The organism is Rhizobium beringeri (assembly GCF_004306515.1).
GTDB classification, from domain to species: Bacteria; Pseudomonadota; Alphaproteobacteria; order Rhizobiales; family Rhizobiaceae; genus Rhizobium; species Rhizobium beringeri.
Window position 1 is genome coordinate 2,725,012 of the sequence record NZ_SILG01000001.1, and the last position, 56,897, is coordinate 2,781,908.

Consider the following 56,897-nt stretch of genomic DNA (forward strand, 5'->3'; position numbering starts at 1 on the left):
ACGACGCTGACATCAGATGAAAAGCGCAGGCTCGCCGAAACCACGACTGTCCGGGAGTTCCGCAAGGGCGATGTGATCGTGCGGGAGGACGAAATGCTCCCCTCATTGATGATGGTGCGCGCCGGCATCATCGCGGCGCGGAATGCAGGCGAGGAACACGGACGGCTCGCGCCGGGCGATTTTTTTGGAGAGACCGGACTACTCGCCGGCATGCAGGAAGTCTGCACCCTGGAGGCTCTGACCCCCGTGACCGCGTATGAGATTGATCAAGAGGCCTTCGCGCCGCTGCTCAGCGAACGCCCCGCGCTGGCGGAAGAAATCGCCGACCACCTCGCCAGCCGCGCCGAGCGTTTCCGCAACGGCGCCTCCTTGCCCCCAGAACATGCCCGCAGTGCGCATGCCATCCTGAAGACCATCAGGACCATCTTCAAGGCGTAGAGATCAGCACCCCGCTCAGCCGGCGCGCTTGAGCACCCATTCGAACGTGCTCCGCCAAATGTCGGCCGGCACTTCCTCGGACAACGTGCCGACCAGATCGGAAAGCCGGACGCGCCTCAGCGTATCCCGCCAGGCCTCGTCGGCCTCCCACATGATGCGCGCGACCGCGCATGGCTTGCTGTCGCAATATCCTTCCGGCCGGCAGGGATTGTTTGCCCGGATGTTCGTACAGGTGAAGCTGCGGGCCTTCCCCTCGACCGCCTCGACGATCTCGAGAAAATTGATGTCCGAGGGGGTCTTGGCAAGCCTGTAGCCGCCACTCGGGCCGAGCGTGGTCTCGACCAGCGATGCCTGCGAAAGGCTCTGCAGTGCTTTGGAGAGATATTCCTTCGGCAGACCATGAAGCTCGGCGAGCGCCTTGGTGGAAAGGTACCTGCCCTCTGGCAGGCCCGCGAGAATGGCGCAGCAGTGAAGCGCCCACTCGACCTGGCTTTTCAGGATCATTCAGCAACTCGTGTGATGGCTGGCTCTGCCAATGGAATTAAGGACATATCATATCCGAAAACCGACACGATGTAAATGAGCTGCAAAAGCAGCGTCTTGCTGCCTGAACGGCGATACAGGCTCCGATCTCCCCTCAGCCCCCGTTCTCGTCCTCTCCCCGCGCCTCCTCACTTTCAATTCCGGCGATCAGCTTGCGCAGCAGCGCAGCGAGCGCCTCGCGCTCCTTTCCGTCAAGAGCCTGCAGAAACGAAGATTCGCTCGCCATGTCGGTGCGGAAGGCCTTTTCGGCGAGTGCCGCACCCGCCTCGCTCAATGCCACCAGCACGCTGCGCCCATCACGTGGTGATTTCTCCCGGCGGATCAGTCCCGCCTTCTCCAGCCGGTCAAGCCTGTGGGTCAGGCCTCCCGAGGAAATCATCAGCGCCGAATACATCTCCGTCGGGGTCAGCCGGTAGGGCGCTCCGGAGCGGCGAAGCGTTGCGATCACGTCGAATTCGCCGCGGTCGAGGCCAAAATCGGCAAATGTCGCCTCGATGCTGGGGCGCACCAGGTTCGACAGCCGAAAGGCCCGCCCCAGGATCGCCATCGGCTCGGTGTCGAGGTCGGGCAGTTCCACCGCCCATTGCCGGCGCAGCCGGTCGACATGGTCATCCCCGGAGCCGTCCTCGTCCCCAGGGCGGTCACCGTCCCCTTCAGTTCCATTCATCATTCTCTGCCTCATATCACGACAAGCGAGACATACACCTTCCATCCGAGTCACGGAAGATATCTTGACAGGAAGATAGTTTAAGCATATATCTTCTCGCGAAGATAGTTTTATGTTCGTAGACAGAACGAGCGGGAGGCACGTGATGTTCAGGATTCTTCGCCACCAGGAACTGCGACCCGATCAGAGCCGCACGATCCGCTTCGAAGGCCGCGACCATGGCGGCGAGATATCGCTTTTCCTGGTCGACAATGAGCCCGGCCAGGGCCCCGATCTGCACGTCCATCCCTATTCCGAGACATGGGCGGTCAGGAAGGGCGAGGCCGAATTCACGGTGGGCGACGCCAAGACCCGCGCCTTTCCCGGCGATATCGTCGTCGTGGCCGCCAACATTCCCCACCGCTTCGAGAATGTCGGCACGGGACGCCTCGAAATCGTCTGCATTCATGCCAGCGACACGATCGTGCAGGAGTTTGTTTGAGGCAAAGCCGCCTGGAGGGCAAAGCTCAGAAGACAAGGAAGAGGAGAGAACTGCAATGCCCAAGATGATCTTCGTGAACCTGCCGGTGAAAGACCTTGCCGCTGCGACCCGCTTCTATGAAGCGATCGGCTGCAGCAAGAACGAACAGTTCAGCGATCACCAGGCGTCGAACATGGTTTGGTCCGAGCCCATTATCTTCCACTTGCTGACGCGCGATTTCTTCGCGACCTTCACGCCGAAACCCGTTGCCGAAGCGCAGAAGGCGAGCGAGGTGCTGATCGCGCTGACGATGGACAGTCGTGAAGACGTGGACGCCATCGTCGAGGCGGCCGGAGTGGCCGGCGGCAAGGCCGATCCGCGCGCGCCGACGGACATGGGCTGGCTCTACAACCGCGCCTTCGAGGATCCCGATGGCCATATATTCGAAGCAGTGTGGGTCGACATGGCGGCGGCGGCCGCCATCGGAGAATAGCCGGCAAGGCGCCGGGCGCGATGTGCGCGACGAAACCGGCTTCGGCCCACCACGCCCGCCATCAAAACTTTTCCGGCGCCATGGAATAAAAACGCCTCGCCTCGTGTCTCATCTCAGGTACCGCAAGATTGCGTGCCCAATCTGAGGAGAGACATCATGAAATCCGTGAAATTCCTGTCCGTCGTGGCGGCTGCCGCCTTTGCCGCGACCGCTGCTTTTGCCGCCCCTCCTGTCAAAACGGTCGAATCCGAAAAGGGCAAGGTCCTTGCCGGCGAAAACGGCATGACGCTCTACACCTTCAAGAAAGACGTGAAGGGCGTTTCCAATTGCAACGGCGATTGCGCCAAGAACTGGCCTCCGCTGATGGCTGCTGGCGATGCCAAGGCCGATGGTGCATATTCGATCGTCGATCGCAAGGATGGCATGAAGCAATGGGCCAAGGACGGCATGCCGCTCTATTTCTGGGTCAAGGACAAGAAGATGGGCGACATCACCGGCGATGGCGTCGGCGGCAACTGGGATCTCGCCAAGCCTTGATCGCCAAGACCCCGATCACAAGCGAGTTGCCGGCGTGAAAACACCCGCACCCGAAACTTTCGAGGGCCAGATCCTGGCCCTCCTGCCCTCGCTCAGACGCTATTCGCGCAGCCTGACGCGCTCGGATGCCGATGGCGAGGATCTGCTCCAGGATTGCGTCGAGAAGGTTCTCACGCGCCGCGGCCAGTGGCGCGGCCTCAACCTGCGCGGCTGGGTCCTGACCATCATGACCAATCTCTATCGGAACGGCCGGCGCGGCAAGGCGCGCGACAGCCTCGTCGAACTCGACGCCGCAGTTGAGCTGGCCGCGCCTGAAGTGCCGGCCGATCCGCAGGAGCGCGCGCGGCTGGACGATGCGCTGAACAGCCTTTCGGAGGAATACCGCGCCGTGCTGATGCTTGTCGTTATTGAGGGATACACCTACAGCGAGGTCGCAGCCGCGCTCGATATCCCCATCGGCACCGTCATGTCCCGCCTGTCGCGCGCCCGCCAGCGTGTCGCCGAGCGGCTGAAAGCCGACAATATCATTACGCTCCGGAGACCGAAATGAACGAGACCAACCCGAGCGTCACCGAAGCCGACCTCCACGCCTATGCCGACGGCCAGCTGGCGGAAACGGCACGCGCCCGCATCGAGTCGTTCCTGGCCGACAATCCCGACGAGGCGGCAGTGGTCGCCGAATGGCAGGCGCAGAATGCAGGCATCCGATCGCTGTTTGCAGGCTATGAAAAAACAAAGGAAACCGACGCTCTCCTGGTTTCGCCGCCGCGCGGCATCTCTTCCGGGCGGAAACGCGCGGCGATCGCCGCAGCCGCCCTCCTCGTCTTCGCGCTCGGCGCCATCGGCGGCCATTATGGTCCGGCCCTTTTGGAAAAACCGGAGCTGCAGCTTGCCGGCTCCGAAACCCTGCCAAAACAGGCTGAGACCGCCTTCATGGTCTATGCCGCCGAGGTTCGCCACCCCGTCGAAGTCTTCGCCAACGAGGAGGCCCATCTCGCCACCTGGCTCGGCAAACGCCTGGCGATAGAGAATCTCAAGATCCCGAACCTGCAGCCGCTCGGCTTTAAGTTGGTCGGCGGCCGCCTGCTGCCGGTCGATGGCAGGCCGGGCTCCATGTTCATGTATGAAAACCAGGCCGGCGAGCGCCTGACTGTCTTGGTCGGCCGCAACACGGAAAACCGCACGACGAGCTTCCGCTTCGCCTCATCCGGAAATGTCGAGACCTTCTACTGGATCGACGGCGAACTCGGCTATGCCGTCACCGGCGAAATCTCCCGCGAGACGCTGCGGGAGGTAGCCGAGGAGTGCTACAAGCAGTTCCCGTCGTGAGGATCAGCGCGAGGGATCGTTGCCGAGCTCGATCGGCCGGCCGTGCGGCGTCGCTTCCGCCGCCCGCTGCCAACTCTGTTGCAGTGCCAGGATCGTTTCCACATCGGCGATGCCGTTGTCGACGATGAGGTCGGAGAGTGCCGCCACCCAGCAGTCAAAATAGTCGCTGCCATCTTCAGCCCGGCCAGGCTTGTGCAATTGCGCGGAAAGCGTTTCAGCCCATTCGCTCCAGCTGAACAGGCCCTTTGCATGCAGGTGCACGGTCATGGCAAAGGCTTCGGCGGCCCATGGCTCGGGAAAGACCGGCTCGCCCTCCGGCGACCTCGGCAGGCTGGGCGATTGCGTCAGCGGCGACATTTCATGCTGGTTCAAGATAGCTCTCCCAGGCATCGATTGACACCGTCAGCGTCGGATCGGCATCCTCGCCCCAGATCTCCGCGCCGTCGAAAACGACCGTATAGAGCCATTGCGGGTTCTCGCCCTTGCCATGAGCATTGTCGTCGGGAAAGACGAACGAACCCTGCACCGCCCCGACCACACCGGTCCTGGCCCTGGCATAACGCGGCAGGCGCGTATGCGTCGCCGGATTGAAATTCTTCGTCCTCACCGTCTCACCGACCACGAAGAGCGGCGCTGCCTCGACAGGACGATCGCAAGGCCCGCCCTTTGCCAGAACGGCTGGCACCATGTCCGCCTTCAGCACGCGTTTTGGAACTGCTCCTGCCTGCTGCGCATGACCGGACAGCAATTCCGCACGCGTCGCAAAGCCGTGCCGTTCGAGCAGCTTGTCGATGCCGCGGATCCAGATCTCGTAGTAGCTGGCGGCGAGGTAATCGGCCGGCGGAATATTCTCGCGCGCATGCCGGCTTTCATCGATCGTCCATGCTCCGAAAGCGCCGCAGGAAAGCGTGATGCCGAGCGCCCGCTTCTCCCATTCGGCATGGAAATAGGGCTCGTCCTTTTCCGGCGCGACAGGACCAAAGCCCATCTGGCCGCCGAGATCGTGCGGTCCGTTCATGTGGGGCTCTCCGGCTTGCGGGCAACGGCCGTGCCGATCATCGCATCGCGGCTGACGAGGCCGGCGAGCGTCTGCTCGTCCATTCCCTCTGTGCCTTCGGGCTGCTCGGGAATGACGAGATAACGCAGCTCCGCCGTCGAATCCCAGACGCGGATCTTCTTGTCCTCCGGCAGCGTCAGCCCGAATTCGGCAAGCACGCCGCGCGGATCGATGACGGCGCGCGAACGATAGGCCGGCGCTTTGTACCAGGCCGGCGGCAGGCCGAGCACCGACCAGGGATAACAGGAGCAGAGCGTGCAGACGACGAGGTTATGGGTCTCGGCGGTGTTGAAGACGGCGCGCATATGCTCACCCTGCCGGCCGGTGTAACCGAGGCTTGATATCGCGGCCGTCGCATCGCGCGTCAGCCAGTCGGCGAAATCGGCATCGCTCCAGGCCCTGGCAACGACATGAGCACCGTTTCTCGGCCCCACCTTCGTCTCGTAGGTCTCGACGATCGCATCGATCGCCGCCGGATCGATCAGCCCCTTCTCCGTCAGCAGCGTTTCCAGCGCCTTCACGCGCGCCTGCATGTCGGAATAATGATTGTCATGATCGTGCCCGTGGGCGTGCTCATCCCCGTGAGCATGGTCGTCGTCATGGTCGTGCAAGGCGAAGCCCTCCCGAAACTGCCCGCTCTTTCTAACATATGCCGCAGGCCCGCCAAGCCCTTCTATGTCTCATGCGCTTTCCGCTAATCTTGCGCCATGAACATCCTGATTCTCGGCGCAACCGGCTTTATAGGCTCCATCGTCGCGGCCCGGCTCGTTGCCGACGGCCACGTCGTAACCGGGCTCGGCCGCAATCCCGTACGTGCCCGTTTGAAACAGCCGGCGATCGACTGGCGGCGCGCAGATCTCTCACGCATGACGAAACCAGCGGATTGGGACGATATCCTCAAGGACCAGCATGTCGTCGTCAATTGCGCCGGCGCCCTGCAGGACGGCCTGTCGGACGACGTGTCGGCCACCCAGGCTGAGGCGATGTTGGCGCTCTATTCCGCAGCCAAACGCTCGTCACGCCCGCTCATCGTGCAGATATCGGCAAGGACGGCGGGAGCGGCTGGCGATCTTCCCTTCCTCGCCACCAAGCGGCGGGCCGACGAGGCACTGGCTGCAAGCGGTCTGGCTTATCTCATCCTGCGCCCTGCCCTCGTTCTCGGCCGCAATGCCCATGGTGGCTCAGCGCTGCTGCGGGCGCTTGCCGCCTTTCCCCTGGCGCTGCCGCTGGTCCATGCCGAAAGTCCGGTCGAAACACTTTCGGTGAACGATGTGGCAGAAGCCGTGTCGCGGGCGGTCTCCGGCGGCATCTCCGGCGATATCGATCTTGCCGCCAACGAAGTTCTGACGCTCGCCGAGCTCGTCCGCCTTCACCGCCACTGGCTCGGCCTGCCGCCCGCCCGCGTGTTCCCTCTTCCCGGCTGGCTTACCGGGCCGGTGACGTGGCTGGCCGATTTGTCAGGCCTGCTCGGCTGGCGTTCGCCGCTGCGCTCGACAGCGATGACAGTGATGTCGGAAGGCGTGCGGAGCTCCAAGGCAATGAGCGACCTTGCTGCGACATCCGCGGTCGCAGCGCTCTCGGCCAATCCCTCCGGCGTGCAGGATCTCTGGTTTGCCAGGCTCTATCTTCTGAAGCCGCTCGTCATATCAGGCCTGTCTGGCTTCTGGCTGCTGTCCGGTCTGATCCCGCTGCTGGCGCTGGAGAAGACGTCCGCTCACTTCCTGCCGTTTATGGCTGAGGCCGCGGCAACGGCGCTGACGCTTGCAACCTGCCTGATCGACATCGCTCTCGGCGCTGCAGTCCTCCTTCGCCCGCTGGCGAAACGTGCCCTTCTCGGCATGCTGGCCGTGTCGTTCGCCTATCTTGCCGGCGCCAGTCTGCTCGAACCCGCACTCTGGCTCGATCCGCTCGGTCCCCTCGTCAAGGTGCTGCCGTCGATCCTGCTGACACTCACCGCACTTGCCACCCTGGATGAACGCTGATGCTTGAGGAATGGCTGCTGCTTGCCCATATCATCGGCGCGACCGTGCTCTTCGGCACCGGCGCCGGCATCGCCTTCTTCATGGTGATGGCGCACCGAACACGCGATCCCAAGCTGATCGCCCATGTTGCGGCAACGGTGGTGGTCGCCGACACCGTCTTCACCGCCACAGCAGCCCTTCTCCAGCCGGTAACCGGCTATCTGCTGGCCCGGTCGATCGGCTGGGAACTGTCGGAGGGATGGATTGCGCTGTCGCTGCTGCTTTATGTCGTGACCGGCCTGTTCTGGCTGCCGGTCGTCTGGATCCAGATCCGGCTGCGCGATCTCGCCCGCGCCGCAGCAGCGGCGGGAAAAGCCCTGCCGCCGGCCTATTTCAGCCTCTACCGTATCTGGTTCGCCTGCGGTTTTCCGGCCTTCTTCGCTGTCATCGGCATTCTCTGGCTGATGCTCATGAAGCCGGCAATCACTCTATTTTAGCATTGGCCAGAGGCTTAGCACCAACAGCACCGCCATGGTGATATTGAACCATTTCAGTCGCACCGGATCCGAAAGCCATTCCCTCAGCGCCGAGCCGAAGCCGGCCCAGGTCGAGACGCTGGGCACATTGACTGCCGCAAAAGCGAGCCCGACGATCAGCACGCTCACCAGGTAGAGTTGCGGATTGGTGTAGGTCGCCATCGCGGTGACCGCCATGACCCAGGCTTTCGGGTTGACCCACTGGAAGGCTGCAGCCGCGAAGAAGGACATCGGCTCGACGCCGCTCCTGCCTTCGCTGAGCGAGCGCGACGAGGCGATCTTCCAGGCGATCCAGACGAGATAGGCGCCGCCTGCAAACTTCAGCGCGGTATAGACCATGGGCATCGTGTGCAGCAGCGCGCCGAGCCCAAGGCCGACGCCGATCAGCAGCGAGAAGAACCCGACGCCGATACCGAACATATGCGGGATAGTCCTGCGGAAGCCGAAATTCACGCCCGATGCGAAGAGCATCATATTGTTCGGCCCCGGGGTGATCGAGGTCGTGAAGGCGAAGAGAACGAGGGCGAGAAACGTATCCAGCGGCATGCGACCTCCCGAAGCCAGCTTTTTCTGTGGCCTGCTTATTTAGGTCAGCATAACTGTCCTAAACCACCGATGCCATTACATCATTGTCATGGTGACAGGATTACTTGAAAGATGGCGACCCGGCCCAATCTCCTGTCGAAGGGACAGAAAACCATGCAGGACGATCCGATTCCATCGATTACATTCCCGAACGGCACTGAGGTGCCGGCGCTCGGCCAGGGCACCTGGGCCATGGGCGAGGATGCCGGCCATGCCAGTGCCGAGATCGAAAGCCTCAAGGCCGGCATCGATCTCGGCATGACGCTGATCGACACCGCCGAAATGTACGGCGACGGTGGCGCTGAAGAGATCGTCGGCCAGGCGATCAGGGGGCGGCGCGACGAAGTCTTCATCGTCAGCAAGGTCTATCCCTGGAACGCCAGCCTGAACGGCACGATCGAGGCCTGCGAACGCAGTCTCGAACGGCTCGGCGCCGACCGTATCGATCTCTATCTGCTGCACTGGCGCGGCAACTATCCACTCACTGAGACTGTCGCAGCCTTCGAAATACTCAAGGCATCGGGCAAGATCGGCGCCTGGGGCGTCTCCAACTTCGACACCGACGACATGGAGGAACTGCTCCGAGTACCTGACGGCACCAATGTCGCCGCCAACCAGGTGCTCTACAATCTTTCCCGCCGCGGCATCGAATTCGATCTGCTGCCCTGGTGCCAGAACCGCGGCATTCCCGTCATGGCCTATTCGCCGATCGAACAGGGAAATATCCTGCACCATCCCGAGCTGATCCGCATCGCCAAGGCCTATCAGGCGACACCCGCCCAGCTGGCGCTCGCCTTCCTGCTGGAACGCGACGGCGTCATCGTCATTCCGAAGACCTCGAATGCCGAACGCGCGGCGGAAAACCGCGACTGCGTCTCGCTCGATATAACCGACGACGACTGGGATGCCCTCGACGTCGCCTTTCCGCCGCCCACAAAGAAAAAGCCGCTGGAGATGCTCTGATCTCCAGCGGCTTTCCCAATTATTGCGGCATCGGGCTCAGATGTCCGGGCGGTGATTTTTACATGCCCGGGCTGTAATATTTACATGCCCTGCACGCCGCGATTCATCGCCGCGATGCCGGTACGGCAGACCTCGATGAGGCCAAGCGGCTTCATGATCGCCACGAACTGATCGATCTTTGACGATTTGCCCGTGATCTCCAGAATGAAGTGCCCGACCGTCGCATCCACCACCTTGGCATGGAAGGCATCGGCAAGGCGCAGGGTCTCGGCGCGCATCTCGCCCTCGCCGATCACCTTGATCAGTGCCACTTCGCGCTCGATCGGGCGATCCTGGCCGAGTTCGCGGGCGCGCACCGTCAGGTCGACGACGCGATGCACTGGCACGATGCGTTCCAGCTGCGCCTTGATCTGTTCCAGCACCTGCGGCGTGCCGCGTGTGACAACGGTGATGCGGGAAAGATGCGCCTGATGCTCGGTCTCGGAGACCGTCAGGCTCTCGATATTGTAGCCGCGACCGGAAAACAGGCCGATGACCCGGGCAAGAACGCCCGGTTCGTTATCGACGAGAACCGAAAGCGTGTGGCTTTCGACGGCCGCCGTTTCCGGCGAAATGAAGTAAGCGGAGCCCGTGGGCTGTAGGTGAGCGTTCATGGTCCTGAGTTTCCTCTTCCCTGCCGCATAGCCCCGAAAATCGGAAGCGATTTTCGGAAAGGATTATGCGCAAATTAAAAATGTCAGACGAGCGCGCGGCCCTTGGCGTCGATCGCATTGGCGACCGCTTCGTCGGTGGCTTCGTCCGGCAGCAGCATTTCGTTATGGGCCTTGCCCGAGGGAATCATCGGGAAGCAATTGGCGAGATTGGCGACGCGGCAATCGAAGATGACAGGCTTTCTGACCTCGATCATCTCCAGAATGGTGTCATCAAGCGCATCCGGCTTTTCGCAGCGCAGGCCGACGGCGCCATAGGCCTCCGCCAGCTTGACGAAGTCGGGCATCGCCTCGGTATAGGAGTTCGACAGGCGGTTGCCGTGCAGCAGCTGCTGCCACTGGCGCACCATGCCCATATACTGGTTGTTCATGATGAAGATCTTGATCGGCGCATCGTGCTGGATCGCCGCCGACATTTCCTGGATGCACATCTGGATCGAGGCATCGCCGGCAATGTCGATGACGAGGCTGTCGGGATGGGCGATCTGCACGCCGAGCGCGGCCGGCAGGCCGTAGCCCATCGTGCCGAGGCCGCCCGAGGTCATCCAGCGGTTTGGCTGCTCGAAACCGAAGAACTGTGCCGCCCACATCTGGTGCTGGCCGACTTCGGTGGTGATGTAGGTATCGCGATCCTTGGTATGGGCAAAGAGCCGCTCCAGCGCATATTGCGGCATGATGACGTCATTGCTCTTCGTATAGGCGAAGGAGTTGCGTGCCCGCCAGCGGGCGATATCGCTCCACCAGTCGTCCAGGCGACCCTTTTCCGGCTTCTTCGGCAGCGCCCGCCACAGGCGGACCATGTCTTCGAGGACATGGCCGACATCGCCGCGAATGCCGATATCGACACGGACGTTCTTGTTGATCGAGGATGGATCGATATCGATATGGATCTTCTTCGAGTTCGGCGAAAACGCATTGAGACGGCCGGTGATGCGGTCGTCGAAACGAGCGCCGATGCAGACCATGACGTCGCAATCGTGCATCGCCATGTTGGCCTCGTAGGAGCCGTGCATGCCGAGCATCTTCAGCCAGTTCTTGCCGGAAGCGGGATAGGCGCCGAGACCCATCAGCGTCGAGGTGATCGGGAAATCGGTGAGCTCGACCAGCTCACGCAGCAGCTTGGAAGCTTCGGGGCCGGAATTGACGACGCCGCCGCCCGAATAGATGACGGGACGGCGCGCATTCGCCATCAGCTCGATCGCCGCATGGATCTGGTTGAGGTCGCCCTGGATCTTCGGCTGGTAGCTCTTCTGGATCGTGTAGTCGGCGGGCGGCGTGTAGGTGCCGGTCGCAAACTGCACGTCCTTCGGAATATCGACGACGACAGGTCCCGGACGGCCGGACTGGGCGATGCGGAAAGCCTCGTGAATGACGGCGGCGAGTTCGTTGACGTCCTTGACCAGCCAGTTGTGCTTGGTGCAGGGCCGGGTAATGCCGACCGTGTCACATTCCTGGAAAGCGTCGGAGCCGATCAGCGAGGTCGGAACCTGGCCGGTCAGGCAGACGAGCGGGATCGAATCCATCAGCGCGTCCTGCAGCGGCGTGACGGCATTGGTAGCGCCCGGACCCGAGGTCACCAGCATGACGCCGACCTTGCCGGTGGAGCGCGCATACCCTTCGGCCGCGTGGCCGGCGCCCTGCTCATGGCGGACGAGGATGTGCTTGACATCCTCCTGCTGGAAGATCTCGTCGTAGATCGGCAGGACCGCGCCGCCGGGATAGCCGAAGATATGTTCGACGCCGTTGTCCTTCAGCGCCTTGAGAACGATCTCCGCTCCCGTCATCCGATTGCCTGCCGCCTGATTGTCCGTGCTCATCTGTCTGTTCCGTTTGATGCTGGGATTGCGTTTGTAGCCGGAAGCCCGAATTTCGGGCATAAAAAAAGGCCCCTGAGGAGCCTGTCATCTAGCGCATGGGTGGCTATCGCCGGATGGTTACACCATCCTGCCCATGCGCTTTCCCACCACGATAAGAGCCGTTGCGATTTTCATGGTCGGAAGTGATAGACAGAAAATTTCGCAGCGTCAACGCATGCCGCAATAAAAAACTCCCGGCTCCCCGCATCCCTAAAATCCATGGCCGGAAGGATTTGTTAAAGGAAGGGCTATATTCTCGCTTCCCATTGCAGGAGTAGGCCCTTTGCTTAACAACGACTTGCACGCGTCTGGTAAGGCGGGTGAACAGGATCGCCGCGATGGCCATACACCGGGGAACCGCTTTCTCGGCCGCGTCGTTGCATGCAGCGGGTCGCGGGCGACCATTGCCGCCGTCGCCGAACAGGGCGGCACCGATCTGACCGAACTGTGGTCCGTGGGCCGGCTGATTTCGATCAGCGTCGGCCGCAACCGCGTCGTCGCGCTCGTCTATCAGATGAACACCGGCAGCCATGCCTGGGGCGAAGGCGAGGACAATACTTTCAGGATCGAGACCGAGCTGCTCGGCGAAGTCCGTGTCGACGAGGACGGGCGCGAGGAATTCTCGACCGGTATCTCGCGTTATCCCTATCTCGGCGCCATCGCCCACCGCATCCGATCCGCCGACCTGATGCGCATCTACGATGCCGGCCAGGGCACGACCGCCGTCATCGGCAAGCTGACACAGGACGAAAGCATCGACGCGGCGATCCATATCCCCTCAATGCTCTCCAAGCATTTCGCCGTCGTCGGCTCGACCGGCGTCGGCAAATCGACGGCCGTGTCGCTGCTGCTGCACAAGGCGATCGCGGCGGACCCGAAGCTGCGTGTACTGATCCTCGATCCGCATAACGAATTCGCCGCCGCATTTCCCCAGCACGCCGTCACCATCGATACCGATACGCTTGATCTGCCCTTCTGGCTGATGCGGCTGGAGGAGTTCGCCGAAGTCGTCTTTCGCGGCCGCCCGCCGGTGCCCGAAGAGCTCGACATGCTGCGCGATATCCTGCCGGAAGCCAAGCGCGCCTTCCGCGGCAGCGACAACTCGCTGGTGCGCCGCACGACGGAAAAAAGCTCGATCACCGCCGATACGCCGGTTCCCTACCGCATGGCCGATCTGCTGGCGCTGATCGACGAGCGCATCGGCCGCCTGGAGGGCCGCTCGGAAAAGCCCTTCCTGCGGTCGCTGAAGATGCGCCTCATCGCTGCGATCAACGATCCGCGCTATCACTTCATGTTCTCAAACAACACGATCAGCGACACGATCACCGAAACCATCGCGCAGATCTTTCGAATCCCCGGCGAGAACCGGCCGATCTGCACCTTCCAGCTTGCGGGCATTCCCTCCGAGGTCGTCAATTCGGTCGCCTCCGTGCTCTGCCGTATGGCCTTCGAGGTGGCGCTGTGGAGCGACGGCGCCATCCACATGCTCGTCGTCTGCGAGGAAGCTCACCGCTATATCCCCTCCGATCCGAGCCTCGGCTTCGTGCCGACCCGCCAGGCGATCGCCCGCATCGCCAAGGAAGGTCGCAAATACGGCGTCTCGCTCGGCATTATCACCCAGCGGCCGGGCGAGCTCGACCAGACGATCTTGTCACAATGTTCGACACTCTTTGCCATGCGCCTTGCCAACGACCGCGACCAGGAAATCATCCGCTCGGCCATTCCGAATTCGTCGATCTCGACGACGAGCTTCATCTCCTCGATCGGCAACGGCGAGGCGATCGCTTTCGGCGAGGCGATCAGTGTACCGATGCGCATGCGCTTTTCCCGCGTCGACGAAAACCTCCTGCCGAAGGCAAGCAGCGCCAACAGCAAGCAAAGCGAGGAAGATCCGGATACGGTCGATCTGCGCAAGATCGTCACCCGCATGCGGGCGGTGACCGTCGGACCCGACATTTCGAATTTCCAGCAGAATTATGCCGCGTCTGTCGCAGGTTTCGACGAGGCTGATGCAGCCGACGAGGATCTCGACGCGAAGCCCTACACGCCGCCCGCCTCTTCCGCCGCGCCGCTCGAATCCTACCGCCGCGAACTGCTGCCGCAGACGCCGCGGTTGGACCCGGCCACGTCACCCGCGATCGATCCCCGGCTGGACGCGCTCCGCCGTGAGATGCGCCGCGACGAGCCGGTCTTTCCCCGGCCGACACCCCCGGCGGACCAGCCCGCCGTCTCCCGCCGGGAGCCCGGCACGTCGCTGCGCGAAAGCATCCTGAAAAAACCGCTGAGCAGCCTCTACAACAAGGATTGACGCTTCAGCTCGCTCTCCAGAGCGATCAGAGGCTCGACGGCCTCAAGCACCCATTGCCGGTCCGTCGGTCCGAGCGGCAAGAGAGGGCGTGGGAGCTCTGCCCTGGCGATTGAGAGAAGGTCGAGCAGCGTGTAGATCACGCGAAGGCTCCCGAACTCTTTGAACGTTTTCCAGAGCGGCTGTAGAAGGTCATCGAGCCGATGTGCATCGCCGCCCTCGCCTGCAATCGCGGCCTTGGTCAGGGCAAGGGCGACGCGCGGAAGCAAGCCGCCGAGGACGCTGTACCAGGCGTTGGCACCTGAAAGCAGCGCATCGGCCGCTCCCCAGTCACCGCTGTAGCCTACCGCAAGCCTGGTCTTCTCTCGCAATGCCGCCAGCTCACCTGCGAAATCGCCGTCAACAGGCAGAGGCATTTTCACGGCCCTGATCGTCTCGATATTGGACAGGCGCTGCAGAAGATCCCGGCTGAAGGTGAAGTGGGTCGTACCGGGATTGTTGTAGATACAAAGCGGCAGCTTCGCCGCCTCGGTGACCGCCAGGAAATGCTCGTAGGCTTCGTCCTGGGTCAGCGGCGTGTAGGACACCGGCGCAAGCAGAAGCGCGTCTGCACCGGCGGCCTCAGCATCCGTCGCCAGGCTCCGGGCATGGTCTGTCCTCAGAGCACCGACGCCGACAACGATCGGAACACGACCGCGAACGCACGCGACCGCAGCCTCGACGGCTCGCCGTCTCTCCTCGCGTGTAAGAAAGGCGTAGATGCCGGTGCTGCCGAGAAGGCCTATCGAAGCGACGCCTGCATCACACAGGCGCTCCAGCAGGCGGCAGAGGGCTTCCGTGTCGACCCGGCCATCCCTATCGGCGGGCGTTGGCGGAAAGGCCGAAAGACCATGAAACGGAGAGGCGACGGACATGATGCGATCCTGAAAAGACGGTCAATGTGAGAACAGCAGACGCGATCCGGCGCCCGCGAAGAAGACGGCGAGACTTCCCTCGATCCATCGCCGCGCACGGGCGTAACCGCGCACCATCGGCGCCGTCGAGAAGAGCACGGCATAGCCGGTAAATATCAAGATCCCGAGCAGCACGCAGCCGCCGAACGCTGTGACGGCCATCTCCGGCGAAGCGCCCGGCTTGAGGCCGAGCGACATGATCGCGACCCAGGCCAGAACCGCCTTCGGGTTGCCGAGATGCATCAGAATACCGCGACGATAGAGCGCGCCGAGTTGCGCGGGGGCTCGAACGACCTCGCTTGCCGGCCTATCCGGGGTGACTGCCGAGCGGGCCGCCCTCCAGGCGAGCCAGAGGAGGTAAAGCCCGCCTGCGACTTTGAGGAACAGCAGCGCATGGGCATAGCGGACCAGGAGTGTCGAGATGCCGGTGACCGCCACCAGTCCCCAGCATGTCGACATCGTTATAACCCCCGCGGCAAGGGCGAGCGCCGGTCGACGCCCCTGCCGCATCGCCACGTTCATGATGGCCATGTTGCTTGGTCCGGGACTGCCTGCAGCGATTACGTAAGCGATGTAGACGACGAGAAGATCCTGCATTTGCGTTTTTCCAGAAGTTTGCGCCCGCGCACGGCACGAACCCGAAGACGAAGAATGCGCCATCGGGAAGCCGCCAATCCGCTTCCTTTTCCTCGAAAATTGGTTCACCATGAAGCGCCATTTTTGAAGAATCTCTATGGACCATTTTGCGATGTCCAAACGGCGCAGCATCATCGAGATACCATCGCTGAACGCGATCGATCGAACGGCCAATGTCGGTCGCCAGCTTGCGCAGGCCCTGCGGAACGCAATCGCCCGCGGTGAGCTGAGGTCGGGAGAACGCCTTCCTTCGACGCGTAGCCTTGCGGCTTCGCTGAAAATCGCCCGCGGCACTGTCGTCGAGGTGTTCGATCAGTTGACCGCCGAAGGCTATCTCGAAGCGCGGGTCGGAGCCGGAACCCATGTTGCCGCCGATCTGATGGATGCGCCGCCGGCGTCCCCGCCTGCGCCGGCAGTGCCGTCTACCGCGGATGCTGTCGATCTGCCGTCCCAGGCTGCCCGGCTGATTGCCATCGCCCGTGCGCTCACCCCGCACCCGCCCGTTCCCTTCGCCATCGCCGTCCCGGCTAGTGGCATTGCGCCCGACGACAACTGGCGCCGTCTCGGCAACCGCGTGCGCGCGTCGCGACAAGCCGCACCTTCGGGTTACCACGATCCTATGGGCGTGCTCGAACTCAGGCTTGCCATTGCCGACCACGTCCGCCGCGCGCGGGCCGTTCATTGCGAGCCGGAACAGGTCATCGTCACGTCAGGCACCCAGCAAGGCCTCTATATGGCGGGCCGGGTCCTTCTCTCGCGTGACGATCCGGTATGGGCCGAGGACCCGGCCTATCCCGGCCTGACGGCCGTGCTCGACGATCTCGGCGTCCGGACGCACCGCCTGCCGGTCGATGCACAGGGAATGAACGTGGAACGCGGCCTCGAGCTATGTCCGCAGGCGCGCGCCGCATTCGTCACCCCTTCGCACCAATATCCGATCGGGATGCCGCTCAGCATGGCCCGGCGCAATTCCTTGATCGCCTGGGCCGACCAAAATCGCGCCTGGATCGTCGAGGACGACTACGACAGCGAGCTGCGTTATGCCGGACACCCGTTTCCCTCAATGCAGGGATTGCGTCCGTCACGCGTCATCTATCTCGGCACGTTCAGCAAAGTGCTCTTTCCTTCCCTACGCCTCGGCTACGTGATCGCCCCTCCTCCGCTCGCAGAAGCCTTTGCCGGCGCCCGCGCCATTCTCGACCGGCATTCGCCGATCGCCGAACAGCATGTTCTGGCGGCCTATATGCGGGAAGGCTATTTCGAAGCGCATATCCGGCGCATCCGCGGCCTCTATTCCGAACGCCGCGCTGTTCTGCTTTCAGCGCTCGAGCGGGCCTTGCCAGAGGGCTGCCGCGTCCAGCAGAGCGACCAGGGCATGCATATTCTTCTATGGCTGCCCGAGGAGGTCGACGACGTACAGCTCGCAGCTCGCGCCCTCTCGGCCGGCCTTGCCGTGCGTGCGATCTCCCCGATGTATGCCGCGCGGCCGGCGCGCCCCGGCCTGATGCTGGGCTTCGGCGGATTTCTGCCGGACCAGTTACAGGCGGCGGTTGGCGAACTCGTCAAACTGCTGAGCCAGCAGATGTCTCAAGCAGGAGGCCTGCAACGACCTGAAGCCTAAACCGTCAACCGTTCCCAACTATCGTCCATCTGGTTGCGGAACCATGTCATTTGCCGCTTGGCATATTGCCGCGTCGCCGCAGCCCCCTTCTCCAGCACCTCGCCGCGCGTCATCTCGCCCGCGAGCATCGCCGCAATCTGCGACACGCCGATTGCTTTCATCACAGGCGCCTCGGCCGGCAGATCGAGCGCAAGCAGCGCCCTCACCTCGTCTTCCGCGCCTTGCTGCAGCATCTTTTCGAAACGGCCGTTGATGCGCTGATGCAGCACTGCTCTGTCCGGCAGCACGACGATCTTGCGGGCCTCATCGACGTCGATCACCACCGGTCCCGACCGGCCCTGGAAATCGGCGATCGACCGTCCCGTCGCCTTCATCACTTCGAGCGCCCGGACGATGCGCTGCCCGTCCTGGCGGTTGAGGCTTGCCGCCATGGCGGGATCGGCCTCGGCAAGTTCGGCATGGAGCCCGTCAGGCCCCTCCTCCAGCAGCCGCGTCCTGAGTTTCTCTCGCAGTACCTCCGGTATCTCCGGCATATCCGAGAGACCGCCGGTCAGCGCCTTGAAATAAAGCCCCGTGCCGCCGACGAAGACCGGCAGCCGTCCTGCGTCCCTCAACGCCGGTAGTAGTGCCGAGACATCCCGCAGCCAGGCGCCTGTGGAATAGGCCGCACCTGCCGGCACGTGGCCGTAAAGATGATGCGGCACACCCTGCATCTCCTCTTCCGATGGGCGCGCGGTCAGCACGCGCAGCGTGTCGTAGACCTGCATGCTGTCGGCGTTGACAACCGCGCCGTCATGACGCTTGGCCAATTCGACGGCGAGCGCGGACTTGCCGCTGGCGGTCGGCCCGGTTATCAGGATCGCGTTCACTGTGCTCAGAAGGATTTCTATCATGGCCCTCGTTGCCACGCTTGTTGCCAATCCGTCAAATCCCGTGCTGACACCCGAAATCGCCGAACGGGCGGCCGAGGCCGTGAAGGCTTCTGGTCTCTATTGGCTGGCCGATGGCATCGCCTGCGACATCGCGCTGCGCGACGGCACCGATGCGCAAGCGGCCGAGGCCAATATCCTTGCCGTCATATCAAGCGTGCCGATCGACCTCGTTATCCAGGAGCAAGAGACCCGCCGCAAGAAGTTGCTGATCGCCGACATGGATTCGACGATGATCGGCCAGGAATGCATCGATGAATTGGCCGCCGAAGTCGGCCTGAAGGAGAAGGTGGCGACCATCACCGCCCGCGCCATGAACGGCGAGATCGCCTTCGAGCCCGCTCTGCGTGAGCGTGTCGCCCTGCTGAAGGGGCTGCCGATATCAGTCGTCGACGAGGTCATCGCCAAGCGCATCACGCTCACCCCGGGCGGTCCGGAACTGCTTGCCACCATGAAGTCGAAAGGCCATTACACCGCGCTTGTCTCCGGCGGCTTCACCGTCTTCACCAGCCGTATCGCCGCCACCCTCGGCTTCGACGAGAACCGCGCCAACACGCTGCTCGAAGACGGCGGCATCCTCTCCGGTTTCGTCGCCGAACCGATCCTCGGCAAACAGGCGAAGGTCGATGCGTTGAACGAAATTGCGGCAAGCCTCGGCATTTCGCCGGAAGAAGCGATCGCCGTCGGTGACGGCGCCAACGATCTCGGCATGCTGCACCTCGCCGGCTCCGGCGTCGCCCTCCACGCCAAGCCGGCCGTCGCTGCCGAGGCGCAGATGCGCATCAACCACGGCGACCTGACCGCGCTGCTCTACATCCAGGGCTACCGGAAGACGGATTTCATTTCCCAATGATCTCTTGAAATTTACAAATTTGTACGTACAATTTTGTTGGATAGCACATGCCGCGGTTTCAATGGAACGACGAGAAAAACCGAATCAACAAGGCCAAGCATAGCGTATCCTTCGAGACGGCGTGCCTGATCTGGAATGATCCGCAGTATCTTCTCATTCCGGACGCGGTCTATGACGGCGAACAAAGATGGCTGGCGATCGGCACCGTGGGTTTGGTGACTGTACTGGTTGCCGTCCATGTCATCCACGATGCCGAGGATGGAGAGACCATTCGAGTGATCAGCGCTCGAAAGGCGACATCGCACGAGAGAAGACGATATGAGCAATGGACCCTTGACTGACGCACAGCTCGCCGAACTCCAGGCACTGGAGAAGCTTTCCAACAAGGATATTGACACCGGCGACATTCCTGAGATCACCAACGAACAGTGGCGCCTTGCCCGCAAGGGCAATTTGTACCGGCCGCTGAAGCAATCGGTGACCATCCGCGTAGACGCCGATATCCTAGACTGGTTCAAGAGCCATGCGGGCGGTCGCGGCTACCAGACGGATATCAATGCCGCGCTGCGCACCCACGTCGCCAGGCATCAAAAAGGGAGCGGCTGACCGCTTCTTTTTCGCTTATTCCATCGGCACAGCCACGAACCGCAGATCGCCATTCGCCGATGCGATCATCAGCTGGGCGTTGCGGCGGCCTTCCTGTTTCAGCGCCTGCACCTTGGCGGCGACCGCATCCGGTGACTTCATGAACTCCTGCGCCACCTCGACGATCACGTCGCCGGGCTTCAGTCCCTTTTCGGCCGAGGCGGATCCAGGCGTCACCTCTGTCACGACGACGCCGTCGACGCTCTCGGCGATGCCGAAGGCCTTGCGCGTCTCGGCGCTCAACAGCGACAGCGACAGCCCGAGCACGTTCTTCGGCGTTGCCGCATCCGGCGACACCTGGCCCTTATGCTGGTCGGGTGCATCAGGTGCGGGCTGGGCCTGATCGCCGGTGTCAGGCTGGTCCATGTCGTTGTTCTCGCCGGGGTCCGGGGTGATCACGCCGTCATCCTGCGAACCATCGGGCGCCGCATCGTCGGATGCCGCCGCCTGGTCGCTGTCCTCAAGCCGGCCAAGCTTCACCTTGACGGTCTGCTCCTTGCCGTCGCGCAGCACGACCACGTCGACTTCCTTGCCGACCGTGCTTTCCGCCACGACACGCGGCAGGTCGCGCATTTCGCTGACGGTCTTGCCGTCGAATTTCAAAATGACGTCACCCGCCTTGATCGAGCCGTCATCAACCGGTCCACCCTTGATGACGCCGGCGACCAGCGCGCCCTTTGCTGTGTCGAGCCCGAGGCTGTCGGCGATATCGTCGGTCACCGGCTGGATGCGCACCCCGAGCCAGCCGCGCCGCGTCTCGCCATATTCGCGCAACTGGTCGACGACGCCGGAAGCAAGCTCCGACGGCACCGAGAAGCCGATGCCGATCGAGCCGCCGCTCGGCGAAATGATCGCCGTGTTGATGCCGATCACTTCGCCCTTCATGTTGAAGAGCGGGCCGCCGGAATTGCCCTTGTTGATCGCCGCATCCGTCTGGATGAAGTTGTCGTAGGGGCCGGCATTGATGTTGCGGCCGCGCCCGGAAATGATGCCGACCGTCACCGAACCGCCGAAGCCGAACGGATTGCCGATCGCCATCACCCAGTCGCCGATGCGCATCGTGCTGGAATCGCCGAATTTCACGGATTTCAGCGGTGCCTTCGGCTCGACCTTCAGCACCGAAAGATCGGTCTTCGTATCGGTGCCGATCAGCTTCGCCTTGAGCTTCGAACCATTGGCGAAATTGATCTCGATGTCGTCGGCGCCCTCGATCACATGGTTATTGGTGACGATATAGCCGGCCGGATCGATAACGAAGCCGGAGCCGAGCGAGCTGACATTGTGGTTGCCGCCCTTGTTGCCCTGCTGCTTGTTGAAGAAATCGTTGAAGAATTCCTGGAAAGGCGAGCCGTCGGGCGCGCGCGGCGCCGGGCCTGCGCCCTCGTCGTCCTTCACATTCTGCGAGGTCGAGATGTTGACCACCGCGTCGAGCAGCCCCTCGGCAAGGTCGGCGACCGAAGCCGGGCCGTTATTGGGCACGATGGCCTGTGTCGGGGCGGCCTGCTGCGGTGCGGCGGGTGCGGCAGGCGTAGGAGCGGGAGCAGCCGGCACAGGAGTAGCCGGAGCGGGCGCGGCAACCCCGGGCGCTGTCGTCTCAGGCGCGGTTTGGGCGTAGGCGACCCCGTTCATGCCGGCATGCGCAAGAATTGCAGCGCTGGCCATAAGCGCGAGCGTTCGTCTGAAGGGCGAGCGAATCGTGGGGGCCATCAAGCTTCCTCATAAGGGGTACATGCGCACATTGAGCACCAGCATAAGGCGGAATGATGGAGGGCGAAATCACCTTTTCGCGAAATCCCCGTGCAATGTGACGTGGCCTCGCAAAAGCCAAATTATCTCGACCATTCCACGAAAAAAGGGCCGGCACTCGGGCCGGCCCTTCCATGATTGTCGGGGTATCCCCCGCTTCAATTCGTCGGCTGGGCAGGTGCCCCAGGCGCTGCCGGAGCGGGTACTGCCGGGCTTGCTGGCGACGACTGCAGGGTGCCGGCGGCATTGTCGAAATAGCGGAAGAATTCCGAATTCGGCGACAGTACCAGCGTCGTGTCCTGCGACGAGAGAGCGGAGGAATAAGCCGCCATCGAGCGATAGAACTCGAAGAAGGCTGGATCCTTGCTGAAGACTTCGGCGAAGACGCGGTTGCGCTCCGCATCGCCCCGGCCTCGAAGGATTTCCGCATCGCGCTGGGCGCCTGCGGTGAACTCGACGACCTGACGGTCGGCGACGGCCCGCCGCCGCTGGCCTTCCTCATTACCCTCCGCACGGATACGCTCCGCCTCGGCAAGACGTTCCGACCGCATGGCATTATAGGTGTTGGGTGCAACCTCCGGCGAAAGGTCGGTGCGCCGGATGCGAACGTCGTCTATATGCAGGCCGAGATTTTCGGCATCTGTGCGCAGGTCGTCGCGAATCTCCAGCATCATCGCGACACGCTCTTCCGAGAGCGCGGCATTGTAGTCACGCAGACCGTAGACGCGGCGAAGCGATGAATCGAGCTGGGCTCTCAACCGCGCTTCCGCGGCTTCGCGATCGCCCGATACCGTTTCGCGGAAACGGCGGACATCCGAGATGTTGTAGATCACGAAGGCATCGACGTCGAAGGTCTGACCGTCCTGAACCTGAACCCGGATATTGTCGAGATCGAGCCTCAGCGCCTGCTTTTCGACCAGCTGAACGCGGTCGGCATCCATGAAGCCGAAGGGCAGCTTGAAATAAATGCCCGGCTCGGTCTTGACCGACTGGATCTGGCCGAAACGGACGACGATGGCTTGCTCACGTGCATTCACCACGAAGATGGACGAATAGAGCCCGACCAAAACGATGGCGAGGATGAGGAGAATGATGGGAAGTCTGTTCGATGTCATGACTTAACCTCCCTGCTGCGCCGGCTTGCCGAGCTCATTGAGCGGCAGGTAGGGCAGGACGCCCTGCTTCTCGTCGATGATGACCTTCCGGGAGTTCTTCAGCACCTGCTCCATCGTTTCGAGGTACAACCGCTTGCGGGTCACATCGGGCGCCTTGGAATATTCGTCGTTGATCGCCGTGAAGCGCTGCGCTTCACCTTCGGCCTCCTTCACCACACGGTCTGTGTAGGCGGCTGCATCTTCACGGATTCTGGCCGCATCGCCTCGCGCCTGACCAAGCTTCTGGTTGGTGTAGCGATTGGCCTCTTCAATGGTGCTGTCGCGGTCACGGCCGGCACGTTGCACTTCTTCGAAAGCATCGGCAACTTCCCGCGGAGGCGCCACGTTCTGGATCGTCACGCCCGTCACGGTCACGCCTGCGCCATAGCGGTTCATCGTATCCTGCAGGATATTGAGCACATCCACTTCGATCGGCTGGCGATTGCTGCGGAAGGCATCCTGCGCCGGACGCCGGCCGACGATTTCACGCATGGCACTGTCGGAAACCTGCTGCAGCGTCTCCGCCGGATTTTCGACGTTGAAGAGATAGGCCTTGGGATCGCTAACGGTGTAGAAGACAGCGAACTGCACGTTGATGACGCTCTTGTCGCTGGACAGCATCAGGCCGTTCGAAGACGACGCCGAAGTCGCCCCGATGTTCAACTGCTGTACGGTCACCTTGACCGTCTCCACCGTCTCCATCGGCCAGAGATGGAAATGCAGACCCGGCATGGATATCTCTTCCTTCGGCTTGCCGAACCGCAGTTCGACGCCGCGTTCGTCCGGCTGCACGACGTAGATGCATTGGATCAGCCAGAAGACGGCGACGATCGCCAAGACGATCACCGCTACGCCGCCGTTGAAGCCGCCGGGAATGATGTTGCGCAGCTGGTCCTGGCCGCGCCGGATGATATCTTCCAGATCAGGCGGTCCGCCCTTGCCGCCGCCACCGCGCGGCCGGTTCGGCCCCTGTCCCCATGGTCCCTGATTATTACCGCCGCCGCCGCCCCAAGGGCCGCCGCCGCCATTCTGATTGCTCCAGGGCATCAAAACCTCGTTGTTCGTTAAGTCTCCACGCATCCGAAACCGTGGGGGCTGACCGGCGGACGCGTTGGTGACCGTTATAGGTATCGCCGCACTGGCTTTCAACGCAGCGTGAGAAACTTGGTCAATTTAATTGGAAAATAGTTCATTTTCAGGCGTGTCGGCGTTCGTAGACGACGAAGCGCGTGGGATAGCTGTCCTTTTCGCCGGCCGGCACCGCAATCGCCTCCCCCGCCTGCCAGATATCGGGATCGATCACGGGAAACGACGCGTCTCCATCGAGATCGGCCTCGACATGCGTGATGCACATCCGGTCGGCAAGACCGATCGCCTGGGCATAGACCTGCCCGCCGCCCAGAATGCAGATCTCGTCGACGCCGGTTTCGAGCGCCAGCCTTTCGGCCGCCATCATCGCCTCGGGCAGCGAATGGGCCATGGAGACATCAGGATGGTCTATCGCCGCCTGCCGCGAGATGACGACGTTCGGCCGTCCCGGCAGCGGCTTGCCGATCGAATCGTAGGTCTTGCGGCCCATCACCACAGGCTTGCCCAATGTCAGCGCCTTGAAGCGTTTGAGATCGCTCGAAAGCCGCCACGGCATGTCGCCGTCACGGCCGATAATGCCGTTGCGGGCAACGGCGGCGATAATGGTCCTGCGTATGTCGGCCATGGAATATCCTGGATCAGACGGCGATCGGCGCCTTGATGCTGGCATCGGCCTCGTAGCCGATCAGCTCGAAATCGTCGAAGGTGAAGCCGAAAATGTCCTTCACCTCAGGATTGATGCGCATGAACGGCAGCGGCTTCGGCCGGCGTGCAAGCTGCAGCTTCGCCTGGTCGAAATGGTTGTGATAGAGATGGGCGTCGCCGAGCGTGTGGACGAAATCGCCAGGCTTCAGTCCGGTCACCTGAGCCACCATCATCGTCAGTAGCGCATAAGAAGCGATATTGAACGGCACGCCGAGGAAGATATCGGCCGAGCGCTGGTAGAGCTGGCAGGAAAGCTTGCCGTCGGCCACATAGAACTGGAACAGGCAATGGCAGGGCGGCAGCGCCATTTCGTCCACTTCGGCCGGATTCCAGGCCGAGACGATGTGGCGGCGCGAATTCGGATTATTGACGACGCCTTTGACGAGATTGGCGATCTGGTCGATATGGCTGCCGTCGGGCGCTGGCCAGGAGCGCCACTGGGCGCCGTAGACCGGTCCGAGATCGCCGTTTTCATCGGCCCATTCGTCCCAGATCGAAACGCCGTTCTCCTTGAGATAGCGGATATTCGTCTCGCCCTTCAGGAACCAGAGAAGCTCGTGGATGATCGAGCGCAGATGCAGCTTCTTCGTGGTGAGGACGGGGAAGCCCTCTTCGAGGTCGAAGCGCATCTGGTAGCCGAAGACCGAGCGTGTGCCGGTGCCGGTGCGGTCGCCCCGGTCGGAGCCCTTTTCCATCACATGGTTCAGGAGATCGAGATATTGCTTCATGTCGCGCTGATTCCGTTTTGGCTAATTTAAGCCTTCGATATCGGGAAACCAATCACCGTCGGGCATTTTCCCAATGTTTCTGATGGGCCGCATAACGCTTTTATGACGTTTGCCCTTTCCTTGTGCTGAGGAAACCACTATATCAGCCATGCCGGCTTTCGGGCCGGCTATGGCGATAAATGAGCGGTGTAATAAACCTATTGGACCCGGGGGCGGTACCCGGCGCCTCCACCAAAAACCGGCGGTCTCGAAGGCCGGCTTTTGATGGGGGCGAAACAGGATCGACAAGGGTGTAAAGATCGTCTTTTTGCTCGGCATTGTACCGCCGTTATCGGGCTAAAATTGTAGTTGCAAACGACAACTATGCGGAAGCTCGTCTCGCTGCTTAATCGCGGTGTGACACTTCAATCAAAGTCCTAGTGGTTCGCACCTCTAGGCGGGGTCCGAAGGCACCTGGCAACAGAAGCCTTCACCTTCTCCCTGCCGCCGAAATCATGTATGCTGCTTAAAAACGTGACTCGGCTCCGGTCTTTCCCAAGGCGCCCGGACGTGGCATACAACCTTGTGAAAAGACTCCGAACCGACGAAAGACAGGAAAAGCATGGGGCAGGATCATATCCGCTACGACATTCTGGCACAGGATGCACTTCGCGGCGTCATCCGCAAGGTATTGGCGGAAGTCGCAGCCACGGGCCGCCTGCCCGGTGATCATCACTTCTTCATCACCTTCCTCACGGGCGCGACCGGTGTGCGCATCTCCCAACACCTGAAGTCGAAATACCCCGAGCAGATGACCATCGTCATCCAGCACCAGTTCTGGGACATGAAGATCACCGAGACGCATTTCGAGATCGGTCTTTCCTTCTCGGACGTTCCGGAAAAGCTGGTCATCCCATTCAATGCGATCCGTGGTTTCTACGATCCCTCCGTCAACTTCGAGCTCGAATTCGACGTGCCTCTCGCCGATGGCGAGGAATTGCCGTCCGGTGAAATCACCGCCTATCCGTTGGATGCAGCGGGAAAGGCCGATGACGCCGCGAGCGCAAAACCCGCCGACGGCGAGGAGAAAAAACCGGGCTCCGTCGTCTCGCTCGACTCCTTCCGCAAGAAACAGTGATTTGAAGGGAGGCTGAGCCTCCCTTTTTCATAGGGAATTCAGGCAAACGCATGAGCGCCGAAATCATCAATCTGCGCCAGTTCCGCAAGAAGCAGGCTCGCTCCGAAAAGGAGAAGCAGGCCGAACAGAACCGCATCTCCTTCGGCCGCGCCAAGGCAGAAAAGCAACTGACCCGCAGCCTGAACGACAAGGCCGACAAGGCCCATCGCGACGGCCGGATCGAGACCGATGACGACGGCGCGTGAGGGTTTCACGCAAAGCTTGAAAAGCCGGAATGGATTCTGCGATCAGCCACTTGCGCGGTTTCCTTGAATCGATCTGCCAACCCACGCATGATTTGACAAAACGTCCTGAGCGCGTCCTCGCGGACGCGCGGCGCTCTAACCGGGATGTGAAGGCGCTCCATGATCCGCAAGCATTCGGCGACATTGCACGGCCATCGCACCAGTTTCTCGCTTGAAGACGAATTCTGGACCGAGCTGAAGATGATTGCCGCAGGCCGTTCGATACCGCTCGCCGCCCTGATCTCCGAAATCGACGACCACCGCCCGCCGGACAGCAACCTGTCCTCGGCGCTGCGCTTGCATGTGCTTTCCTGGCTGAAGGCTGGTGGCGACCGCCAGCCGTGAGCCGGGTCTGAAGCATGCTGCACAAAACCGTGGGGCGATTTGGGGAGAAAAATCAATGAAAACAAAGATCTGAAGCGCCTTGCATGAATCAAATTCTATGCAATCTCACTGCGCCTGAACGCCCGGCAACTGGTCAAAATTGAGTGGACCCGGCTGTACTTGCCCGCTGCGCCGTGCCGCTTCCGCCTCGGCGGCAGCCCTCGCCTGCGCATCCGCCTTCGCTTTGGCTTCCGCCGCGCGTGCAGCCTCTGCCTCGGCAGCAGCCTTCTCAGCGGCTGCTTGCTGCGCCAGTGCACGCAGCCGCTCTTCCTCCGCCTGCCGTTGTTTCTCGATCTCAGCCGCCTTGATGCGCTCGGCGTCGTTGAACCGGTAGAGCGCCACCTCGCGGCGCAGCCGCTGTTTTTCGAGCACGATCGCCTGCAGCCGCTCGACCCGCCGGCGCTCGCGCTCGAAGGCACGCAGCGACAGATAGCTGGTGATATCGGTCACATCCATCGTCTTGCCGGGTGACGGCAGCATGCCGGAAAAATTCAGCCTGAGCGCCGGTTCCGCGCCGGAAAGCGCTTCGCTGCCCGGATTGAATCCGACACCCAGCGTCGCGCTGACCCGCTCTTCCGGCAGCGCTATCTGCGCATCGGCGGTGATGCGGGCGAGATCGTTGGCGACGGTGACATTCTGCACCCTCAGCGTCCCGTCGGTGATATTGTAGGGGACGCCGAGCGGCGGCAGCTTCGCCTCGCCGTTGCTGAGCAGCGTTTCGATAATCGGATGCACCTTGCCGGCATTGATCTGCTCCTGCATCGTATCGGTCGCGGCAAGCAGCGGCGGAAGGATGGCAAGGTTCAGCCCGCGTATGCTGGTATCGCCGAGCCTCAGTTCGCCCGAGCCATTGAGCGAGCTGGCGATCTCGCCGATCGTCTTGCCCGAGGCCTCCATCGACAGCGACAATCCGAACTTGCCGTTGGCGATAGGCGCACCGTCACGCAGCCAGACGACGCCGGCAAGATCGGAATCGGCAAGCGCAAGCTTCGTCTGCAGGAAGCCGGTGCCGTTGGCATTGGTGAAGAGCAGGTTGCCGGAAAGCTTTCCGCCGTCCCAGTTGCCGGCCATATCGTTGAGCTGCAGCTCGTCGCCCTTGTAGGCGACGTTGCTGGTGAAGTCCGACACCGCCGTTTCCGGCAGGCCCGCCCAGAACTGCTTGGCCGTCAGCTTCACGTTGACGTCGAGATCCTTGAAGATGGGCAGCCCCAGCGGCGCCGTCGTCAACTGACCGTTGGCGGGATCGACGATCTGGCCGAACACCGCCTCGCCGAGCCAGCCGGCATCGGCCTTGGCGAGCGTCAGCCCACCGCTCGCGGTCGTCTTCGCGGCTTTCCGGTCGAAGGTCAGCGCACCTGAAAATTCGTTGTCGGCCGCATGTCCCTTGAGATCCGAAAAGACGATCTTGTCGCTGTCGACGGCGGCATTGACCTGCAGGCCGAACGGCAGCCCAGTTCCGGTCTGCGGCAGGGCGATGCCGTTCATGATGAGATAGGGGTCGATATCGGCGCTGTCCAGCGAAAGCCCGATCTGGCCGTTCATGAAAGTCTCCGGCCGGACATCGACCTTGCCGTTGGCGGTGAACGAGGTCCGGTCGGTGGCAAAGGTCAGCGCCGCATCGGCGGGATCATTACCCGATGCCTTCACCTTCAGCGTCAAGCGGCCGTTGGCCCCGACATCGACCGGCAGCGGGTCGAGCCCGGCCTGGCCGAACAGGATGGACGGCACGGCGTTTTCGAGCGTCGCCTCAAGGCTCGTCGTGCCGTTGCCGGTCAGCGCCAAGAGGTCGGACATGCGGTAATCGAGATTGACGCGGCTGCCGTTCGAGACACCGGCAAGCGTCACCGTCAGCGCGTTGCCCTCGTCGCCGCCGAGCGTCAGCGCGCCGCGAAGCGCCGTATTGCCGTACCATCCGGCATTGCGCATCAGCCGGTCGAGTACCGGGTGATGCGGCAGGTGCTCGCGCAGCATGGTGAAGAAGCCGCCGGGATCGGCCGATTTGAAGGTGATTTCACCCGCGCCCTTGTAGTCGAGCAATGAGCCTTCCGCCCTGCCCGTCGCCGTCAGCTCTGCGCCTGCGATATTCTTGATCGCCAGCCGGTCGACGGCAAGCGCCCCATCGGCGATCGTAAAGGTGGTCTCGACATTCTCGGCACTGACGCCGAAGGCGGTGAACTTGTCGGCCTTGAGCTGGGCGGCGATCTTGTGGTCGAGCACGTTGTCGCCGGCATCCTGGCCGGTCATGAGCCCGCTCAGCGCCTGCAGCGCGTCGAGATCGAGCGTATCGCCGTTCAGCGCCACCGACAGCGTCGGCGTCTTGCCGGAAATCGCCTGGCGCTCCAGCCGGCCCTTCAGCGTCGCCGGTCCGATGGCAATCTCGAGATTTTCAAAACGCTGCAATTCATGCGTCAGGCTGACATTGGCGGAAAAGCCCGCCTGCCGCAATTGCCGGATGGCCGGATCGACCGAGCCGGCAAGCCAGGAGGCAAGCCCCGTCGGCTGGCTGGAGGCCACCACGATCTGGCCGTTGAACGAGGCCTCACCCTGAAGCAGGAGCTTCCCCTTGCCTTCCACCTGCGTGCGCCCCGGCAGCGTGCCGGTGGCGCTGTCGATCATCCAGCCGGTGCCGGCCGGTTCGAGCTCCAGCTGCACGTCACGCAACGTCGTATCACCGGCGACGATCGCCGGCAGCTTGACGCTCGCTTTGCCCGGCACCTGCGGGATCGGCACCTGCCCGACAATATCGATCAGCGAATTCAGCCGTTGGCGCGCCGAAACAGCCGGATCCCGCGTCGTCTTGCCTGCTGTGCCCTGATTGCCGATACGGTTGACGTCGATCTGCTGCCCGTCGGCGGTCAGCAGGAATTCCGGTGAATTGCCGGTATCGAGCGTCGCCTCGCCGGTTATGACATAGGGATCGTCGGTCGGGCCGATCTCCATCCGGTATTCGGGAATGCGGATGCGTTCATTGGTGAGCTCGAAGCGGCCCTTGACGCGCGGCGGCTGCTCTTTCTTGTTGGCGGGCTTGGCGCTGTTGCCGGTCTCGATCGCTGCCGAAAGCTGGCCCTGATAATTCGGCTTGCTGTCGACGAGCTTCAACTCACCGTCGAGATCGACGCTGACAGGGTGCTTGTCCGGCGAAAGCCTCGTGCGCATGCGCAGCACGCCCTTCTCGTCCGGCTGGCTGCTCGAGATCGAGAAGCCGCCGTGCTCGCCGTCAAGCGCAGCGTCACCCTCGATGCGCCAGGGGCCGGCCAGCGACTTTGCCGACATTTCCGCATTGAGGCCGGTGATGCGACGCGAGCGGCCCGACTGGTCGTCGATGAATTCGACCTCGCCACCGCTGATATGCACGTTTTCGAGAACGACGGTCCTTGCCGGTATTTCCGCGCGGCTGCCGCGCATCCAATCGAGCGTGCCGTCCTTGAGCAATCTCAAACGCACCTTCGGATTGACGATGCGCATGTCGAAGATCAGCGCTTCGCCCGACAGGAAAGGTGCAAGCTCCGCATCCATGGAGAACTGCTCGACCTTGACGATCGGCGTGCCGTCCGCTTCCTGGCCGACGCGCACATCATGCAGCGTCACCGATGGAAACGGCAGCAGGCGAGCATCCACCGTGCCGTAGACGGTGACTTTCTTGCCGATGATGCGGCTTGCCTGATCCTCGAAATTCTTGCGGAAATCCGTCCAGTCGATGAACAGCGGCGCAAGCAGCGCCACAAACAGCACTACGACGATCACTCCCCCCAGAAAGACGAGGAACCGGCCTACCAATGCAAAGCGTCTCCATTCGGGATTCTGTTGCCGACACTAGAGCATGATGCCGAAAAGTGTGAGCGGTTTTCGGACGACATCATGCTCTAACTCTCTATTTGAGAACAGGATTCAGATTTCAGGTTGAGCCGGCCCAACATCATCCTGTTCTAGCGCTATTCATGCCGGGGGCAAGGCCCAAGTTCATGAGAATATTCCGTTTTCAGCCATGGTGGAAAATCTTGCCGGGATTGAAGATATCGTCCGGATCGAGCGCCTGTTTCACCTGTCGCATCAGATCCACCGCGCCGCCGAGCTCCTGTTCCAGAAACGCCATCTTGCCCTGCCCGATCCCGTGTTCGCCGGTGCATGTCCCGTCCAGGTCGAGCGCCCGCTGGTTGAGTCGCTGCACGAAGCTCTCAGCCCTGGCGATGTCTTCGGCACTTCTGTCGTCGAACAACAGCAGCACATGGAAGTTCCCGTCGCCGGCATGACCGACGATCGGCCCCAACAGCCCGTGCTCCTCGATATCCGCCTGCGTTTCGGAAACACAATCGGCGAGCCTCGATATCGGAACACAAACATCGGTCGAAAGTGCGGCAAGCCCAGGCGCCAGCGCCCTTGCGGCCCAATAGGCGTCGTGGCGCGCCTTCCAGAGCTTCGTCCGTTCCTCGGCATTGGCGGTCCACAGGAATTCGCCGCCGCCGCATTCCGCCGCGATCTCGGCAAAGGCTGCCGATTGCAACGGCACCGTCTCGTCGGTGCCGTGGAATTCGAGGAACAGCGTCGGGCTTTCGGCATAGGAGAGCTTGGAATAGGCGTTGCAGGCCCGCATCTGTACCGTGTCGAGCAGCTCGATGCGTGCCACCGGAATGCCCATCTGGATCGTCATGATGACGGCATCGCAAGCGGCCTTGATGCTCGGAAAGGCACAGGCCCCTCCGGCGATCTTCTGCGGAATCGCCTGCAAGCGCAGCGTCACCGAGGTCAGGATGCCGAGCGTGCCCTCGGCGCCGACGAAGAGCCGCGTCAGGTCGTAGCCCGCCGAGGATTTGCGGGCGCGCCGGGCCGTGCGGATCTCCTCGCCATTGGCGGTGACCGCGGTGACGGCAAGCACATTGTCCTTCATCGTTCCGTAGCGCACGGCATTGGTGCCGGAGGCCCGCGTCGAGGCCATGCCGCCGATCGAGGCATTGGCGCCGGGATCGATCGGGAAGAACAGGCCGGTATCGCGCAGGTGGATGTTCAGCGCCTCGCGTGTCACACCCGGTTCGACGGTGCAGTCGAGATCTTCGGGATTGACCTCGAGCACCCGGTTCATGCGGCTGAAATCGATCGAAATACCGCCATTGGCGGCATTGACCTGGCCCTCCAGCGAGGTGCCGACACCGAAGCCGATCACCGGCACCTTGTGGGTCGCACACGCCCTGACCGCCACCTTCACGTCCTCGGCGCTCTCGGCGAAGAGCACACCATCCGGCAGCTGCGGCGGGATGTAAGTGGTCGTATGGGCATGCTGTTCGCGGAAGGACTGGCCAGTCTGAAAACGCTCGCCGAAGCTCTGCTTGAGAATACCAAGCACCGCGGCAATTCCCGCCTCGTTGCGTGTGCCCGCCTTCGCGTCCTTCAGCGCCATCCCTTTGATCTCCCTGCCATTCCGCAGAAACCATATCGTGTTCCGCAGGTCAGGCTGGGTATGCGGCAAGTCAAAGCGGCTGTCCAGTTAAGATTGGCAGAAGATTTCATTCCCCTTTTGTTATAGGCCGGTTGCTATAGCCAAGTCCGCCGCCCTCGCACCTCAGACAATCGGCGGATTGAGCCGCGCAAAACCCTCCTGCCTGCGATAGGGAAAATAGGGATAGGGCGCCGTGACAGCGCTGACCGCGTCGAGCCTTTCGATCTGCTCCCTCGAGAGACTCCAGCCGACCGCGCCGAGGTTCTGCCGGAGCTGTTCCTCGTTGCGGGCGCCGATGATGACGCTCGATACCGTCGGCCGGCCGAGCAGCCAGTTGATGGCGATCTGCGGCACCGTCCGGCCGGTCTCACTTGCGATGGCGTCCAGGACCTCGACGATGTCGAACAGCTTCTCGTCGTCGACGGGCGGGCCGTATTGCGCCGTCTCGTGCAGCCGGCTTGCATTGGGCAGCGGCTGGCCGCGGCGGATCTTGCCGGTCAGCCGGCCCCAGGCAAGCGGGCTCCAGACGAGGGCGCCCACACCCTGGTCGGCGCCAAGCGGCATCAGCTCCCATTCGTAGTCGCGCCCCGCCAGAGAATAATAGACCTGATGGGCGACATATCGCGGATGGCCGCGGCGCTCGGCGGCGGCGAGCGATTTCATCAGTTCCCAGCCGGCAAAATTAGAAACGCCGACATAGCGGATCTTGCCTGCCGCAACGAGCCCGTCGAGCGTCGACAGCACCTCCTCGACCGGCGTCGAGGCATCGAAGGCGTGAAGCTGCAGGAGGTCGATATAATCGGTCCCGAGCCGGCGCAGCGCATCCTCGGTCGCGCGGACCAGCCGCGCCCGCGACGTTCCCCAGTCCTGCGGCCCCTCGCCCATCGGCAGTGCCGTCTTCGTCGAAATCAGCACAGCGTCGCGCCGGCCGCGGATCGCCTGGCCGAGCACCTGTTCGGAGGCGCCGGCTGAATAGACGTCGGCTGTGTCAAAGAGATTGACGCCGGCTTCAAGGCAGATGTCGACGAGCCGCCGCGCTTCCTCGGCATCGGTATTGCCCCAGGCGCCGAACAGCGGGCCACTGCCGCCGAATGTGCCCGCGCCGAAGCTCAAGACCGGCACTCTGAGGCCGGAAGCGCCGAGATTTCGGTAGTCCATGGGTCTGTCTCCTGTATTTCCTATGAGATAGACCTTGGTCGCCCGATGATATAGATTGCCTGAAAGCAAATCATTTGTGACTTGAATTCATCATGAGCCGTCAGGACATCAATCGCTCCGGCGAAATGGAAGTCTTCGTCAGCGTCGTCGAGCGCGGCGGCTTTTCCGCCGCCGCCACGGCTCGGCGCATGACGCCGTCGGCGGTCAGCAAGCTCGTCGCCCGGCTGGAAACACGCCTCGGCGCCCGCCTCGTCAACCGTTCGACCCGCAGGCTGCAACTGACGCCGGAAGGCTGCGCCTTCTATGAGCGCAGCATCACCATCCTTGCCGATATCGCCGAGGCCGAACGTCAGGCCTCGACAGGCGAACAGGCCTCGGGCCGCATACGCATCAACACCAGCGGCTCCTTCGGCAACCACGTGCTGGCGCCGCTCGTGCCTGCCTTCATGGCGCTTCATCCGGCCGTGACGCTGGATGTTTCCCATACCGACAGGATAGTCGACTTGATGGAAGAACGCGCCGATGTCGCGATCCGCGCCGGCCCCTTGAAGAATTCCAGCCTGATCGCCCGCAAGCTCGGCGCCACCAGCAAGATCATCGTCGCGTCGCCGGATTATCTATCGCGCCACGGCGAACCACGCTCGGCCGCCGATCTCCGCCGGCATTGCCGCATCGGCTTTTCCTACGCCCGCGCCGTCGAGGGCTGGCCGCTGCGCGAGGACGGCGAAACGGTGATGATCCCGATCACCCCCGGCGTGCAGGTGGGAGACGGAGAAGCGATGCGCCACCTCGCTTTATCAGGCGCCGGCCTTGCCCGCCTTGCCGCCTTCACCGTGCGCGCCGATATCGATGCCGCGCGCCTGGTGCCGGTGCTCGAAGAGGCCAATCCCGGGGATCTCGAGGAGTTCTACGCCCTCTATATGGGCCAGGGCGGCCAACTGCCGGCGCGTGTACGCGCCCTGCTTGATTTTCTCGCCAGCCATGTACGTTTCTGACGGTACCCCGCCCAAAACCGTGCAACGACTTGGGAGGCGACATACATAAAAACAATGACTTAGAGCGGCAGCATGAATCAAATTCGCATCTTAAGACGCCGAGAAGCCAAATTTCGCAATTGACCGCTCGCCTTCCACCCGCCTATACCGGACCCGCGCCAGCCGGCTCCTGTAGCCGGCCTTTCTTCGTCATGCCGGAGCCCCCTCCCACCTTCAGCCTCAGGGCTTGGCGCCGGCCAGGAAAGACACGGGGATCATGTCACTCAGCGACACAAGCCGCCTGCTGCGGGATGCCGGCCTGCCGAAATGGGCGCTGCTGCTCGCGCTTTCCACAGCTCTCGTCGTCTTCCTCGAGCACTTCGCCCTGCCGGCCTCGCTGCTGATCGGACCGATGGTCGCGGCAATCGCACTGGCGCTGACCGTCGGCAAAGGAAAGCTTCGCGTGCCCTTCTGGCCGCTGCAGTTCGGCCAGGTTCTCGTCGGCCTGATGATGGCGCGCACCATCACCGCTGACATTCTCGGCACCATGGCGAAGGACGCGCCGCTCTTCCTGCTGTTCATCTTCTCGGTCATCGCCATCGCCACCGGTCTCGGCTGGCTGCTGACGCGCTGGCAGGTGCTGCCGGGAACGACGGCGGTCTGGGGCTCCTCGCCGGGCGGCGCCTCCGCCATGGTCATCATGTCGGAAGCCTATGGCGCCGATGGCCGTCTCGTCGCCTTCATGCAGTATCTGCGCGTCGTCTTCGTCGCCGTCGGCGCCTCGGTGATCTCGCGCCTGTGGGTGGCAGCCGACGGCGCCGAGCCGCTGCCGCTTGTCCTCTTTCCCGAGATCGACTGGCCGGCCTTTGCAGCGACGATGGCTTTTGCCGCCTTTTGTGCCTATGGCGTTTGGCGCATGCGCCTCCAGGGCGGCACGATCATCGTGCCGCTCTTTCTCGGCGCCTTGCTGCAGGGCATGGGCCTCCTGAAGATCGAGCTGCCGATGTGGCTGCTCGCCATCGCCTATGCGCTGGTCGGCTGGAGCATCGGCCTGCGTTTCACCCGCTCGATCCTCAAGCACGTGGCGCGCGCCCTGCCGAGGGTATCGGCCTGCATCGTGCTGCTGATGGCGCTCTGCGGCTGCATGGCGGCGGCGCTTCACGTCTTCGCTGGCATAGATCCGCTGACCGCCTATCTCGCCACCAGCCCCGGCGGCGCCGATTCCGTCGCTATCATCGCCGCCTCCAGCGATGTCGACGTGCCCTTCGTCATGGCGATGCAGACCGGCCGTTTCCTGGTGATCCTGATGATCGGCCCGATGCTCGCCCGTTTCATCGCGCGCCGTTCCGGCCTTGCGGAAAATCCCGCCTGATGCACGTCGCCCAAAAGTGCGCAGCGGTTTTGGGATGACGACATGCATAAATCAAAGACTTAAAGCGCGTCGCATGAATCCGGATTGACGCGACGCGCTTTAGAGCACCGCGCGGAGTTATGCGCGAGCGCTGCCCACTGGCCGGGCGTCATGCCGTAGGCCTTCTTGAAATGGCGGTTGAGATGGCTCTGATCGGCAAAGCCGGTCGCCGCCGCCACATCGGAAATCCCTTCGCCCGCGCCGATCATCGCCCTCGCCCGCTGCAGCCGCCGCATTAGGAGGTAGCGATGCGGGCTGGTGGCGAAGGCTGCCCGGAAATGCCGCGACAGCGCGAAACGGTCGAGCCCCGTCACCGCTTCCAGCTCGCCCGAGCGCACTGCCCGGCTCGCATGCGCCTCGAGATAATCTCGCGCCGTCTGCACCTGCCGCCAGGCGACACCGCCGAGCGGCCGGCGCGGCATGCGCGCATGCCGTGAAAGCCCGCCCGTCACCCGTGATACGAAATCGTCGACGAAAAGCTCGTCCAATTCGCGGTCGAGTTCGCCGAGTGCTGCCAGCAGCACGCCCGCCAGCGCGGGATCGCCGATAACGGGTTCATCGACAAAAGGCAGGCCGACCCCATCCGCTTCCAGGCATTCAAGAAGCAGCGATGGCTCCAGATAGAGCATGCGGTACTGCAGCCCGTCCTCGGTTCCCGCCCCGCCGTCATGCTCCTCGTCGGGATGCAGCACGATCACCTGCCCCGGTAGGCTGAAGCGCCGCTCGCCGCGATAGTGAAAGGTCTGAACCCCCTTCAGAGTCACGCCGAGTGCATAGGTATCGTGTCGGTGCGGCTCGAAAGCATTGCCGGAGAACTGCGCCTCGATGCGCTCGATGCCGGGAAAGGCCGGCGCAGCCAGGATGGCGTTGCCGGATGGTCCCGCGCACAAACGTTCAAGACCTTCGAAGACCTGCGGATGTAAATCCTGGTTCAACGCGCCCGATACTCCATAACCCGTAGATAGGTGAAAGACCGTCTGATGTTTGATACCAAAATTGCCGTCGTCCTGCGAAACAATCTTGCCGGCTGGCAGAAGCTGAACGTCACCGCCTTCCTGATGACAGGCATCGCCGGCCGGCATCCGGAGATCATCGGCGAAGCCTATAGGGACCGCGCCGGCAATCTCTACAATCCGCTATCGATCCAGCCGATCATCGTACTCTCTGCCGACGAGGCGACGATGTTAGCCGTTCACCGCCGCGCGCTGGAGCGCGATATCACCAGCTCGCTGTTCATCGAGGAGATGTTTGCAACCGGCCACGACGCAGCCAATCGCGCCGTCTTCGCAGAATTTGCTCCCGAGGACGCGAAGGTGGTCGGCATCGCGCTGCGCGCCGAAAAGAAGATCGTCGACAAGATCACCAAGGGCGCGACGATGCAGCACTGATCAGATGGCGTATCGCCGACCGCCTTGCCCTGTCTACAGCCGGGGAGAGCAACTCATTCATCGACGATCTTGAGTTGAAATCTTTCGGAAAGCGGTAAAAAGTCCCTCCATCGGCGACGGAGGAATCAATAACGGAAGTGGAACTGGCTGTTGTAACGATCCTGACGTGTTCTGTGGGAGGGGCTCTCGGCGCAAAGAATGCCAAGGCTGAAGCCTGGAAAGGCTTCGTCATCATCGCGGTGTCGATGATCGTGACGATGGTCATGTTCACATTGCTGAACGTCGACAACGACGTCGTCGTGAGCCTCGCTAGTATCGTCATCGCGGGCGTCGTCGGCGCGATCTTGAAAATGTCGCCGCGTCAGACTTCTCTCGTAATCATCGGCGGCTTGCTGTTTGCCGTGGTCGCCGCCGTTCTCATCAGCCTCATCAGTTGATCGCCGTCAACTCGAGCGCCTTGACGCTCGGGTCCCATTCGATGGGTGGCCGGGCAAAATGACCCGGCCTTCCCTATTGAATTGATCAGCCCTGCGTGATCGGCGCGATCTGGATCTCGACGCGGCGGTTCTGCGCGCGGCCGGCCTCGCTCGCATTGGAGGCGACGGGTTGCGACGGGCCGAAACCGACGGCGGAGACGCGGCGCTGGTCGATGCCCTGGCCACCGAGATAATCGGCAACCGACAGCGCGCGGCGTTGCGACAGGTCCTGATTGTGCTGCAGGCTGCCGGTCGAATCGGTATGGCCGTTGACGTCGATCAGCGTGCGGTTGAACTTGCGCAGCACGATCGCCACCGAATTCAGCGTCGGATAGAAGCCCGGCTTCACCGCATCCTGGTCGACGTCGAAGGTGATGTTCGAGGGCATGTTGAGGATGATGTTGTCGCCGTTGCGGGTCACCGAAATGCCGGTGCCTTCGAGCTGGGCGCGAAGCTCGGATTCCTGCTGGTCCATGTAATTGCCGATCGCGCCGCCGGCGAGAGCGCCGACGCCTGCGCCGATCAACGCCGCATTGCGCTTGCCGTGACCGCCGCCGCCGACAGCCACGCCGACGAGAGCACCGCCGAGCGCGCCAAGCGCTGCGCCGCCGGCCGTATTGGAAACCTTCTGTTCACCGGTATAGGGATCGGTCGTTGTGCAGGCGCTGAGATAGCTTGCGGCAATAGCTATAAGTACGAATTTCTTGATCATGGACAGGACGGTCTCCGTTCGACTGATCCGAGCAAATGGCAAGGATTGCGGCAAGAAAATGAAGATGTTCTCCTGATACGGCAAATTCGGGCGTCGAAACACAGCCATGTTGCGGGAATGCGCTGATATCACCAGTTTTCGCGGATGACCGCCCCTGCGCCTCCGCGGCAGGAACACGAACTCCGCGGCGGGAAGCGCTTCCTGCCTGCGGAGTTCGATGTCACGCGTTCGGATGAAGAGAGACTGGCCTCAGAAATTCTGGAAGAGCTGCCGCACGGTGTCGTAAGTTGCGTTGGCGATGTTCAGCGATTGCAGGCCGAGCTGCTGCTGCGTTTGCAGCGCCCTGAGCTTGCTGGACTCTTCCTCCATGTCGGCATCGACAAGCCGGCCGATGCCGGCGGTGATGTTGTCGTGCAGTTTCGTGGCGAAGTCGTTCTGCAGGTTGATGCGCTTTTCCAGTGCGCCAAAGGCCGAACCGACCGTCGTCAGCTGCGTCAGTGCTGCATCGACGACGCTGATCATTTCACTGACCTGTCCTTTCGTCGTGGCATCCGAGAGCGAAATCACCACCTGCCCCGTGGTCGTGCCGTTCTTGCTCTGCATCAGCACATAGTTCTGCGAGGCGCCGAGCTCGGTGGCAAAATAGGCCGATGTCAGCACGCCGTATTCGCCCGAACCGGTGGCGCGATCGTCGATCAGGTAGCGCGCGTCCTTGGAGGAGGTGCTCCCGGTCGGCGTCGTGTCGATATGGTAGCTCAGCATGCCGACCGAGATCGTGCCGTCGGCATTGCGGATGAAGGAGGCCGGGATCTGGCGCGGCTGCGTCGGCGTCGCGTCGTTGTTGAGAACCACCCAGTTGTCGCTATTGAAGGTCGCCGCCTCGGAGACGCTGCGCAACTGCTCCTGCAACTGCTTGATCTCTTCGTTGACCTTGTTCTTGTCGATGCCATCTTCGGTCGCGGCAACCAGCTTGGCCTTGATCTCCGAGACGACATCGATGACATTCTGGACGCCGGTATAGGCCGTTCCCATCGTCGCCGCCGCCATACCGAGCGCATCCTGGATTGCTGAAATCGCCTTGTTGTCGGTTCGCGCAGTGGTGGCGACAGACCAGTAGACGGAATTGTCTCTGGCCTCCGCGACGCGCTTGCCGGTGGTGATGTGGTTTTGCGTGACCGCCATATTGCGGTTGATATCGCGCAGCACATGAAGCGCCGCATCCACCGAGACGCGCTGGTAAATACTCACGGAACTAAACTCCAAAAACACAACAGGACGCAAACTGCACAAGAAATGAACCGTCCGCGCGGACTCTCATGTCCGGGGTCGCTGGAATTCCAGCGCGTTGCGGCCTCCAAGAAACGAAGAAGACCAGTCGGTTACTGATAACAATCATTGCCGTTTATGCTTAACAAACGACTAAACTTCAGAAGTAATTTAACTTATTTCGCAAGGTTTCATACACCAAGAGAAACGCCGCCGGATGAAAGCACCGCGCGTCGTTTCAGGCGCGCAAAGGACGCTGCAGCACTTTGAATTGCTGCATAATTTTGTCCTTGAATCGATTCCGATTTACGGAATTGTGCAACAGGTCCGGCAGCCTTCGAAATCGGATGAAAGCCTTATTCGGCGGCCTGCAACTGCTCGTCGTCGGGCGCACTGCGCGGCCGCGTGGCGACCGACATCTCTTCGTGCAGGCGCGCCTCCTCATGGGCGTGCGGCTTGGCGAAGCGGGCAAGCAGCAGATAGGCGACCGGCGTGATGAACAGCGTCACCAGCGTCGCGAATCCGAGGCCACCGACGATCACCCAGCCGAGCGCAACGCGCGCTTCGGCGCCCGCACCATGGGCAAAGACCAGCGGCACGCCGCCGAGGATGGTGGCGATCATCGTCATCATCACGGGGCGAAGGCGTAGCGCGCAGGCCTTCTCGATCGAGGACCGCACATCCTCGCCCCGATCGCGCAACTGATTGGCGAATTCGACGATCAGGATGCCGTTCTTCGCCATGACGCCGACCAGCAGCACCAAGCCGATCTGGCTGTAGATGTTGAGGCTGGAACCGGTGATAACAAGCGCGAAGACGGCGCAGGCAAGACCAAGCGGCACCGTCGACATGATGATCAGCGAGGACAGCACGCTTTCGAACTGCGCGGCCAGCACCAGGAAGATGATGACGATGGCGAAGCCGAAGGTCAGCGCCATGCCACTCGAATTCTCTTCGAGAGTCGCCGCTTCCGCTAGCGGCAGCAAGCGAGAGCCTGGCGGCAGCAGCGGCTCGGCAAGAGCCGTCACTTGGCTGACGGCATCGCCGAGCGATATGCCGTTCCTGAGTCCGGCGGTGATCGCGACGGAGGCAAGCTGCTGCTCGCGGTTGAGCTGCGGCGCGACCGAGCCTTCCTTCATCGTGGCGATGACCGACATTGGCACGATCTTTCCATCACCGGTCTTCAGGAACACGTTCTCGAGGTCGGTCGGATCGTCGATCGGCCGCGTCGTCGAGGTCAGAAGCACGGGATAGGATTCGCCGTCGACGAAGACGTCGACCACCGAACGCCCTTCGAGCAGCGACTGGATTGCCGTCGAAAGTCCGGTTATGTCGATGCCGAGATCCGAGGCGCGCTCGCGGTCGATCGCCACCGACACCTGCGCCTGGCTGGGCTCGTTGGTCAGGCGCGGTGTATCATATTGGCCAGTGGCCTCGAGCGCCTGAACCAGCTTGGCGGCCGCCGCCGTCAGCGCCTCGTGATCATTGCCGATCAGCGCCATTTGCAGACCACTGCCGGCACCGCGGATGCGAAGGCTGTTCGATGAGATAGCATTGCCGCGCAGAGCCGGCACCCTGGAGGCCGCCTGGTTGATATCGCCGACAATTTCCGTCTGCGTTCTGTCACGCTCTCCCCAGGGAGCAAGCGTCAGCACCATGAAGCCGCTGTTCAGTGAACCGCCCTGGCCGGAAATCGAGAAGATGTTGCGGATGTCGCCGCTGTCGACCAGCGGCTGCAGATATTCCTCGACGAGCTGCATCTTGTCGCGGGTATATTCGAGGCTCGATCCCTGCGGCGTCGTCAGCCGCATCATCACCATCGACCGGTCCTCTTCGGGCGTCAGCTCGCTCTTGACCGTCGAGAAGGCGATGAGCGCCGCGCCGGCAAAGATCACCGAGAACAGGATGACCACGAAGGGCGCGTTGAGACAGCCGTGCAGAGCCCATTTGTAGAGACTGGCAAGCGCCCCGCCGATGCGGCCGAGCGCGCCGTGATCTTCGAGCATCGGCTTCGTCAGCATGCGCGAGGCAAGCATTGGACACAGCGTCAGCGCCACGATCGACGACAGCCCGACCGAGAAGGCAAGCACGAAGCCGAATTCGCGGAAGAGTCCACCGACCTGTCCCGGCAGGAAGGAGAGCGGAATGAACACCGCCGCCAACGTCGCCGTCGTGGCGATCACGGCAAAGAACACCTCACGCGTGCCGAGCACCGCGGCCGCGCGCGGCCCCATGCCTTCTGCGCGCCGGCGCACGATATTTTCGAGCACCACGATCGCATCGTCGACGACGAGGCCGGTCGCCAGCACGATCGCGAGCAGCGTCAGGATGTTGATCGAGAAGCCGACCATATAGATCGCCGCCAGCGTGCCGATCAGCGCCACCGGCATGCTGACCGCCGGGATCAACGTCGCCCGCCAATCGCGCAGGAAGAGATAGATGACGGCGGTAACGATGACGGCGGCGAGCACCAGCGCCAGTACCACCTCGTGGATCGCGCCCTGGATGAAGACGGCGTCGTCGCTGGTGATGGCGATCGTCGTGCCCTCGGGCAGCGTCTTGGACAGCTGGTCGACGGCGGCCTTGATGCCGGTCGAGATGTTCAGCGTATTCGACTGCGCCTGGCGGATGATGCCGAGGCCGATGCCCGGCTTGCCGTTGGAGCGTAGCGCCGTTTCGCCGTCGCGTGGTCCAAGCATCACCGTCGCGACGTCGCCGAGCCTGACGCGGTCCTGCAGGATGACGTTGGAAAAATCCGCCGGCGTCTGCAGGTTGGCGGTGGCGCGCACCACTATATCCTGTGTATTGCTCTTCAGCGAGCCGGCCGGCACGTCGAGTGCGGCATTGTCGAGCGCCTTCGTCAGGTCGCCGATGGTCAGCCCGCGGCTGGCGAGCGCGCCCTGGTCGACGTCAACGCGGAAGACCTTCTCCTGGTCGCCATATTCCTCGACGTCGGCAACCCCGTCGACTGAGGCGAGGCGATCGATCACCTCGTTTTCGACGAGCTGCGTCAGGTCGTCCATGTTGAGCTTGGTGGAGGTGACGGCAAGGCGCATGATCGCCGAGGAATCCGAATCCGCCTTGACGATCTGCGGCGCATCCGCCTCATCCGGCAGGTTCTGGGTGATGCGGCCGATCGCGTCGCGCACGTCGTTGGCGGCAACCGCAAGATCGATCGCATCCGAGAATTCCAGCGTCACTCGGCTCTGACCGAAGGACGACGTCGAGGAGATCGACTTCAGGCCGCTGACGCGCGCGACGGCGCCCTCGATCACCTTGGTCAGCTCCTGGTCGATCGTCTGCGGCGATGCGCCGTCGAAGGTGGTGCGCACGGTGACGACGGGGCGGTCGACATCCGGCAGTTCGCGCACCTCGACGCCGACATAGGCGGCAAGGCCGGCGACGACCATCAGCGTGTTGAACACCAGCGCCAGGATCGGCCGGCGAACGAAAAGTGCGGTGAAGCTTTGCTTGCCCGAGGCCCTGTCCTGATGAATCTCGGTCACGCTCATTGGGTAGCGACCTCCGCAGTCGCGGCGACATCGGCGCTCACACGCACCGCCCCGCCCTCACGCACACGCTGCAGACCCTGCGTCACGATCTTGTCGCCGTCCTTGATGTCGGCTTTGACGAGCACGAAATCCGGGTTGCGCTGCACGATGCTGACCCGCACCTTGCGCGACTTGTCGTCATTGACCTGCCAGACGAAAGACCCTTGTGAATCCCACTGCACGGAGACCGGATCGACCGCCGGATATTTGTCACCGGCAAATTTCATGCTGACGTTGAAGGACATGCCGGCGCGCAGTTCATCCGAACTGTTGTCGATCTTGGCCCGCAGGCGAAGCGTACGGCTTGCCGCGTCGATACGGTTGTCGACGGCTTCGACCACGCCCGAAAAGACCTGTCCCGGCCGTGCCACCGACATCGCCTCGACCGATTGACCGACCGACACAGTATTGGCGAAACGCTCCGGCACCCAATAATCGACGAGGATTTCCGAACGGTCGTCAAGCGTGACGATCGGGATGCTCGTCGTGACGTTGTCGCCGATATTGACCGGCACGATGCCGACGATGCCGTCGATCGGCGCGGTGATGTTGCGCCGTGCGAGATTGAGTTCGGCGGCCTGCAGTTGCAGCCGCGCGCCCTGCTCGGCAATCTCGGAATCGAAGACGTCCATGCGCGACACGCTGGACTTGATATTGTGATAGAGATTGGACTTCTCGACGGCGGCCTTGACCGCCACATCCGCCTGGCCGCGGGCGATCACCTGCTCCTCGCTGTCGAGCTTGGCAAGCACCTGCCCGGCCTTCACCCTGTCGCCCGACTTGATGAGGATTTCGCGGATCGTGCCCGATGCCTGCGGCGTGACCGCCACCGAGCGGATCGCGTCACCCGTGCCGATGGCGTTCAGCCGGTCGTTGACGACGCCCTGGACGACAGCCTGCGTCGCGACGAGAATGGCGCTGTTGCGCCCGCCGCCATTGCGGCGGTTCTGCCCCTGCCCCTGCCCCTGCCCCTGCCCTTGTCCGTCGCCGCGCTGCTGCCCTTGCGCCCGGGCGGGAGCGTCGGCATCCGCCGTCTCCTCAGCCTTCGGCGCGATCTTGGAAACGATGCTGTCTGGAATACCTGCATCGCGCATCGTATCGCCGGCGCCGGGCACAAAGAAAGCCCACGCGGCAAAGCCGGCAATAATGACGATGAGCGACAGTATAAACTGCTTCCAAAAGGCCATTCACGTCTCCAGAGGGACTCGAGGTTGGACCAGGGTCGGTCGAAAGAGGCGCTGCGGGATCGAGATTCCCGTCTGATGCGACAATATCGCGCGTTTACAGCTTACCGGCAAGCATAAGCAGCCGGCATTACCGATTTGTAATATCAGCAAAGAATGGAAATAACCCGACCGCTCACTTTTGCTTGAACGAACACTCGCTCATGTCTTTGAACCGCCGATTTCGGGCAAGATATCGCACAAAATCTTTGACGATGCGGGTTGGATGTCTATCGGCGCATCGACCACCGGAGGCCCATCGCGGCCGCAATCCCCAGCATCGGCCACATCGCCCAGAACTGCCCCGTCCAGGTGAAGAGGTTGATGCCGGCAATGCCGAGCGCCACGATCGCCAGCGAGGTGATCTTGCGGTTGAACAGTGTCTGGTCGCGGTTCCATGCGAGCGCCGCAAGCACGGCGAGCGCGAGCACGGGAAAGCGCGCCCAGAAAACGCCCTGCCATGACAGCAGATTGATGCCGATCAGAACGGCAGCGATGACGGCGAGCACGCCGTACAGCCTGCGTCCGCGCGGTGCCGGCCTTGCCTCGGAGATTGCCGCCGCCATAACCGCTGCCGGCTGAGGCTGAAGCTGCGGAGGCGCGGGGCCGGATCGTTCGACAGGCGGCGTCGCGTCCCTGGCATCGCCGATCTTCACCGCGTAGCTCGGCACGCCTTCATCGACATTCTTCACCATCAATGGTCCGAGAAACTCGAAGCCGACCGCTACCTTGTTGCGGACCTGATCGTAGACGGTGCTTGATATGACGATGCCGCCGGCCGCAGCCGAAGCCTGCAGCCGCGCCGCAATATTGACGCCGTCACCATAGATGTCGTCGCCTTCGACGATCACGTCGCCCAGATTGATGCCGATACGAAAGAGCATGCGCCCGTCGGCCGGACGGCGGGCGTTGAAGCCCGCGAGTTCGTTCTGGGTGTCGACTGCCGCGCGCACCGCTTCGACCACGCTCGGGAAATCGGCGATCAGCCCATCGCCCCAGGTATTGATAACGCGGCCGCCATGGCTTTCGATGAGGCGCCCCATCGCCTCTCGGCAGCGCTTCAGGCTCGCAAGCGTGCCCTCCTCGTCAGCGCCCATCAGCCGAGTATAGTCCTGCACGTCAGCACAAAAGATCGTCGTCAGCTTGCGCCGCGTTTCACTCATGGTCTCTCGTCTCCGCGCTATCCGCCCCCGGGAAAGATCGCTGCAAAGGCTGAAACTGGTCGAGATCAAGTGGGCGATTGCAACAGCGGTAAACTACTAAGGCTTTGTGTTTGTTGCCACCGATAATTGTTCACGTTATCGCCCGTCAGCACAACAGGTGATTATTGAACGATCTTGCGCGGGCTCGCCGTGTGTTCTCTCGCCACCGTGCTGGAACTGTCGATTTCCTGAAGCAATACGTCATAGCCCCAGAGATCGGCGAGATGCTGCAGGACGAGCTTCGTGTCATTTTCCTGAAGATAGCAGCCATTCATCATGATGTGTTGCAGCAACAGCCGGCGGTCGCCGGCGAGATCGACATCGACGATATCGATTGCGGGATCGGTCCAGCCGATATCATATTCGCGGGAGAGCTGGCGGCGGATGCGCAAGTATCCACGCTCATTATGGATCGCCGAAACCAGCACCCCCTCGGTCTGTTCAGGATCGTCGTAGAGATGGAACAGCCGCAGCTGCCGGATAAGGTTCGGGCTCAGGAACTGGCTGATGAAGCTCTCGTCCCGGTAATTGGCCCAGATATCGCGCAAGACCGCCATCGCATCGCCTCGTCCAGCGATATCGGAAAACCATGTGCGGTCCTCTTCCGTCGGCGTCGTGACGATCCTCTCGATATCCTGCATCATCGCAAAACCAAGCGCATAGGGGTTGAAACCCGAGAACCGCCGATCGTCGTAGCTCGGCTGAAACACGACGTTAGCGTGCGACTTCAGGAATTCGAGGAAGTTTCCGTCGCTGATCTGCCCCCGCTCGTGAAGCCGGTTCATGATCTGGTAGTGGACGAAAGTGGCGGTTCCCTCGTTCATTACCTTGGTCTGCCGCTGGGGATGGAAATATTGCGCGACGTGGCGGACGATGCGAAGGATCTCGCGCTGCCACGGCTGCAGCCGCGGCGCCGATTTTTCAAGAAAGTAAAGGATGTTGTCCTGCGGAAGACCGAGGGCGGCGCGGCGCTTTTCCAGGCCGATGTCACCCGCCTTGCGGGCCTTGCCGACCGGAACCGTGCGCCATAGGTCGTTGAACATCTGCTCCTCGTGGGCGCGGCGCTCCTGCTGCCGCTTCTCCTCCTGGCGAAGATCGATCGTGGTCTTGCCCGCGTATCGATGTACCCCGTGCGACATCAACGCATGGGCTGCGTCGAGTGTGCGCTCGACGGCCGTCTCGCCGTAACGCTCCTCACAGCGGGTGATATACCCCTTGGCGAAATCGAGGTAATCGAGGATGCCCTCCGCATCGGTCCAGAGCTTGAAGAGGTAGTTGTTCTTGAAGAAGTGGTTGTGGCCGAAGGCCGCATGCGCGGTGACGAGCGTCTGCATCGTCGCCGTGTTCTCTTCCATCAGGTAGGAGATACACGGAGAGCTGTTGATGACGATCTCATAGGCAAGGTCGCGCATCCCGCGGCGGTAGAAGGTTTCGTGATGCGCGAAGTGTTTGCCGAAAGACCAATGACGGTAAAACAGAGGCATGCCGGTCGAGGAATAGGCATCCAGCATCTGCTCCGAGGTGATGACTTCGATCTGGTTCGGGTAGACGTCGAGGCCGAGTTCGTTAAGTGCAATGTCCTCGCAGGCGTCGTGGATGCGCTGGAGTGTTGAAAAGTCCCAGTCGGCACCCTCGAACAAAAGCCGCTCTCTTGGTCTCATCGTCGTGGTCATGGCGTCACCTTCGACTGTGCGTCACGTTTCTGGAAGAGATCATGGAAAACAGGGAAAATTTCGTTTCGCCGGCAGACCTTGCGCATCGAAAGCGGCTGAAGCTCGGAACGGATCCCGTCATAAAGCATCCAAAGTGGTGAGCGGGATATTGAGGAGTCGCCGCCTTCCTCGCCGACCTCGATATAGGCGAAATACTGGCACAGCGGCAAAATCTCGCGCAGCAGTTGCCCGCTCAGGTTTCCGTCGGAATGGGCGTTGTCGCCGTCCGAAGCCTGAGCACCATAGATATTCCATTCTGCCGGATCGAAACGCGCCGCGATGATCGCCCGCATTGCCGCAAGGGCGCTGGAGACCAGCGTGCCGCCCGTCGCCGGACCATAGAAGAAGGTTTCCTCGTCGACTTCCTCGGCTTTGTCGGTATGGCGGATGAAGACGATCTCCACTTTCTTGTAGCGCTTCGACAGGAAGAGGTAGAGCAGCAGGTAGAACCGCTTCGCCAGGTCCTTCATGTGTTCCGACATGGAACCGGAGACGTCCATCAAGCAGAACATCACCGCCTTCGCCACAGGCTTCGGCTCGTTTTCGAAGCGGCGATACCGCACGTCAAGCGGATCGATATAGGGAATGCGCCGGCTTTTTTCCGTCAGGGATTTGAGTTTTGCCTCAAGCGCCAGACGGGCCTCGTCGTCCTCGCATTCCTCGATCTGGCGCTGCAGGGCCTCGATCTCTTCGCGACGCGGGCGGCCAAGCGCGACACGGCGCATCATCGCGAGCCTCGTCGTACGACCGACGGCGATGTTGGATGGCGATCCCGACACGGAATAGCCGGCACGGAAGGGAGTTTCCTCCTCAGTTTCGGCCAGACGCCGCTTGGCAAGGTCGGGCAGTTCCAGATCGTCCAGGAACACATCGAGGAATTCCTCGCGCGTCAGCACAAAACGGAAGCCGTCTTCGCCGTCGCCTTCGCCCGCATTCTTGGGTTTTCCGCCCCGGCTCCCCGGCGGACGCGGAAGAATGTCGCCTTCGACGAAGGCCCTGTTTCCCGGCAGGATGTGATCGCGGATGCCGCCGTCGCCCCTTCGCAAGCTCGGTTCGGCCATTCCATCGATCGGCAGGCTGATTTCCCCGCCGTCGAGCACATCGCGAATGTTCCGGTTTTGCAGAGAACGTTTTACCGCCTGCTGCACGGCGCCTTTCATGCGCCGAAGAAACCGTTGCCGATTTTCCAGACTTTTACCGCGCGGATTTAGCCGACGGTCGACAATGTGCATATTGGCTCCACATTAACTTGCCTGTTTGACGCGCATGTACCATTCGACGAGGCGCCGAACCTGCCTCTCCGTGTAGCCCCGCGCAGCCATGCGCGAGACAAACTCGCTGTGTTTCTTTTCTGTTTCCGAATCCTTCTTCGAACCAAAGGAAATGACCGGCAAAAGATCCTCGACCTGCGAGAACATTCGCTTCTCGATGACTTCCCGGATCTTCTCGTAGCTCGTCCATGACGGATTCTTTCCGCCGTTGGCTGCCCGCGATCTCAAGCAGAACTTGACGATTTCGTTGCGGAAATCCTTCGGATTGGCGATTCCCGCCGGCTTTTCGATTTTCGTCAGTTCCTGGTTGAGGAGCTCGCGATCGAGAAGCTGGCCGGTATCGGGATCCTTGAAGTCCACGTCTTCGATCCAGGCATCGGCATAATCCACGTAGCGGTCGAACAGATTCTGTCCGTAATCCGCATAGGACTCAAGATAGGCCTTCTGAATCTCATTGCCAATGAACTCTGCGTAACGTGGTGCAAGATCGGCCTTGATGAACTCCAGATATCGCTTCTCGACATCGTCGGAAAACTGCTCTCGACGGATCGACTGCTCCAGCACATACATCAGATGAACCGGATCGGCGCCGATATCCGTGGTGTCGTGATTGAAGGTGGAGGCGAGCACCTTGAAGGCGAAGCGGGTCGATATGCCGTCCATGCCTTCGTCGATGCCGGCGGCATCCCGATATTCCTGGACACTGCGGGCGCGCGGATCCGTCTCCTTCAGGCTCTCGCCGTCATAGGTACGCATCTTCGAGAAGTACGTCGAATTCTCATGTTTGCGCAGACGCGAAAGCACGGAGAAGCGGGCCAGCATTTCGAGCGTCGCGGGGGCGCATGGCGCATCGGCCAGTTCCGATCCCTCGATCAGCTTTTCGTAGATCTTCTGTTCCTCCGTGACGCGCAGGCAATAGGGCACCTTGATCACGCAAATACGGTCGATGAAGGCCTCGTTGTTCTTGTTGGCCTTGAAGGTTTGCCATTCCGCTTCGTTCGAATGCGCAAGGACGATACCGGAGAAGGGTATGGCGCCAATATTCTCGGAGCCGATATAGTTCCCCTCCTGCGTCGCCGTCAGCAGCGGATGCAGCATCTTGATCGGCGCCTTGAACATCTCGACGAACTCGAGCACGCCCTGATTGGCGCGGTTGAGGCCGCCCGAATAGCTGTAGGCATCGGGATCGTTCTGGGAATAGGTCTCCAGCTTGCGAATATCGACCTTGCCGACCAGCGACGAGATATCCTGATTGTTCTCGTCTCCAGGCTCGGTCTTGGCGATGGCGATCTGGCGCAACCGCGAAGGCTGTACCCTGACGACGCGGAAGCGGGAAATATCGCCCCCGAAATCATCGAGCCGCTTCAGGCACCACGGGCTCATCAATCCGCTCAGGCGTCGCAGGGGAATGCCGTATTGCTCCTGCAGGAGCGATCCCATCGTGTCCGGGTCGAACAGGTTGAGCGGACTTTCGAAAACGGGGCTGATCTCGTCACCCGCCTTCAGCACGTAGATCGGATGAAGCTCCATCAGTAGCTTCAGCCGCTCCGCCAGCGATGACTTGCCGCCGCCGACCGGGCCGAGCAGATAGAGGATCTGCTTGCGCTCCTCGAGCCCCTGCGCCGCGTGCCGGAAGAAGGAAACGATGCGTTCGATTGTCTCTTCCATGCCGTGGAAGCCGACAAAGGCCGGATAGATCCGGATGGTCCGGTTCATGAATATCCGACCGAGGCGCGTGTCCCTGGCGGTGTCGACCATCTGCGGTTCGCCTATCGCGGCGAGCAGGCGCTCGGTCGCATTGGCATAGGCAAGCGGTTCCTTTTTGCAAAGGTCGAGATACTCCGCGATCGACATATCGGTTTCGCGACGCGCATCATAGGTGCGGGTGAACGCATCAAATACGGATTCACTCAGCATGGGCCCTCCATTCAAGGTTAATGCCACAGGCTCTAGGTCGTCATACCAAGGAGATGGACACGACATTCCTAAGAATCAATAGTTTCGCAGGTATATTCCACGCTCACCGGCTGTTTCTGGCAATGCACAAAAACGTGCATGCACCGGTTATTTTTTTACTCTGCGAAACTGTTCCTTATTGTAGTTGAGAAGGGGGCCATCGCGGTATCAGCACATTTCGCGACGTGACAGAAAGATGAAAAAGGTGTGCAATGTCGCCCGTGATTCGAGCACTGGAGAAATCGACGATTGGCAGCCAATCTGCGCAAAGTCGATGCAGGACAGCGTGTGCCGATCCGCTCCAGACATGATGGAAACGGACGCATCGCGACTATGCGCCCGTCATCGTGATCATGCGCTACCGGCGCGACTCAGCCGTTGAATGCCTTCTCCAGCGCGGCGACATCGATCTTGACCATGCCAAGCATCACTTCGGTTACGCGCCTGGCCCGCTCGCGGTTCCTGTCGGCGATCATTTCGGACAGCATGCGCGGCACGATCTGCCAGGAGAGACCCCAGCGGTCCTTCAGCCAGCCGCAGGCCTCCGGCGTGCCGCCATTGGCGAGGAATGCCTCCCATATCCGATCGAGCTCGGCCTGGCTTTCCACGAGAATCGCGATCGAGAAGGAATGGTTGAAGCTATCGAGCGGGCCGGCCTTCATCGCCAGGAAGGCCTGGTCGGCGAGCGTGAACTCGATCAGTTCGACACTGCCGGGAGGCCCGCTCGGCGTTTCCGCCGGCAAAATGGTGGTGCGGCCAATCCTGGAGTCCGGGATAACAGACACATAGAATTCGACGGCTTCGCGTGCTTCCTCGGCGAACCAGAGATTTGAAACGACCTTCGGCATGAAACGGCTCCTTGTTGACGGTGTTGATCCGGACTGCTGTCCGATGACCCAAGGACGCCCCACCGGCGCCGGTTCCGACAGGCCGCGTTCCGAAATTTTAGCCCCGCTCGCCCGCGTGACGACCATAGCCGCGCTCTGCGGCGGCATTGCTGCCCGCAACCTACCGCCCGGGATAGCGGCGGCTCGGGAATGAAAGCAGAACATCTTTTCTGGTCTTTCCCTCCCGAATCACTACATTACGCGCCATGAGCAATAGTTTCGACGATATGCCCTTCTTCGACGAAGAGCCGGGCGAGATGGCGCGCAAGCCGCAGCCGCCTGCCGCACCCGCCGAAAGGGCGCCCGTCGCCGGTGGCGGCATCGCGGCGCGCGCCATGGCGGCTCGTGACGGCGGCAAGCGGGATTACCTCGCCGGGCTGAACCCCGAACAGACCGAAGCCGTTGAAACGTTGGAGGGCCCCGTCCTCGTGCTCGCCGGCGCCGGCACCGGCAAGACGCGTGTACTGACGACCCGCATTGCCCATATCCTCAACACCGGCCGTGCCTTCCCCTCGCAGATCCTCGCCGTCACCTTCACCAACAAGGCGGCCCGCGAGATGAAGGAGCGCATCGCGCTGCTCGTCGGTGGCGCCGTCGAAGGCATGCCCTGGCTCGGCACTTTCCATTCGATCGGCGTCAAACTTCTACGCCGCCACGGCGAGCTCGTCGGCCTGCGCTCCGATTTCACCATTCTCGATACCGACGACGTCGTCCGCCTGATCAAGCAGTTGATCCAGGCCGAAGGCCTCGACGACAAGCGCTGGCCGGCCAAGCAGTTCGCCGGCATGATCGACACCTGGAAGAACAAGGGTCTCGGCCCCGCCGATATCCCCGAGGGCGACGCCCGCGCCTTTGCCAATGGCCGCGGCCGCGATCTCTATTTTGCCTATCAGGCGCGCCTGACGACGCTGAACGCCTGCGACTTCGGCGACCTGCTGATGCATCCGATCGCGATCTTCCGCAAGAACCCGGATCTCTTGAAGGAATATCACGGCCGCTTCCGCTATATCCTCGTCGACGAGTATCAGGATACCAACACCGCCCAGTACATGTGGCTCAGGCTTCTCGCCCAACGCCCCAAGGGCGAACCGCAGAACGTCTGCTGCGTCGGCGACGACGATCAGTCGATCTATGGCTGGCGCGGCGCGGAGGTCGACAATATCCTGCGCTTCGAAAAGGATTTCCCCGGCGCCAAGGTCATCAAGCTTGAGCGCAACTACCGTTCGACCGAACATATTCTCGGCGCCGCTGCCCATCTGATCGCCCATAATGAGGGCCGCCTCGGCAAGACGCTGTTCACCGACCGCTCCGATCCCGACGACGCCAAGGTGCAGGTCCACGCCTCCTGGGATTCGGAGGAGGAAGCCCGCGCCATCGGCGAGGAGATCGAGCAGCTCCAGCGCGGCAAGCATCTGCTGAACGACATGGCGATCCTCGTGCGCGCTTCCTTCCAGATGCGCGAATTCGAAGACCGCTTCGTCACCCTCGGCCTCAATTACCGTGTCATCGGCGGCCCGCGCTTCTACGAGCGCCTGGAAATCCGCGATGCCATGGCCTATTTTCGCCTGGTCGCTCAAGCCTCCGACGACCTCGCCTTCGAACGCATCATCAACACGCCGAAGCGCGGCCTCGGCGACACGACGGTACGTGCGCTGCACGACTATGCCCGCGCCCGCGATATACCAATGCTTGCGGCGGCGGCCGACATCATCGAGACGGACGAGCTGAAGCCGAAGGCGCGAAAGGCGCTCTTCGACGTGATTCAATCTTTCCGCCGATGGCAGGAACTGCTTGAAAACACGCCGCATACCGAACTTGCCGAGCAGATCCTCGAAGAGTCCGGCTATACCGACATGTGGAAGAACGACAAGAGCGCCGAAGCCCCCGGCCGCCTTGAAAACCTCAAGGAACTGATCCGCTCGATGGAAAGCTTCGAGTCGATGCGCGGCTTCCTCGAACACGTCTCGCTGGTGATGGATGCCGAGACCAACGAGAACCTCGACGCCGTGTCGATCATGACGCTGCATTCGGCCAAGGGCCTGGAATTCGACACCGTCTTCCTGCCCGGCTGGGAGGAAGGCCTCTTCCCGCACCAGCGCTCGCTGGATGAGAGTGGCCGCGCCGGCTTGGAGGAGGAACGCCGCCTCGCCTATGTCGGCATCACCCGCGCCAAGCACCGCTGCCACATCTGGTTCGTCTCCAACCGCCGCATCCATGGTCTCTGGCAATCGACCCTGCCCTCGCGTTTCCTCGACGAACTGCCAGTCACCCATGTCGAGGTCGCCGAAATGGAGCAGAGCTACGGCGGGTACGGCCGCGGCGGCTACGGCCAGTCCCGCTTCGACAAGGCCGAACCCTTCGCCAACTCCTATTCCACTCCCGGCTGGAAACGCGCCCAGGCCAACAAGACCGATGCCACACGCGACAATTGGGGCACCCGCTCCGGCCACGCCGTCGAACGTATCGGCTACGGCGAAAGCGGCCCCAAGGGGCGCACGATCGAAGGCGAGCTGGTGGCGAAATCGACCTCATCGGAACCGTCGAGGTTCACGCTCGGCGACCGCGTGTTCCACCTGAAATTCGGCAACGGCAACATCACCGGCATCGAAGGCAACAAGCTGACGATCGAGTTCGACCGGGCCGGACAGAAGCGGGTCTTGGACGGGTTCGTCGAGCGCGTGTGACCTCGCATCAACACGGCGCGAAAACCTTCACCCGAGCATCCGCATCCTTCCGAGCCCGAGAATATCGTTGATCAGGGCAATGCCGATTCCAGTGGCGACGATTCCCAATCCGATCAGGAAGAGCCGGCGAGATCGGTCATATTTGGTGGCAAACAGGGAGTCCCGCGCCAGCAGATCGGCAAAGACTTTCACCTGGACGGCGATGCCCACGGTCAGGAACAGCATCGGCGGAATATCGATGCGGCTCCAGTCATTGGGGTTGGAGACCCAGACACTGATGAAATTGAGCGAGAAACCGAGGATGATACCGGCCGCCGTCAGCGACCCGTTGCGGAACGTCGCATCAATTTTCTCGTCTGGATCGGGCTCGGACATGGCGTCGGTTCCGGCTTGCTGCTGAGGCAAGAAAGGCAGAAATCGCGGCAGGGAGCAAGATCGACCTAGCATAGCGCTTCGGGAAGGCGGACGAAATGCCGCAGCGGCGGAGAGCAGGTATATCGCCCATCGCCCTTCCGCAAGCCGCGCCGGCGCGATCCCCTGCTATCGCAGGCATGTGCTTCCGCTCGCCGGAATCCACCGGTCGCCAAAAAAAGCCAATAATTCCAATGAAACAGTTTTGGTAACCGAAAGGTTAACGTGCGTCGCCCCGCGCCGTCAATCGCACTTCTACCCTGTCAAAACGTCGCTTTGACGCTTTGCGCAAATCAGCTTAGCCCAAGGCTGCCCGCCCATGAAAGGCAGGCTTCACGACGAACTTTTCAAAGGAGGTTCAAGTGACTAGTGTTTCATCTCTCGGCAGTACAGTGACCCAGTACCAGTCTCCGCTTTCCAGCCTCGACAAGAATGGCGACGGTGTCATTTCGGCGGACGAGTTGGCCGCCGCCTCGCAGTCCTCGACATCGGGCACGACGTCGACCGACAGCGACAGCAGCACCGATATCGTCAAGAAGATCACCGCCGATATCCTGTCGCTGATGCTGTCCATGCAGAAGACTGACAGCAGCGACGATCAGGGCGACGGCAGCGATCAGAGCGACGACGATTCCAAGGGCGTCTTCGCAGCGATGGATACGAATGGCGACGGCAAGTTGACCGAGTCCGAATTCCTCGCCGCCGATCCGAACAGCATCAAGACTTCAGGTGATAGCGATCCGCTCCTCACCAAGGTGCTGAGCGATATGCAGACGGCCCTTCAGGCCTACCGCAATACCTACGGCGCTTCCGCCGCAGCAGGTGATTCCGCAGCCGACGACGTGGCGGCGGTCTAGCTGGCCGAGATCCGGGCTCTGCCGGGGGAGCCTCGATCCATGATGCCGCACGAAAGCGTCCTACGCAGGCAGATCGATTTGCCGGTAATTGCCACCGTCGCGGGCCGTGTCTGCGATCCGGAAATCATGCACGAGCCGTCCCTTCCCTCCGTTCCATTTCAACACGAGAACCGCCGCCAGCTATCGCAATGATTGCATTAGAGCATTCTGTTTCGACGACTTACTACCGCTAGTGCCAGAATTAACACTTGCGCGTCCGCGCCTGGAAATCCACTAGTTGATCCATTCAGTGTGCTTGGCGTCTTACACTGCAATAAAGCGAAGGGATTGGCCTTGATGAAAGCGCTGCTGCTCGTCGATATTCAGAACGGCTTCTGTCCGGGAGGCAATCTGCCGGTGCCGGACGGCGACAAGGTGGTTCCCATCGCAAACAGACTGATCGACAGCGGCAAATACGATTTGATCGTCGCCTCGCAGGACTGGCATCCGCCTGGCCACGGCAGCTTTGCCTCCGCCCATCCTGGCGCCGCCCCCTTCGAGATGGGGGAACTGTCGGGCAAACCGCAGATGATGTGGCCCGACCACTGCATTCAGGGTACGCTTGATGCCGAACTGCATCCCGAGCTCAAATCCGAAGAGATCGACCTGATCCAGCAGAAGGGCGAGAATCCCTATATCGACAGCTATTCGGCCTTCCGCGACAATGACCGCGACGCCTCGACCGGCCTTTCAGATTTCCTCGAGGACCAGGGTGTCACCGACCTAGACGTCTGCGGACTGGCAACCGACTATTGCGTCAAATTCTCTGCGCTCGACGCGCTGGAGATGATGCCTGGTGTCCGCGTGCGCTTCATCAAGGATGCAAGCCGCGGCATCACACCCGAAGGCGTCGCCGCCGCCATCGAGGAAATGCGGGCTCATGGCATCGCGATCATCGACAGCGCCAAGGTCCTGGCCGGCTAGTTCAGCTCGGATAACGCCCGAAAAATCGCATCGAATGTCGGATCGGTGCAAGTCAATCCGTCCTTGGCTCTGAACGCACC

General features: G+C 62.0%; 54 protein-coding genes and 1 other RNA gene (1 of these 55 running past the window's edge). 25 read left to right on the top strand and 30 right to left on the bottom strand.

Going from position 1 to position 56,897, the window contains the following annotated elements; all coding sequences use genetic code 11:
* A protein-coding gene (locus ELH03_RS13835) for a cyclic nucleotide-binding domain-containing protein (protein WP_128410990.1) crosses the window boundary here: on the top strand, positions 1-438 show its 3' end. Its footprint begins 1,044 nt before the window's first position; only the last 438 of its 1,482 coding nucleotides appear in the window; its start codon lies beyond the left edge, outside the window; it ends in the stop codon at positions 436-438.
* A 15-nt stretch (positions 439-453) separates the two neighbouring features.
* On the opposite strand, the gene ELH03_RS13840 is transcribed toward ELH03_RS13835, so the two are convergent.
* Together ELH03_RS13840 and ELH03_RS13845 are read right to left on the bottom strand one after the other, a co-directional pair.
* A complete protein-coding gene (locus ELH03_RS13840; protein WP_012758212.1) occupies positions 454-942 on the bottom strand; it encodes an RrF2 family transcriptional regulator in 489 nt (162 codons plus the stop codon).
* 133 nt (positions 943-1,075) lie between these two features.
* Entirely contained in the window at positions 1,076-1,651 is a 576-nt protein-coding gene (locus ELH03_RS13845) for a MarR family winged helix-turn-helix transcriptional regulator (RefSeq protein ID WP_128401610.1), read from the bottom strand.
* Between the two features lie 142 nt (positions 1,652-1,793).
* Here ELH03_RS13845 and ELH03_RS13850 point away from each other — a divergent pair, with 142 nt between their 5' ends.
* From ELH03_RS13850 to ELH03_RS13870, 5 genes are all read left to right on the top strand, one after another.
* Complete coding sequence (locus ELH03_RS13850) at positions 1,794-2,129, top strand: cupin domain-containing protein (protein WP_128401611.1); 336 nt, start codon at positions 1,794-1,796, stop codon at positions 2,127-2,129.
* 55 nt (positions 2,130-2,184) lie between these two features.
* Positions 2,185-2,601 (top strand): VOC family protein, encoded by a 417-nt coding sequence (locus ELH03_RS13855; protein ID WP_128401612.1) that lies wholly within the window; start codon positions 2,185-2,187, stop codon positions 2,599-2,601.
* A gap of 156 nt (positions 2,602-2,757) precedes the next feature.
* Complete coding sequence (locus ELH03_RS13860) at positions 2,758-3,138, top strand: COG4315 family predicted lipoprotein (protein WP_075224085.1); 381 nt, start codon at positions 2,758-2,760, stop codon at positions 3,136-3,138.
* 34 nt (positions 3,139-3,172) lie between these two features.
* Positions 3,173-3,688, top strand: coding sequence for an RNA polymerase sigma factor (locus ELH03_RS13865; protein ID WP_128401613.1), 516 nt, complete (start codon positions 3,173-3,175; stop codon positions 3,686-3,688).
* Entirely contained in the window at positions 3,685-4,467 is a 783-nt protein-coding gene (locus tag ELH03_RS13870; RefSeq protein WP_128401614.1) for an anti-sigma factor family protein, read from the top strand. Before ELH03_RS13865 ends, ELH03_RS13870 begins: the two co-directional genes overlap by 4 nt.
* Positions 4,468-4,470: 3 nt before the next feature.
* Here ELH03_RS13870 and ELH03_RS13875 read toward each other — a convergent pair whose 3' ends face one another.
* The 3 genes from ELH03_RS13875 to nthA are packed head-to-tail and all read right to left on the bottom strand — an operon-like array spanning position 4,471 to position 6,135.
* Complete coding sequence (locus ELH03_RS13875) at positions 4,471-4,839, bottom strand: nitrile hydratase accessory protein (protein WP_128401615.1); 369 nt, start codon at positions 4,837-4,839, stop codon at positions 4,471-4,473.
* A complete protein-coding gene (gene nthB, locus ELH03_RS13880) occupies positions 4,826-5,485 on the bottom strand; it encodes a nitrile hydratase subunit beta (RefSeq protein WP_130659105.1) in 660 nt (219 codons plus the stop codon). The genes ELH03_RS13875 and nthB overlap by 14 nt, the downstream gene beginning before the upstream one ends.
* Entirely contained in the window at positions 5,482-6,135 is a 654-nt protein-coding gene (nthA, locus tag ELH03_RS13885; protein WP_130766426.1) for a nitrile hydratase subunit alpha, read from the bottom strand. Before nthA ends, nthB begins: the two co-directional genes overlap by 4 nt.
* A 96-nt stretch (positions 6,136-6,231) precedes the next feature.
* On the opposite strand from nthA, the gene ELH03_RS13890 reads away from it, so the two are divergent.
* Together ELH03_RS13890 and ELH03_RS13895 are read left to right on the top strand one after the other, a co-directional pair.
* Entirely contained in the window at positions 6,232-7,506 is a 1,275-nt protein-coding gene (locus ELH03_RS13890) for an SDR family oxidoreductase (protein ID WP_128401618.1), read from the top strand.
* On the top strand, positions 7,506-7,982 hold the full coding sequence (locus ELH03_RS13895) for a DUF2269 family protein (RefSeq protein ID WP_128401619.1): 477 nt from the start codon (positions 7,506-7,508) through the stop codon (positions 7,980-7,982). The genes ELH03_RS13890 and ELH03_RS13895 overlap by 1 nt, the downstream gene beginning before the upstream one ends.
* On the opposite strand, the gene ELH03_RS13900 is transcribed toward ELH03_RS13895, so the two are convergent.
* On the bottom strand, positions 7,974-8,567 hold the full coding sequence (locus ELH03_RS13900) for a LysE family translocator (protein WP_128410993.1): 594 nt from the start codon (positions 8,565-8,567) through the stop codon (positions 7,974-7,976). The genes ELH03_RS13895 and ELH03_RS13900 overlap by 9 nt on opposite strands.
* 153 nt (positions 8,568-8,720) lie before the next feature.
* Between ELH03_RS13900 and ELH03_RS13905 the strand changes: the two genes are divergently transcribed.
* Positions 8,721-9,569, top strand: coding sequence for an aldo/keto reductase (locus ELH03_RS13905; protein WP_128411013.1), 849 nt, complete (start codon positions 8,721-8,723; stop codon positions 9,567-9,569).
* An 80-nt stretch (positions 9,570-9,649) separates the two neighbouring features.
* Here the strand turns inward: ELH03_RS13905 and ilvN are convergent, their stop codons facing one another.
* Both ilvN and ELH03_RS13915 read right to left on the bottom strand, forming a co-directional pair.
* Entirely contained in the window at positions 9,650-10,222 is a 573-nt protein-coding gene (gene ilvN / locus ELH03_RS13910; RefSeq protein ID WP_003541288.1) for an acetolactate synthase small subunit, read from the bottom strand.
* A gap of 83 nt (positions 10,223-10,305) precedes the next feature.
* Positions 10,306-12,096, bottom strand: a complete 1,791-nt coding sequence (locus tag ELH03_RS13915) for an acetolactate synthase 3 large subunit (protein WP_128401621.1) — start codon at positions 12,094-12,096, stop codon at positions 10,306-10,308.
* 322 nt (positions 12,097-12,418) lie between these two features.
* Between ELH03_RS13915 and ELH03_RS13920 the strand changes: the two genes are divergently transcribed.
* Positions 12,419-14,443, top strand: coding sequence for an ATP-binding protein (locus ELH03_RS13920; RefSeq protein ID WP_128401622.1), 2,025 nt, complete (start codon positions 12,419-12,421; stop codon positions 14,441-14,443).
* Here the strand turns inward: ELH03_RS13920 and ELH03_RS13925 are convergent.
* Both ELH03_RS13925 and ELH03_RS13930 read right to left on the bottom strand, forming a co-directional pair.
* Positions 14,428-15,354: a dihydrodipicolinate synthase family protein gene (locus tag ELH03_RS13925; protein WP_128401623.1), complete on the bottom strand. Its 927-nt coding sequence runs from the start codon at positions 15,352-15,354 to the stop codon at positions 14,428-14,430. The two genes, ELH03_RS13920 and ELH03_RS13925, sit on opposite strands and share 16 nt — an antisense overlap.
* Positions 15,355-15,375: 21 nt before the next feature.
* Complete coding sequence (locus tag ELH03_RS13930; protein WP_128410994.1) at positions 15,376-15,990, bottom strand: LysE family translocator; 615 nt, start codon at positions 15,988-15,990, stop codon at positions 15,376-15,378.
* A gap of 151 nt (positions 15,991-16,141) precedes the next feature.
* Here ELH03_RS13930 and pdxR point away from each other — a divergent pair, with 151 nt between their 5' ends.
* Positions 16,142-17,650 carry a MocR-like pyridoxine biosynthesis transcription factor PdxR gene (gene pdxR, locus ELH03_RS13935; protein ID WP_197727789.1) on the top strand — a complete coding sequence of 503 codons (1,509 nt, stop codon included), beginning with the start codon at positions 16,142-16,144 and terminating at the stop codon, positions 17,648-17,650.
* Here pdxR and miaA read toward each other — a convergent pair.
* Positions 17,647-18,543 (bottom strand): tRNA (adenosine(37)-N6)-dimethylallyltransferase MiaA, encoded by an 897-nt coding sequence (miaA, locus tag ELH03_RS13940; RefSeq protein ID WP_130766427.1) that lies wholly within the window; start codon positions 18,541-18,543, stop codon positions 17,647-17,649. The genes pdxR and miaA overlap by 4 nt on opposite strands.
* On the opposite strand from miaA, the gene serB reads away from it, so the two are divergent.
* From serB to ELH03_RS13955, 3 genes are read left to right on the top strand one after another with little or no spacing between them, the layout of a single operon-like run.
* The gene (gene serB / locus ELH03_RS13945) at positions 18,542-19,432 is read left to right on the top strand and encodes a phosphoserine phosphatase SerB (protein ID WP_128401627.1); all 891 of its coding nucleotides are present in this window, start codon (positions 18,542-18,544) and stop codon (positions 19,430-19,432) included. The genes miaA and serB overlap by 2 nt on opposite strands.
* A gap of 47 nt (positions 19,433-19,479) precedes the next feature.
* Positions 19,480-19,773 (top strand): BrnT family toxin, encoded by a 294-nt coding sequence (locus ELH03_RS13950; protein WP_128401628.1) that lies wholly within the window; start codon positions 19,480-19,482, stop codon positions 19,771-19,773.
* Positions 19,751-20,038 (top strand): BrnA antitoxin family protein, encoded by a 288-nt coding sequence (locus ELH03_RS13955; RefSeq protein ID WP_128401629.1) that lies wholly within the window; start codon positions 19,751-19,753, stop codon positions 20,036-20,038. The genes ELH03_RS13950 and ELH03_RS13955 overlap by 23 nt, the downstream gene beginning before the upstream one ends.
* A gap of 15 nt (positions 20,039-20,053) precedes the next feature.
* On the opposite strand, the gene ELH03_RS13960 is transcribed toward ELH03_RS13955, so the two are convergent.
* The 5 genes from ELH03_RS13960 to ELH03_RS13980 all read right to left on the bottom strand — a co-directional run bounded on the left by ELH03_RS13960 (position 20,054) and on the right by ELH03_RS13980 (position 25,499).
* Positions 20,054-21,784 carry a Do family serine endopeptidase gene (locus ELH03_RS13960; RefSeq protein ID WP_128401630.1) on the bottom strand — a complete coding sequence of 577 codons (1,731 nt, stop codon included), beginning with the start codon at positions 21,782-21,784 and terminating at the stop codon, positions 20,054-20,056.
* 197 nt (positions 21,785-21,981) lie between these two features.
* On the bottom strand, positions 21,982-22,938 hold the full coding sequence (gene hflC, locus ELH03_RS13965; RefSeq protein ID WP_128401631.1) for a protease modulator HflC: 957 nt from the start codon (positions 22,936-22,938) through the stop codon (positions 21,982-21,984).
* Between the two features lie 3 nt (positions 22,939-22,941).
* On the bottom strand, positions 22,942-24,024 hold the full coding sequence (gene hflK / locus ELH03_RS13970; protein ID WP_128401632.1) for an FtsH protease activity modulator HflK: 1,083 nt from the start codon (positions 24,022-24,024) through the stop codon (positions 22,942-22,944).
* Positions 24,025-24,172: 148 nt separating this feature from the next.
* Positions 24,173-24,691, bottom strand: coding sequence for a dihydrofolate reductase (locus ELH03_RS13975; protein WP_128401633.1), 519 nt, complete (start codon positions 24,689-24,691; stop codon positions 24,173-24,175).
* Positions 24,692-24,704: 13 nt separating this feature from the next.
* Positions 24,705-25,499, bottom strand: a complete 795-nt coding sequence (locus ELH03_RS13980; protein ID WP_128401634.1) for a thymidylate synthase — start codon at positions 25,497-25,499, stop codon at positions 24,705-24,707.
* Positions 25,500-25,610: 111 nt separating this feature from the next.
* On the opposite strand from ELH03_RS13980, the gene ssrA reads away from it, so the two are divergent.
* From ssrA to ELH03_RS14005, 4 genes are all read left to right on the top strand, one after another.
* Positions 25,611-25,973: a transfer-messenger RNA gene (gene ssrA, locus ELH03_RS13985) on the top strand.
* A gap of 127 nt (positions 25,974-26,100) precedes the next feature.
* Positions 26,101-26,616: an SspB family protein gene (locus ELH03_RS13990; protein WP_128401635.1), complete on the top strand. Its 516-nt coding sequence runs from the start codon at positions 26,101-26,103 to the stop codon at positions 26,614-26,616.
* A 50-nt stretch (positions 26,617-26,666) separates the two neighbouring features.
* On the top strand, positions 26,667-26,861 hold the full coding sequence (locus ELH03_RS13995) for a DUF4169 family protein (RefSeq protein ID WP_128401636.1): 195 nt from the start codon (positions 26,667-26,669) through the stop codon (positions 26,859-26,861).
* A gap of 159 nt (positions 26,862-27,020) precedes the next feature.
* Complete coding sequence (locus ELH03_RS14005) at positions 27,021-27,245, top strand: ribbon-helix-helix domain-containing protein (protein ID WP_128401638.1); 225 nt, start codon at positions 27,021-27,023, stop codon at positions 27,243-27,245.
* Positions 27,246-27,350: 105 nt separating this feature from the next.
* On the opposite strand, the gene ELH03_RS14010 is transcribed toward ELH03_RS14005, so the two are convergent.
* The 3 genes from ELH03_RS14010 to ELH03_RS14020 form a co-directional block, all read right to left on the bottom strand.
* Positions 27,351-31,061 carry an AsmA family protein gene (locus tag ELH03_RS14010; protein WP_130766428.1) on the bottom strand — a complete coding sequence of 1,237 codons (3,711 nt, stop codon included), beginning with the start codon at positions 31,059-31,061 and terminating at the stop codon, positions 27,351-27,353.
* Between the two features lie 202 nt (positions 31,062-31,263).
* On the bottom strand, positions 31,264-32,676 hold the full coding sequence (locus tag ELH03_RS14015) for an FAD-binding oxidoreductase (protein ID WP_128401640.1): 1,413 nt from the start codon (positions 32,674-32,676) through the stop codon (positions 31,264-31,266).
* 162 nt (positions 32,677-32,838) lie between these two features.
* Positions 32,839-33,873 (bottom strand): aldo/keto reductase, encoded by a 1,035-nt coding sequence (locus tag ELH03_RS14020; RefSeq protein ID WP_130766429.1) that lies wholly within the window; start codon positions 33,871-33,873, stop codon positions 32,839-32,841.
* 92 nt (positions 33,874-33,965) lie between these two features.
* On the opposite strand from ELH03_RS14020, the gene ELH03_RS14025 reads away from it, so the two are divergent.
* Both ELH03_RS14025 and ELH03_RS14030 read left to right on the top strand, forming a co-directional pair.
* The gene (locus tag ELH03_RS14025; protein ID WP_128401642.1) at positions 33,966-34,868 is read left to right on the top strand and encodes a LysR family transcriptional regulator; all 903 of its coding nucleotides are present in this window, start codon (positions 33,966-33,968) and stop codon (positions 34,866-34,868) included.
* 256 nt (positions 34,869-35,124) lie between these two features.
* Complete coding sequence (locus ELH03_RS14030) at positions 35,125-36,219, top strand: AbrB family transcriptional regulator (RefSeq protein ID WP_128410999.1); 1,095 nt, start codon at positions 35,125-35,127, stop codon at positions 36,217-36,219.
* A 59-nt stretch (positions 36,220-36,278) separates the two neighbouring features.
* Here ELH03_RS14030 and ELH03_RS14035 read toward each other — a convergent pair whose 3' ends face one another.
* Positions 36,279-37,193, bottom strand: coding sequence for an AraC family transcriptional regulator (locus ELH03_RS14035; protein ID WP_130659114.1), 915 nt, complete (start codon positions 37,191-37,193; stop codon positions 36,279-36,281).
* Between the two features lie 45 nt (positions 37,194-37,238).
* Here ELH03_RS14035 and ELH03_RS14040 point away from each other — a divergent pair, with 45 nt between their 5' ends.
* Together ELH03_RS14040 and ELH03_RS14045 are read left to right on the top strand one after the other, a co-directional pair.
* Positions 37,239-37,646, top strand: coding sequence for a DUF2000 family protein (locus tag ELH03_RS14040; RefSeq protein ID WP_128411001.1), 408 nt, complete (start codon positions 37,239-37,241; stop codon positions 37,644-37,646).
* A gap of 137 nt (positions 37,647-37,783) precedes the next feature.
* A complete protein-coding gene (locus ELH03_RS14045; RefSeq protein ID WP_245504879.1) occupies positions 37,784-38,083 on the top strand; it encodes a hypothetical protein in 300 nt (99 codons plus the stop codon).
* Between the two features lie 85 nt (positions 38,084-38,168).
* Here the strand turns inward: ELH03_RS14045 and ELH03_RS14050 are convergent, their stop codons facing one another.
* From ELH03_RS14050 to ELH03_RS14090, 9 genes are all read right to left on the bottom strand, one after another.
* Positions 38,169-38,834: a YiaD family glycine zipper/OmpA-like lipoprotein gene (locus ELH03_RS14050; RefSeq protein WP_128400039.1), complete on the bottom strand. Its 666-nt coding sequence runs from the start codon at positions 38,832-38,834 to the stop codon at positions 38,169-38,171.
* Positions 38,835-39,083: 249 nt separating this feature from the next.
* A complete protein-coding gene (locus ELH03_RS14055) occupies positions 39,084-40,082 on the bottom strand; it encodes a flagellin N-terminal helical domain-containing protein (protein ID WP_128400040.1) in 999 nt (332 codons plus the stop codon).
* A gap of 374 nt (positions 40,083-40,456) precedes the next feature.
* Positions 40,457-43,612 carry an efflux RND transporter permease subunit gene (locus ELH03_RS14060; RefSeq protein ID WP_128400041.1) on the bottom strand — a complete coding sequence of 1,052 codons (3,156 nt, stop codon included), beginning with the start codon at positions 43,610-43,612 and terminating at the stop codon, positions 40,457-40,459.
* On the bottom strand, positions 43,609-44,838 hold the full coding sequence (locus ELH03_RS14065) for an efflux RND transporter periplasmic adaptor subunit (protein ID WP_130806687.1): 1,230 nt from the start codon (positions 44,836-44,838) through the stop codon (positions 43,609-43,611). Before ELH03_RS14065 ends, ELH03_RS14060 begins: the two co-directional genes overlap by 4 nt.
* Positions 44,839-45,104: 266 nt before the next feature.
* Positions 45,105-46,037: an adenylate/guanylate cyclase domain-containing protein gene (locus ELH03_RS14070; RefSeq protein ID WP_128400043.1), complete on the bottom strand. Its 933-nt coding sequence runs from the start codon at positions 46,035-46,037 to the stop codon at positions 45,105-45,107.
* 161 nt (positions 46,038-46,198) lie between these two features.
* Positions 46,199-47,749 carry a SpoVR family protein gene (locus tag ELH03_RS14075; RefSeq protein ID WP_128400044.1) on the bottom strand — a complete coding sequence of 517 codons (1,551 nt, stop codon included), beginning with the start codon at positions 47,747-47,749 and terminating at the stop codon, positions 46,199-46,201.
* Positions 47,746-49,020 carry a YeaH/YhbH family protein gene (locus tag ELH03_RS14080; RefSeq protein ID WP_128400045.1) on the bottom strand — a complete coding sequence of 425 codons (1,275 nt, stop codon included), beginning with the start codon at positions 49,018-49,020 and terminating at the stop codon, positions 47,746-47,748. Before ELH03_RS14080 ends, ELH03_RS14075 begins: the two co-directional genes overlap by 4 nt.
* Before the next feature lie 12 nt (positions 49,021-49,032).
* Positions 49,033-50,976, bottom strand: a complete 1,944-nt coding sequence (locus tag ELH03_RS14085; RefSeq protein WP_018242831.1) for a PrkA family serine protein kinase — start codon at positions 50,974-50,976, stop codon at positions 49,033-49,035.
* 410 nt (positions 50,977-51,386) lie between these two features.
* Positions 51,387-51,863, bottom strand: coding sequence for a VOC family protein (locus tag ELH03_RS14090; protein ID WP_128411003.1), 477 nt, complete (start codon positions 51,861-51,863; stop codon positions 51,387-51,389).
* A 245-nt stretch (positions 51,864-52,108) separates the two neighbouring features.
* On the opposite strand from ELH03_RS14090, the gene ELH03_RS14095 reads away from it, so the two are divergent.
* Positions 52,109-54,586 (top strand): ATP-dependent helicase, encoded by a 2,478-nt coding sequence (locus ELH03_RS14095; protein ID WP_130766430.1) that lies wholly within the window; start codon positions 52,109-52,111, stop codon positions 54,584-54,586.
* 27 nt (positions 54,587-54,613) lie between these two features.
* On the opposite strand, the gene ELH03_RS14100 is transcribed toward ELH03_RS14095, so the two are convergent.
* Positions 54,614-54,961, bottom strand: a complete 348-nt coding sequence (locus tag ELH03_RS14100) for a hypothetical protein (RefSeq protein ID WP_128400048.1) — start codon at positions 54,959-54,961, stop codon at positions 54,614-54,616.
* A gap of 398 nt (positions 54,962-55,359) precedes the next feature.
* On the opposite strand from ELH03_RS14100, the gene ELH03_RS14105 reads away from it, so the two are divergent.
* Both ELH03_RS14105 and pncA read left to right on the top strand, forming a co-directional pair.
* Positions 55,360-55,854, top strand: coding sequence for an EF-hand domain-containing protein (locus ELH03_RS14105; protein ID WP_128400049.1), 495 nt, complete (start codon positions 55,360-55,362; stop codon positions 55,852-55,854).
* A 336-nt stretch (positions 55,855-56,190) separates the two neighbouring features.
* Positions 56,191-56,817 carry a bifunctional nicotinamidase/pyrazinamidase gene (gene pncA / locus ELH03_RS14110; RefSeq protein ID WP_128400050.1) on the top strand — a complete coding sequence of 209 codons (627 nt, stop codon included), beginning with the start codon at positions 56,191-56,193 and terminating at the stop codon, positions 56,815-56,817.
* Positions 56,818-56,897: the final 80 nt, after the last annotated feature.

Coding starts and splice junctions, on each gene's coding strand:
- ELH03_RS13840 (WP_012758212.1), bottom strand. CDS start 942: ATGATCCTGAAAAGCCAGGTCGAGTGGGCGCTTCACTGCTGCGCCATT.
- ELH03_RS13845 (WP_128401610.1), bottom strand. CDS start 1,651: ATGATGAATGGAACTGAAGGGGACGGTGACCGCCCTGGGGACGAGGAC.
- ELH03_RS13850 (WP_128401611.1), top strand. CDS start 1,794: ATGTTCAGGATTCTTCGCCACCAGGAACTGCGACCCGATCAGAGCCGC.
- ELH03_RS13855 (WP_128401612.1), top strand. CDS start 2,185: ATGCCCAAGATGATCTTCGTGAACCTGCCGGTGAAAGACCTTGCCGCT.
- ELH03_RS13860 (WP_075224085.1), top strand. CDS start 2,758: ATGAAATCCGTGAAATTCCTGTCCGTCGTGGCGGCTGCCGCCTTTGCC.
- ELH03_RS13870 (WP_128401614.1), top strand. CDS start 3,685: ATGAACGAGACCAACCCGAGCGTCACCGAAGCCGACCTCCACGCCTAT.
- nthB (WP_130659105.1), bottom strand. CDS start 5,485: ATGAACGGACCGCACGATCTCGGCGGCCAGATGGGCTTTGGTCCTGTC.
- ELH03_RS13890 (WP_128401618.1), top strand. CDS start 6,232: ATGAACATCCTGATTCTCGGCGCAACCGGCTTTATAGGCTCCATCGTC.
- ELH03_RS13895 (WP_128401619.1), top strand. CDS start 7,506: ATGCTTGAGGAATGGCTGCTGCTTGCCCATATCATCGGCGCGACCGTG.
- ELH03_RS13900 (WP_128410993.1), bottom strand. CDS start 8,567: ATGCCGCTGGATACGTTTCTCGCCCTCGTTCTCTTCGCCTTCACGACC.
- ELH03_RS13905 (WP_128411013.1), top strand. CDS start 8,721: ATGCAGGACGATCCGATTCCATCGATTACATTCCCGAACGGCACTGAG.
- ilvN (WP_003541288.1), bottom strand. CDS start 10,222: ATGAACGCTCACCTACAGCCCACGGGCTCCGCTTACTTCATTTCGCCG.
- ELH03_RS13915 (WP_128401621.1), bottom strand. CDS start 12,096: ATGAGCACGGACAATCAGGCGGCAGGCAATCGGATGACGGGAGCGGAG.
- ELH03_RS13925 (WP_128401623.1), bottom strand. CDS start 15,354: ATGTCCGTCGCCTCTCCGTTTCATGGTCTTTCGGCCTTTCCGCCAACG.
- ELH03_RS13930 (WP_128410994.1), bottom strand. CDS start 15,990: ATGCAGGATCTTCTCGTCGTCTACATCGCTTACGTAATCGCTGCAGGC.
- pdxR (WP_197727789.1), top strand. CDS start 16,142: ATGTCCAAACGGCGCAGCATCATCGAGATACCATCGCTGAACGCGATC.
- serB (WP_128401627.1), top strand. CDS start 18,542: ATGGCCCTCGTTGCCACGCTTGTTGCCAATCCGTCAAATCCCGTGCTG.
- miaA (WP_130766427.1), bottom strand. CDS start 18,543: ATGATAGAAATCCTTCTGAGCACAGTGAACGCGATCCTGATAACCGGG.
- ELH03_RS13950 (WP_128401628.1), top strand. CDS start 19,480: ATGCCGCGGTTTCAATGGAACGACGAGAAAAACCGAATCAACAAGGCC.
- ELH03_RS13955 (WP_128401629.1), top strand. CDS start 19,751: ATGAGCAATGGACCCTTGACTGACGCACAGCTCGCCGAACTCCAGGCA.
- ELH03_RS13960 (WP_128401630.1), bottom strand. CDS start 21,784: ATGGCCCCCACGATTCGCTCGCCCTTCAGACGAACGCTCGCGCTTATG.
- hflC (WP_128401631.1), bottom strand. CDS start 22,938: ATGACATCGAACAGACTTCCCATCATTCTCCTCATCCTCGCCATCGTT.
- hflK (WP_128401632.1), bottom strand. CDS start 24,024: ATGCCCTGGAGCAATCAGAATGGCGGCGGCGGCCCTTGGGGCGGCGGC.
- ELH03_RS13975 (WP_128401633.1), bottom strand. CDS start 24,691: ATGGCCGACATACGCAGGACCATTATCGCCGCCGTTGCCCGCAACGGC.
- ELH03_RS13980 (WP_128401634.1), bottom strand. CDS start 25,499: ATGAAGCAATATCTCGATCTCCTGAACCATGTGATGGAAAAGGGCTCC.
- ELH03_RS13990 (WP_128401635.1), top strand. CDS start 26,101: ATGGGGCAGGATCATATCCGCTACGACATTCTGGCACAGGATGCACTT.
- ELH03_RS13995 (WP_128401636.1), top strand. CDS start 26,667: ATGAGCGCCGAAATCATCAATCTGCGCCAGTTCCGCAAGAAGCAGGCT.
- ELH03_RS14005 (WP_128401638.1), top strand. CDS start 27,021: ATGATCCGCAAGCATTCGGCGACATTGCACGGCCATCGCACCAGTTTC.
- ELH03_RS14015 (WP_128401640.1), bottom strand. CDS start 32,676: ATGGCGCTGAAGGACGCGAAGGCGGGCACACGCAACGAGGCGGGAATT.
- ELH03_RS14020 (WP_130766429.1), bottom strand. CDS start 33,873: ATGGACTACCGAAATCTCGGCGCTTCCGGCCTCAGAGTGCCGGTCTTG.
- ELH03_RS14025 (WP_128401642.1), top strand. CDS start 33,966: ATGAGCCGTCAGGACATCAATCGCTCCGGCGAAATGGAAGTCTTCGTC.
- ELH03_RS14030 (WP_128410999.1), top strand. CDS start 35,125: ATGTCACTCAGCGACACAAGCCGCCTGCTGCGGGATGCCGGCCTGCCG.
- ELH03_RS14040 (WP_128411001.1), top strand. CDS start 37,239: ATGTTTGATACCAAAATTGCCGTCGTCCTGCGAAACAATCTTGCCGGC.
- ELH03_RS14050 (WP_128400039.1), bottom strand. CDS start 38,834: ATGATCAAGAAATTCGTACTTATAGCTATTGCCGCAAGCTATCTCAGC.
- ELH03_RS14060 (WP_128400041.1), bottom strand. CDS start 43,612: ATGAGCGTGACCGAGATTCATCAGGACAGGGCCTCGGGCAAGCAAAGC.
- ELH03_RS14065 (WP_130806687.1), bottom strand. CDS start 44,838: ATGGCCTTTTGGAAGCAGTTTATACTGTCGCTCATCGTCATTATTGCC.
- ELH03_RS14070 (WP_128400043.1), bottom strand. CDS start 46,037: ATGAGTGAAACGCGGCGCAAGCTGACGACGATCTTTTGTGCTGACGTG.
- ELH03_RS14075 (WP_128400044.1), bottom strand. CDS start 47,749: ATGACCACGACGATGAGACCAAGAGAGCGGCTTTTGTTCGAGGGTGCC.
- ELH03_RS14080 (WP_128400045.1), bottom strand. CDS start 49,020: ATGCACATTGTCGACCGTCGGCTAAATCCGCGCGGTAAAAGTCTGGAA.
- ELH03_RS14085 (WP_018242831.1), bottom strand. CDS start 50,976: ATGCTGAGTGAATCCGTATTTGATGCGTTCACCCGCACCTATGATGCG.
- ELH03_RS14090 (WP_128411003.1), bottom strand. CDS start 51,863: ATGCCGAAGGTCGTTTCAAATCTCTGGTTCGCCGAGGAAGCACGCGAA.
- ELH03_RS14095 (WP_130766430.1), top strand. CDS start 52,109: ATGAGCAATAGTTTCGACGATATGCCCTTCTTCGACGAAGAGCCGGGC.
- ELH03_RS14100 (WP_128400048.1), bottom strand. CDS start 54,961: ATGTCCGAGCCCGATCCAGACGAGAAAATTGATGCGACGTTCCGCAAC.
- pncA (WP_128400050.1), top strand. CDS start 56,191: ATGAAAGCGCTGCTGCTCGTCGATATTCAGAACGGCTTCTGTCCGGGA.